Origin of the sequence: Methylobacterium sp. Leaf118 (assembly GCF_920984675.1) — a bacterium.
Taxonomy (GTDB): Bacteria; Pseudomonadota; Alphaproteobacteria; order Rhizobiales; family Beijerinckiaceae; genus Methylobacterium.
Genome location: NZ_CAKLBV010000019.1, coordinates 1 through 56,095, shown reverse-complemented (window position 1 = coordinate 56,095; position 56,095 = coordinate 1). Strand labels below are relative to the sequence as shown.

Genomic DNA, 56,095 nt, shown 5'->3' with positions numbered 1-56,095 from the left:
CCTCGCCCCGCCCGGGGCGACCGTCCTGGCTTTCCGCGAGGGCGGGCTGGATCTCGGCTTCCTGCAGAGCTCCATCGATCATGCCCTCGGCCATGCCAGCGGCTACGTGTTCGGCTCGGCCCGCTCCCCCGAGGGAATCTTCTCCGTGCGCCCGGCGGAGATCGACTACGCCCTCGACTGGCTCGACTGGCGCGCCCCGCTCGGAGGGATTGCCCCGTGACCCATCCGCTCTGGCGCCCCGCCGAACCCCTCCTCCTCGCCTCCGGCAGCCCCACCCGACGCGACCTGCTGGCCAGCGCCGGTCTGCCGGTGGAGACCTGCCCCGCCGATATCGATGAGCGGGCGGTCGAGGCGCAGGCCGGCGCCCTGCCGCCCCCGGCGCTGGCGCTCCGCCTCGCCGCGGTCAAGGCGCAGGCGGTGGCCGCGCGCCATCCCGGCCGGATCGTGCTCGGCGCCGATCAGGTGCTCGACCTCGACGGCACGCTCTTCCACAAGCCGGCCGACGCCGCGGCGGCGGCCGTGCATCTCGCCCGGCTCCAGGGCCGGACCCACGCCCTCCACGCCGCCGTCGCGCTGGTGCACGAGGGCCGCGTGGAAACCTTCCTCGAGACCGCCCGGCTGACGATGCGCCCCCTCGATACGGCGGCCATCGACACGTATCTGCGGATCGCCGGCCCGGCGGTCACGCGCTCGGTCGGCGCCTACCAGCTCGAAGGCGCGGGCATCCACCTGTTCGCGCGCGTCGAGGGCGACCATTCGACGGTTCTCGGCCTGCCGCTCCTGCCCCTGCTGGAGCGGCTGCGGGCCGGGGGCCTGCTGACGTTCTGAAACCCGGAGGAGGCGATGCACGGGCATTCCCACCCGCACGACGACGGGTCCCATCCCGATCACGGCGGCCACGGGCATTCGCATGCGCCGAAGGATTTCGGCCGAGCCTTCGCCCTGGGCATCGCGCTGAACGCCGGGTTCGTCGTCGTCGAGGCGACCTACGGGATCCTGGCGAACTCCATGGCCCTCGTGGCCGATGCCGGCCACAACCTCTCGGACGTGCTCGGCCTCGTCGCCGCCTGGATCGCCTCCGTGCTGGTCAAGCGCGCGCCCTCGGCCCGCTTCACCTACGGCCTGCGCGGCTCCTCGATCCTCGCCGCCCTGTTCAACGCGGTGACGCTGCTCGTCGCCACCGGCGCCATCATCGCCGAGGCGATCGGGCGCTTCTTCGAGCCGGCGCCGGTGGCGGGCACGACCGTGATGGTGGTGGCCGGCATCGGCATCCTCATCAACGGCTTCACCGCCTGGCTCTTCGCCTCGGGCGGGCGCGACGACATCAACCTCCGCGGCGCCTACCTGCACATGCTCGCCGACGCGGCGGTCTCGGCGGGCGTGGTGCTGGCGGGGCTCGTGATCCTGGCGACCGGGTTCAACGGGATCGACCCCGTGGTCAGCCTGATCATCGCCGGGATCATCATCGCGGCGACCTGGGGCCTGCTGCTGGACAGCCTGCGGATGGCGCTCGCCGCCGTCCCGCCGGGCATCGACCCGGCGGCGGTGCGCGCCTGCCTCGCCGGCCAGCCCGGCGTCACCGGCCTGCACGATCTCCACATCTGGCCGATGAGCACCACCGAATCGGCTCTGACCGCCCATCTCGTCCTGGCGCAGGCGCCCGGCGACGGCTTCCTGCGGGACAGTGCGGACCTGCTGCGGACGCGCTTCGGCATCGCCCACACGACCCTCCAGGTCGAGTTGGAGGGGCGCACGGCCTGCACCCTCCCGAAGGACTGCGTCGCATGACCCGGAAAGCCTTCGTGGTCGGGCACCCGATCGCCCATTCCCGCTCGCCGCTGATCCACGGCCACTGGCTCGCCGAGCACGGGATCGACGGCACCTACGAGCGCCTCGACGTGGCGCCCGAGGCCTTCGAGGCGTTCCTGCGCGGCCTGCCGGATTCGGGCTTCGCCGGCGGCAACGTCACGATCCCGCACAAGGAGGCGGCGTTCCGCCTCGCCGACACGCTGACCGACCGGGCCCGGACGATCGGGGCGGTGAACACGCTCGTGGTCGAGGATGGGCGCCTCCGCGGCGACAACACCGACGCCCCCGGCTTCATCGCCCATCTCGACCGGAGTCTGGGCGACGACTGGCCGGCGCGCACCGGGCGGCAGGCCGTGGTGCTGGGCGCGGGCGGGGCGGCCCGCGCCATCGTCGTCGGGCTGATCGAGCGGGGCCTCTCGGTCGTGATCGCCAACCGCAGCCCCGAACGGGCGCGGGCGCTCGCCGCGCTCGATCCCGACCACGCCCGCGCGCTGCCCTGGGAGGCCCTGCCGGAGGCGCTGGCCGGGACGGGACTCCTCGTCAACACGACCACGCTCGGCATGGCCGGGCACCCGCCGCTCGCCCTCGACCTCGCTGCCCTGCCCGACCGGGCGGCGGTGGCCGACATCGTCTACGTGCCCCTGGAGACGCCGCTGCTGGCGGCCGCGCGGGCGCGGGGGCTCGCGGCCGTCGACGGGCTCGGGATGCTGCTGCACCAGGCGGTGCCGGGCTTCGCCGCGTGGTTCGGCCTGCGCCCCGAAGTGACGCCGGCCCTGCGCGAACGCATCGTCGCGGACCTCGTGGCGACATGAGCGCGCCCCCGAACGACCGCCCGTTCGTGCTCGGCCTCACCGGCTCGATCGGCATGGGCAAGTCGGCCACCGCGGCGATGTTCTCCGCCCGCGGGGTGCCGGTCCACGATTCGGACGCGGCGGTCCACGCTCTCTACGGGCCGGGCGGGGCGGCGGCGCAGGCGATCGGCGCGGCGTTTCCCGGCACGCTGACGCCGGAGGGCGGCGTCGACCGGCCGGCCCTGCGCGCGGCGGTGCTCGGCGACGCCGACCGGCTGCGCCAGCTCGAGGCGATCGTGCATCCCCTCGTCGGGGCGCAGGCCCGCGCCTTCCTGGCCCGTCACCACGCGGCGCCGCTCGTGGTGCTCGACATCCCGCTCCTGTTCGAGACCGGGGGGCAGGCTCGCTGCGACGCGGTCCTCGTCGTCACCGCGCCGGCGGAGGTGCAGCGCGCCCGCGTGCTCGCCCGTCCCGGCATGACGCCGGAGGCCTTCGCGGCGATCCTCGCCCAGCAGATGCCAGATGCCGAGAAGCGGGCCCGGGCGGATTACGTCATCGATACGAGCCACGGCCTCGCGGCGGCGGAGGCCGAGGTCGAGCGGCTCGTCGCCCAACTGACCGATCCCGGCCGCGCCTGATCCCCCGCGACGCGGATGCGGACGCCGCATCGCGGACCCGTTGAGACCCCGGGCGGCTTTCACCCGCCGCCCGGCCTGACACGACCGATCGGCGCGAGGGGAGACCCGCGACCATGGACGCCTCGCCCACGCTCCAGGCCCTGCGCCGCGGCGACCATGCCGGCGCGCGCGCCTTGCGGCTCACGGGTCCGCTTGAGGCCGTTCCGGAAGAGGTGTTCGGCCTCGCCGACACGCTGGAATGGCTCGACCTCAGCGGGTGCGGCCTGACGGCGCTGCCGCAGGATTTTGGCCGGTTGCGCCGCCTGCGGGTGCTGTTCTGCTCCGGCAACCGGTTCGAGCGGCTGCCCGCCGTCCTCGGCGACTGCCCGGCGCTGGAACAGGTGGGCTTTCGCGGCACCGGCTTGCGCGAGGTGCCGGCCGAGGCGCTGCCCCCCGCCCTGCGCTGGCTCACCCTGACCGACAACCGGATCGCGCGGCTGCCCGACGCCCTCGGCGCGCGACCCCGGCTCCAGAAGCTGATGCTCGCCGGCAACGCCCTCTCTGCCCTGCCCGAGTCCCTGGCGGGCGCGCGGAACCTGGAGCTGATCCGGCTCTCCGCCAACCGCTTCGCGGCGCTTCCGCCCTGGCTCGCCGAAGGGCCGCGCCTCGCCTGGATCGCCTGGGCCGGCAATCCCGCCGAGGGCGAGACGGCGCCGGCCCGCGTCCCGGAGTTGCCGTGGGACCAGCTGGAGCCCGGCGAAGGTTTGGGGGAGGGCGCCTCCGGGCGGATCGTCGCGGCGCTCTGGCGCGGGGAGGACGGAGCGGCCCGGCCCGTCGCCCTGAAGCTGTTCAAGGGAGCCATGACCAGCGACGGCCTGCCCGAGCGCGAGATGGCCGCCTGCCTCGCCGCCGGCCGGCACCCCCACCTCACCGGCGCCCTGGGGCGGGTCGTCGGCCATCCGGACGGGGCGCAGGGCCTGCTGATGCCGCTCCTGCCCCCGTCCTGGCGGGCGCTGGCCGGGCCGCCGAGCCCCGCGAGCTGCAGCCGCGACGTCTACGATCCGGCCCTGCGCCTCGCTCCCGACGTGGCGCTGCGGATCGCGGGCTCGGTCGCCCGGGCCGCCGCCCATCTCCATGCCCTCGGCTGGCTGCACGGCGACCTCTACGCTCACAACACCCTCTGGGACGGCGCTGCGGGCGCGGCTGTGCTGAGCGATTTCGGCGCCGCCTCCCCCCTGCCCACGGGGGCGGCGGGCGAGCGCTGGCAGCGGATCGAGACCCGCGCCTTCGGCCTCCTGCTCGGCGAAATGCTCGACCGCTGCGCCGAGGAACCTGCGGCGTACGAGCGGCTGCGGGCCCTGGAGCAGGCCTGCACCGGGCCCGACATCGCCGCCCGGCCGCTCATGGCCGAGGTGGCCGAGGTGGCCGAGGCCCTGTCGGGGTTTGATCGGTGAGCGAACAACCTTGGCTGCATCCGCGACCTCGTTCGGTTCATCGACAGGGTCGAAGACGCTCCATGAACGACCTCACCTATCCGGTCGTGATCGCACCGCTGACCGCCGCCGACGGAGGCGGCTTCGCGGCGACCGTGCCCGATCTTCCGGGTTGCATGTCCGAGGGCGAGACGCCGGAGGAGGCGCTTCGCAACGTGCGAGACGCGATCGAGGCGTGGATCGAGAAGGCGCACGAACTCGGCCACGCAATTCCCCAGCCCTCGCATGCGCCGCTGCGCGCTGCCGGTTAACGGATTGTTCGGCCTCCGGTACGAGGCTCGCCGGAGAAGGCTGCTGCTTCTCCGGATCGGAAACAAATGCTGCGCGAGATCGTCCTCGACACCGAGACCACCGGCACCGACGCCAAGGGCGGGGACCGGCTCATCGAGATCGGCTGCGTCGAGCTGATCAACCACGTCCAGACCGGCAAGGTCTTCCACCAGCTCGTGAACCCGCAGCGTGCGGTCTCCGAGGGGGCCTTCGCGGTCCACGGCATCTCGGACGCGATGCTCGCCGACAAGCCCCTCTTTTCCGACATCGTCGACGCCTTCGTGGCCTTCTGCGGCGATGCCCGGCTCGTCATCCACAACGCGCCCTTCGACGTGGGCTTCCTCAACATGGAGTTCGGCCGGCTCGGCCCCGCCGCGCCGCCGCGGATCGTCCTGGAGGATGTGGTCGACACGCTGCTGCTGGCCCGGCGGCGGCATCCGGGCGCGGCCAACAACCTCGATGCCCTGTGCAACCGCTACGGCATCGACACCACGCGCCGGGTCAAGCACGGCGCGCTCCTCGACGCGCAGATCCTCGCCGAGGTCTATGTCGAGCTGCTCGGCGGCAAGCAGACGAGCCTGGGGCTCAGCATCGCCGAGCCGAGCGAGGACGCCGCGGTCCGGGCGGTGGCGGATTCGGCCCCCGCCGGCCCCCGTCCCCTGCGCAACCGCCTCAGCGAGGACGAGCGCGCCCGTCACGCCGCCTTCGTCGAGAGCCTGGGAACAAACGCCGTCTGGCGCGACTTTCTCGGCGGTTCGGAGACGGCCTGACCGCCGCCGGCCGGACGCGGCCGGCAATGGGTTGCACTCATGGCGCGCCCAGGGCGGACCGCTGACCCAACACGTTGTCGCGATCCCGGGTCCGCATTGCTGCATTGCAAAAAATTCTATCTTGCGGCGCAGCATGAACGATCCCATACCATCCCCATGGATGGCGCAGGGATGGACTCGATGATGGATGTGCGGCCGGAGGCGAGGCTGGAGCGCGCCCGGGACGCGCCGATCATGGTGCGGTTCGGCGTGAAACCGGGCGACAGCGAGAAGATCACCGTCAATCTCGGCTATGTCGACCTCGGTCACATCGACCTTCTGGTCACCGAGGGCGCCTACGCCAACCGCAGCGACTTCATCCGCACCGCGGTGCGCAACCAGATCGAGCGGCATGCGGAGATCACCCGCCAGTCCGTCGCCCGAAAGGCGTTCGAACTGGGCCTGCGCCATTACGGCCGGGCCGAGCTGGAGGCCGCGCAGGCCGCCGGGACGCCCCTCGACATCCGCGTGCTGGGCCTCGCGGTGATCGAGGCCGACGTCTCCGCCGAACTCGCCCGGGCGACCATCGCCTCCCTCGAGGTGCTGGGCAGTCTTCAGGCGAGCCCCGCCGTGAAGCAGGCCCTCGCCGACCGCCTCCGCTGAGTTCGACCCTGCCTCCCACACCTTCCTCGTGACCCGCTGTGCTCGCGCACGCCCGTCGCCGACCCGGAAAGCGAGACTTTCAATGACCGAGCATTCCTCCCGACTCTCCGACATGGCCGAGGCGACCCGGCTGACGCGGGACGGCCGATTCGCCGAGGCCACCGCGCTGATCCAGCGCAGCCTCGGCGGCGGCTCTTCGGCGCCGACCGCCCACCCGCCCGCGGATCCGTCGCGCCGCCTCGAAGGCCCCGCGGGGGGCGCCGGATCCGAGGCCCATACGGCGCCCATCCCCGACAGGCTCCGGGACGGCATCGACCAGATGATGCGCAGCCTGCGCACCCTGGCGCCCTCGCTGAAGGACTTCGTCGGCGACCTTCCCGGCACTTCGGCACCGGGCGGCGGCAATTCGGAGGACGGGCAGTTCGTCGAGCGCAGCTTCTCCAACGCGGCCGGCGCGCGGGACTACAAGCTGTTCGTCCCGAGCCACCGCTCCGGGCGGCGCCCGCTCGTCGTCATGCTGCACGGCTGCTCGCAGTCGCCCGACGACTTCGCCGCGGGCACGCGCATGAACGTCCTGGCCGAGGAGGAAGGGATCTACGTGGTCTATCCGCGCCAGTCCGGACGGGCCAACGCCCAGAAGTGCTGGAACTGGTTCGAGCCCTCCGACCAGGGCCGGGAGATGGGCGAGACCGGCATCATCGCCGGGATCGTGCGCGCGGTCTCGAGCGAGCACCCGATCGATCCCGCCCGGGTCTACATTGCCGGCCTCTCGGCGGGCGGGGCCGCGGCGGCCAACATCGCCCGGGCCTATCCGGATCTGTTCGCGGCGGTGGGCGTGCATTCGGGCCTCGCGGCGGGCTGCGCCCGGGATCTGCCGTCGGCGCTCTCGGCCATGCGGGTCGGCGCACCGGGCTCCGAGGCGCCGGGCGGGGCGTCCGGCTTCGGCGCGGGCTCGGTCGCGCAGGCTCTGCGCGTGCCCACCATCGTCTTCCACGGCGAGGGTGACGGCACCGTCAACCCGCGCAACGCCGAGGAGGTGCTGGCCCAGGCCGGCGCCGCCGGCCTGACGCCGCAGCGCGAGCGCGGCAGCAGCGACGGCCATTCCTACACCCGCACCCGCTACGCCGACGAGGCAGGCCGCGTGCAGGTCGAGTCCTGGTCGGTCCAGGGCGCGGGCCATGCCTGGGCCGGGGGCAGCTCGGAGGGCAGCTTCACCGATCCGGGCGGCCCGAACGCCTCGCGGGCGATGCTGGACTTCTTCCTGAGCCACACCCTGCCCGGCCGTCAGGCCTGATCGCAATCGGCGCGGATCCCGACCGACGGTCGGGGTCCACGCGCCTTCACGGGGCGACCGGCCGACCCGCTGGGGCCCTGGCCTCCGCGATGTCGCGACACGTCGAACCCATCCCGCACGCGCTCGAGCGTTTCCGGGCGAGCGTGCGGACGGCGCAGAGCGCACTCCGTTGCAGCGGACCCAGACAGTCCCACCGGAGGCACACGGTTCGGAACCCGCTCCTGCCTCCCGGAACGGGCCGCGGTGAACAATCATCGAATCGTTCACCCTGGTGAATCACACTAGCGCATCGTCCTGGATATCGTATCCAGGACGATGCGCTAGGTTCTTGTGCCGCATCGGCTTTTTTCCGAAAGCCGGTTCCCACCTATCGGACCGATGCTCTATGATTCCAGATCCTTCTCGCGTGACGGTCTGACGATCGCTGGCGAGACCGACGCTGCCCCCTGGGAGCGCAGCGCGATCGCGTATCGCGCGCAACATCGCCGCCGCCTCGCAGGGCATGCGCTCGGCGACCGGGGAGATCGAATCCGTGATCGGCGCGGCCAGTGCCACGGGCCGGGCGGCGGACATGGTCCTGCAGAACGCCACCGCCCTGAACGGCCCGTCGGCGCAGCGGCGCCACGCGGTCGACGGCTTCGTCCGCTCGATCGGGCCTGACCCGGCCTCCGGCTCTGTCCGAGAGCCGGTGTCCACCTCTCGGGCCGAGGCTCTAATCCCCCGGCCAGCCCGCGGCGGCCTCCGCCAGGGCCGCCTGCCATCCCGCCCGGTCCGCCGCCGCGATCGACAGCGTGACGGTGCGCGGCCAGACCAGAGCGGCGGCGAGGTCGCCCGCGGCGAAGCTGAGACCCTGATACTGGGCGAAATTCGCGAAGGTGGCGACGAGCCCCTGGGCCGAGCGCTCGATGCCGCCGACGGCGAGGAGCGCCGTCGGCACCGTCAGGCCGCAGCGCAAGGCCTTGGACAGGGCCTCCTTCAGGCACCACAGCCGGGTCAGCCGCTCGGCTTCCGGCGCGTCGAGGCAGGCGGCGAGGCATTGCCGCTCGGCCGGCAAGGTCTGGTCGAGGAGCAGCGGCACGAGGTCGGGCCGGGCCCGTTCGAGGTCGATCCCCATCGGGCAGCCCTCGGGAAAGGCGATTGCCACGGCGACCGGACCCGCATGCGACAGGCTGACGCCGAGATTGCCCAGGCCCTCCGCGGACAGGACCGGCTGCTCCAGCACGCCGGGCCGGATCGCGAACCCGCGGGGGTCGCGATCGGGATGCAGCACCGCGAGCGCCCGCTTGGCCGCGTAGCGCCCGACCAGGAGGCCGTGGCGGCGGCGGGCATGCAGGCGGTCGGTCAGCAGGGCCTCCTCGTCGGGGTGCAGGATCCCGGCGCGGTGCGCGTCGAGCCAGCCGAGCGGGGCGGCGGCCAGAGCCAGCCCGGCCCGGCCCGCGCCGGACGGCGCGGTCAGCGCGAGGGGGAGCTGGCGCACGAGCGGCGCCGCCACGCTCCCGGCGGGTTCGTCCTCCCTCATGGCCGAGCCCCTTCACGGGTGGGAGGACATCCGATGCCGGTCACGGGAACCGTCGTTGCGCGGGCGCTGCTGTCATGGGCTCTGATCCTCCTCCTGCCCGCCATGGCCGCCATGGCCGACGACCGGGCCGACGACCGGGCCGGCCGGATCGCCGCCGCGGTGGAGCGGGCCTTCGGGCCGATCCGGACCGAGTACGGCGCGCCCGGGCTCGCCGTCGCCGTGACGGTCGGCGGCGAGCGCGCCGTCTTCACGGTCGGGCACAGGGCGGGGCCGGACAACCGGCCTGTTACGCCGGACACGCTGTTCGAGATCGGCTCGGTCAGCAAGGTCTTCACCGCGACGCTCGCCGGCGCGGCGGAGGCCCTCGGCCGGCTGTCCTTCGCCGATCATCCGGGCCGGTTCCTGCCGGAGCTGCGCGGCACGCCCCTCGACGCCGCGACCCTGGCCGATCTCGGCACCTACACGGCCGGCGGCCTGCCGCTGCAATTTCCCGACACGGTCACCGACACGGCCTCGATGATCGCCTATTTCCGGCACTGGGGCCCCACGGCCCCGCCCGGCACGCAGCGGCTCTACTCGAATCCGAGCCTCGGCCTGTTCGGACTCGCCGCGGCCCGGGCGCTCGACGGCGCGTTCCCCGAATTGATCGAGACGCGGCTGTTCCCGGGGCTCGGCCTCACGGGCAGCGTCGTGCGGGTGCCGGAGCGCGCGATGGATCGCTACGCCTGGGGCACGACCGCCGAGGGCCGGCCCGTCCGGGTCGCTCCGGGGCCGCTCGACGCCGAGGCCTACGGCATCAAGGCCACCGTCGCGGACATGCTCCGGTTCGTCGAGGTGAATCTGCGGCCGGATCAACTGCCCGACCCGCTGCGGCGGGCGGTCGAGGCGACCCAGCTTGGGCGCGTCCGGGTCGGCGACATGGTGCAGGGCTTCGGCTGGGAGCAATATCCCTATCCGGTCCCGCTCGAGCGGCTGCTCGCCGGCAACGGCCCCGCGATGATCCTCGCGCCCAACCCGGCGACGCCGCTCGCGCCGCCGCAGGCGCCCTCGGGGCCGACGCTGTTCAACAAGACCGGCTCGACCAACGGGTTCGGCGCCTACGTCGCCTTCGTGCCGGCGAAGGGCATCGGCCTCGTCATGCTGGCCAACCGCAACGTCCCGATCCCTGCCCGGGTGAGGGCGGCGCACGCCGTGCTGGAGGCGCTCGCCGCCGAGGCGCCCTGACCCGTCACCGCTCCCGCTCGTAGCGGAAGGCGTGGGGGACGCGGGGCATGCCGAGCCCGTCATAATAGGCCTCGACGCCCGGCGCGGCGGTCAGCAGCAGGCTCGCTTCGGGGCCGGCGGCCTTGCGGGTCTCCGCGATCAACCCGCGGCCGATGCCGAGGCCCTGGACGTCGCGGGCGACGGCGAGGTCCGAGAGATAGGCGCAGAAGGCGAAGTCGGTGAGCGTGCGGGCGACGCCGACGAGCCGCCCGTCGAGGCGGGCGGTGATGATCAGGTCGGCGCCCGCCAGCATCCGCCCGAGCCGTTCGAGGATCTCGGCCGGGCGCCGCGGCGCGAGGCCGGAGGCGACGAGAACCTCCTGGAAGGCCTCGGCGCCGAGATCCGGCTCCCGCGCGTAGACGACGGTCACCGGGGCTCAGGCCTCGTCCGTCTCGGCGGCGAAGCGGCCGTGGCAGTGCTTGTACTTCTTGCCCGAACCGCAGGGGCAGGGCTCGTTGCGGCCGACCTTGCCCCAGGTCGAGGCGTCCTCGGGCTTGCGCTCCAGCACCGCCGCGTCGCTCGCGAGGTCGCGGGCGGCGTAGCCGTAGGCGGGGCCCGCCCCGCCGTCGCTGCCGGTGCCGGTGCGGGCGAACTCGTTCTCGCCGGTCACCGGATCGCGGTGCTCGGGGAACATCGGCGGAAGCTGCGGCTCCCCGTACCCCGCCTGCTCGAAGGCGGCGCCGGCCTGCCCCTCGGGATCCTGGTACAGGATCTCGACGCGGGCGAGCTGGGCGGTGACCTGCTCGCGCAAAGCCGTGACGAGGCCGTTGAACAGCTCGAAGGCCTCGGACTTGTACTCGTTGAGCGGATCGCGCTGGGCAAAGCCGCGCCAGCCGATCACCTGCCGCAGGTGGTCGAGCGTCACGAGGTGCTCGCGCCAGAGGTGGTCCAGGGTCTGGAGCACCACCTGCTTCTCGATATAGGCCATCACGTCGGGCGTGTTCTTCTCGATGCGGGCCTCGTAGGATTCGTCCGAGGCCTTGCGCAGGCGCTCGCGGATCTCCTCGTCGGCGATGCCCTCTTCCTTGGCCCATTCCTCCACCGGCAGGTCGAGGTTGAGCAGGTCGAGGGTGCGCGTCTTCAGCCCCGCCACGTCCCACTGCTCGGCATACGCATTCTCGGGGATGTGGACGGCGACCACGTCGTCGATGACGCCGTGGCGCATCTCGTCGACGGTGTCGCGCACGCTGTCCTGGCCCATCAGGTCGCGGCGCTGCTCGAACACGACCTTGCGCTGGTCGTTCATGACGTTGTCGTACTTGAGCACGTTCTTGCGCATGTCGAAGTTGCGCGCCTCGACCTTCTGCTGCGCCTTCTCGATGGCCTTGTTGATCCAGGGATGGATGATCGCCTCGCCCTGTTCGAGGCCGAGCCGCTGCAGCATCCCGTCCATGCGGTCGGACCCGAAGATGCGCATCAGGTCGTCCTTGAGGGACAGGTAGAACTTCGAGCGGCCCGGATCGCCCTGGCGGCCGGAGCGGCCGCGCAGCTGGTTGTCGATGCGGCGGCTCTCGTGGCGCTCGGTGCCGATGATGTAGAGGCCGCCGGGCAGGGCCTTCTTGCGGCCCGCCTCCGGGTCGGCGGGCTCGCCCGAGGCCAGCACCTTGGCCCGGTTCTCGGCGATCTCGGTCTTGAGCGCCTCGATGGCGGCGTCGCGCTCGGGGCCCTCGCCGATCCCGCCGAGCTCCTTCTCGATGCGCATCTCGAGGTTGCCGCCGAGTTTGATGTCGGTGCCGCGGCCGGCCATGTTGGTCGCGATGGTGATGGCGCCGGGCACGCCGGCCTCGGCCACGATATAGGCCTCCTGCTCGTGGAAGCGGGCGTTCAGCACGGCGAAGCGCCGGGTCACCCGACCCTCGCGGGCGGCGGCGTAGACGTCGGTCAGCGCATTCGGGTCGGAATAGTCGAGCGCGGTGTAGCCGGCCTTGCGGAGCATCTCGGCGAGGTATTCCGACTTCTCGATCGAACCGGTGCCGACCAGGATCGGCTGCAGGCGGCTATGCGCCTTGTCGATCTCCTTGATGATCGCCTCGTACTTCTCCTCGACGGTGCGATAGACCTCGTCGTCCTCGTCGACGCGCTCGATGTCCTTGTTGGTCGGGATCTCGACCACTTCGAGCTTGTAGATCTCGGCGAACTCGTCGGCCTCGGTCGAGGCGGTGCCGGTCATGCCGGCGAGCTTCTTGTAGAGGCGGAAGTAGTTCTGGAAGGTGATCGAGGCCAGCGTCTGGTTCTCGGGCTGGATCGTCACCCGCTCCTTGGCCTCCAGCGCCTGATGCAGGCCCTCCGAGTAGCGCCGGCCCTGCATCATGCGGCCGGTGAACTCGTCGATGATGACGACCTCGTCGTTCTTGACGATGTAGTCCTTGTCCAGCGTGAACAGCGTGTGGGCGCGCAGCGCCTGGTTCACGTGGTGGACGAGGGTGACGTTGTGGGCGTCGTAGAGGTCGCCCTCCTTGAGGATGCCGGCATCGCGCATCGCCTCCTCCAGGAACTCGTTGCCGGATTCGGTGAGCGAGACCGTGCGCTGCTTCTCGTCGAGATCGTAATGCTCGCGCAGGAGCAGCGGCATGATCGCGTCGACGGAGACGTACAGCTCCGAGCGGTCATCGACGGGGCCGGAGATGATGAGCGGCGTGCGCGCCTCGTCGATGAGGATCGAGTCGACCTCGTCGACGATGGCGAAGTGGTGCCCCCGCTGCGCCATCTGCGAGAGCTCGTACTTCATGTTGTCGCGCAGATAATCGAACCCGAACTCGTTGTTGGTGCCGTAGGTGATGTCGCAGGCATAGGCGTCCTTGCGCTGCCCGTCGTCGAGGCCGTGCACGATGGTGCCGACGCTCATGCCGAGGAAGCGGTAGACCCGGCCCATCCATTCCGCGTCGCGGGAGGCGAGGTAGTCGTTGACGGTGACGACGTGGACGCCCTTGCCCTCGAGGGCGTTGAGATAGACCGGGAGCGTCGCCACCAGCGTCTTGCCCTCGCCGGTCTTCATCTCGGCGATGCCGGATTCGTGAAGGACCATGCCGCCGATCATCTGCACGTCGAAGTGACGCTGGCCCAGCACGCGCTTGGCCGCCTCGCGGACCGTGGCGAAGGCGGGCACGAGCAGGTCGTCGAGGCGCTTGCCGGCGGCGAGCTGGTCGCGGAACGCCTGGGTCCGGGCGCGCAGCTGCTCGTCCGTCAGCGCGGCGATCTCCGGTTCCAGGGCATTGATCGCGGCGACGCGCGGGCGATACCCCTTGACCCGACGGTCGTTGGACGAGCCAAAAATCTTCTTGAGGGCACCGAGCATCGTGAACCTGCGGTCCTGAAAAGTGTCGCGCGGCGGCGTTTGCGGAAACGCCGCCGGCCTCGCGTTGGGCGGGCTTATAGAGATAAATCGTGCGCGCCGCATCCGCCCGCATCGACGAGCCTCGCGGCTTCTGCCGTGACCGGCTTCAAGACCGCCCGGCGCCCCTGCTCACGAGCGCGCGTGCCGGCCGCCGCCACGCTTGCCTTTGACCGGAAGAGATTCCACCTGTGGCGCGCCGCGGCACCCGCCGCGCCGAGACAGACCGCCTCCGCACGAGACCGGCCGCAAGATGCCGGCCCGCGGCGGCCTCGCCCAAGGACGAGCCTTCCCGATGACGATCCCGACCCATCTCCGGCGCGCCGGCGCCGCCGCCCTGCTCCTGGCGCTGCCGGGGCTCGCCCTGGCGCAGGGAGCGGGACAAGGAGCGGGCGCGGCCGGTCCGTCGGCGGCGGCCCCGGCCCCCGACGCGGTGGTCGCCAAGGTGAACGGCCAGCCGATCACCGGCGCCGACCTCGCGCTCGCCGCCGAGGACCCGGCCCTGTCGCTGCCCGGCGTGGACGAGGCGGCCAAGAAGAACCTGCTGATCGACTACATGGTCGACCTGAAGGTCGGCGCCCAGGCCGCCGATGCCGCCAAGGTCGGCGACAGCCCCGACTTCAAGCGCAAGCTCGCCTATTTCCGCGACAAGCTGCTGCTCGACGAATACCTCGAGCGCGAGACCAAGAAGTCGGTCACCCCGGAGGCCGCCAAGGCCCTCTACGACCAGACCGTGACCGCGATGAAGCCCGAGGAGGAGGTGCGCGCCCGCCACATCCTCGTCGAGAGCGAGGATGAGGCGAAGAAGATCGCCGCGCGCATCAAGGGCGGCGAGGATTTCGCCAAGATCGCGGGCGAGGTCTCGAAGGATCCCGGCTCCAAGACGGAAGGGGGCGATCTCGGCTGGTTCACCCAGGAGCGGATGGTCAAGCCCTTCGCCGAAGCCGCCTTCAAGCTGGCGCCGGGACAGGTCTCCGAGCCGGTCAAGACCCAGTTCGGCTGGCACGTGCTGCGGGTCGAGGAGAAGCGCACGAAGCCGGTGCCCACCTTCGACGAGATGAAGGAGCAGATCGACCAGTACCTCTCGCGCAAGGCGCAGCAGGAGACGATCATCAAGCTCCGCGAGGCCGCCAAGGTCGATCGCCCGGGCGCGCCCGCCGCCACCCCGCCGGCCGCGGATCCGAAGAAGCCCTAGCGGGCAGCGCCGGGCGCGGGGGCGGCGGTCCGCGAGGCATGCGTTGGCGGAATGTCAGGAGGGAGGTATCTGGTATACCAGATACCAATGTGCGGTGCGATATAAGCTTTATCGCAACGCACCAAACGGACCTGCCCCGATGATCGCACTCCTCGTTCTCGCCGCCGCCATCGCCCAGACCACCCTGGTCGTGATGCTGGCCGAGCGCTTTGGCGGTGTCGGTCAGGTCTCCGCCGGCGAGATGACCCGCCTGCAGGGCCCGAGCCCCGTCGCCGCCACCCGGTCGGCCGTCCTCCCGGCCAACGAGAACGCCTTCGCGACCCGCGCCCGCCGCGCCGCGTAATCCCGCCTCGCAGAGGCCGTCTCTCGGTCGTCCTAATCGGCCCCGCCCCCGTGGCGGGGCCTTTCGCGTTCGAGGGGACGGAAAGGGTCGCTCAGTCCAAGCGCCAGTCGATCGGCGCCCGGCCATGGGCTTCGAGCCAGGCATTGGCGCGATCGAAGGGGCGGGAGCCGGGGAAGTCCCGGGCGCGGTTGAGCGGGGAGGGATGGCCCGAGGCGACGATGCCGTGGTGGCGTCCGTCGATCAGCGCCTCGCGGGCCCGCGCCTGGGCGCCCCAGAGCAGGAACACGGCGGGCTCCTCCCCGGCGGAGACCGCAGCCACCGCCTCATCGGTGAGCGCCGACCAGCCGAGCCGCAGATGCGCCCCGGACTTGCCGGCTTCCACGGTGAGTGCGGAATTGAGCAGCAGCACGCCGCGCTCGGCCCAGGGCGTCAGGTCGCCGGTCGAGAGGTCGGGCTTGCCGCCCGGGCGGGCGAGTTCGGCCAGGATGACCTTGAGCGAGGCCGGCAGGCGGCGCCCGCCGACATAGGAGAACGCCAGCCCGTTGGCATCGCCCGGGGTCGGGTAGGGGTCCTGGCCGAGGATCACCGCCTTGACCTTCGGCAGGGGCGTCAGCGTCAGGGCCCGGAAGATCGCCGACGGTTCGGGCAGGATGCGCGCGCCCGCCGCGACGCGCGCGTCGATGGCCCGGGCCACCGCGTCGGCGGCGCCCTCCCGGAAGAAGGGCAGGGCGAGCCAGGGCGAGCCGCTTGCCCGGAAGGCGGCGAGCGCGGCTTCGACGGGCGTGGCGGTCACGGCAGAACCTCGATGCGGGGCCCGGTCTCCGCCGGAAGCGGCGCATGGGCGCGGATGAAGGACATCACCGCATTGGCCAGAAGCGTTCCGTCGGTGTCGCCGATCAGGATGCGACCGTCGGCCAGCATCCCGTAATCGTTGCCGCCGCGCAGCATGAAGTCGTTGGCCGCGACCTGGTAGGTGCCGGCCTCGTCGAGGGGCACCCCGCCGACCCGCGCCGCGACGACGCGCCGGCCCGGGGGGGCCTTCGGGTCGAGGGTCACGGTGAGGCCGGAGATCTGCAGGAACCGGCCCGAGGTACGGCCGAGATCCCGGTAGCCGTTCTCCAGCGCGGCGCGCAGGCGCGCCCCGCTGATCGCGACCAGCGCCACGGTGTTGCCGAAGGGCAGTTCGCTCAGGATGTCGCGCCGGGTGAGCGCGGTGCCGGCCGGATAGAGCCGGTCGCCGCGGATGCCGCCGCCGTTCATCAGGCCGACCTGCGCGCCGGTCTGCGCCCGCACCGCGTCGGCCACGAGGCTGCCGAAGCTCGCCTCCCGCGCCCGCACGCTGGCGATGCGGCTGTCGAGGGGCGCCTGGGTCGTGCCGAGCACCACGTCGAGTTCCCGCGACAGCTCCCCTTCGATCCGCGCCACGAGGGCGGCGGTCTCGGGATCGGGCGTCACCTCGGCGGTGTCGTGGATGCGGAAGGCGGCCCGCCAGCGCAGCGGGCCATGGCCGGCATCGGTGACGTACACGTCGATGGCCGTGACCGACTGGGCGTCGTGGCCGGATTCGACCAGCACCGCCTGCCCGTCGTCGCGCACCACGAGATCGTGATCGTGGCCCGAGAGCAGGATGTCGACGATGCGCGCCCGCTGGATCGCCTCGTCCACCGGCCGGGCGGTGTGGGCCACGCCGACGATCATCTGCGCGCCGGACGCCCGCAGCTTCGCCGCCTCCGCCGCCAGGGTCTCGATCTCGGGGCCGAACCGCAGGGAGCCGGATTGCGACTTCTCGGGCGTGGCCTGGAGCGCGATCCCGACGAGGCCGACGCGCACGCCGCCCAGTTCGACGATCGCCGCGTCCTTCACCCCCGGTAGGGGCTGGCCCGCCCCGTCGCGCAGGTTCGCCGCGAAGAACGGGAAGCGCGCCTCCGCCCGTCGCTCGGCGAAGATTGCGGGGCCGAAATCGAATTCGTGGTTGCCCGGCACGAAGATGTCGGGGGGCGCGAGGTTGTGCAGCGCCACGATGTGGGCGCCCTTGTCGAAGCCCGACATCAGCGAGGGCGAGAAGCAGTCGCCCGCATGGGCGTAGAGCAGGGGCACGCCGCGGGCCCGCTCGGCCTTCACCACGGCGTTGAGCCGGGCAAAGCCGCCGCGGCCCTCGACCGCCGACATCGCGTAGATGTCGTTGACGAGGAGCAGGGTGAAGGTCGGCGCGCCCGCGAGCGCCGGCCCGGCGCCGGCGGCGAGCAGGCTCGCCCCGAGCCCCGCGACGGTCGCCCGCCGGGTCGGGGCAGGGGGCGGGGCAGGGGGCGGGGCAGCGGTCGGGGCAGGGGGCCGGGAGACGGGCGGCACCGGCGCCTCAGCGCTTGGCGAAGCCGTCTCGCACCGCCTTGGCGTTGCGCCGGATCGCCGGCCAGATCCAGGCGCCGGAGGCGAGGTAGAGCGGCGCCGACATCGGCTTCAGCCGCACGGCGAGGCGCTCGGCGAGGCCCGGATTCTCCAGCGGCACCGGCGGCGCGTCGGTCTTGCGGTAGACCACCGTGGTGTCCTCGCGCCGGTAGTCGGTGTGCGGCACGAGGCCGGCGCGGCGGGCCAGCAGGTCGAAGGTTTCGCGCACGTAGCCGTGCACATGGGCGAAGTGGAAGCGCTCGTGCGGCGGCTTGCCGGGGGCGACCACGTTGGGCACGGCGGCAAAGAGGATGCCGTCGGGCTTCAGCCAGCGGCTGAGCCGCTCCATCGTCTCGGCGGGGTTGCGCAGGTGCTCCAGCACGTGATTCGTGCTGATCACGTCGAAATGACCGGCCGGGAAGCGGCCCGGGTCCTCGGCCTCGTCCAGAACCTCGACGCCGTAATGCTGGCGCGAATAATCCGCGTAGTCGCGCCCCGGCTCGACGCCGATCACCGTGCAGCCGCGCCGCTTCGCCTCGTCCAGGAACTCGCCCGATCCGGAGCCGAAATCGAGCAGCTGCGCGCCGGCCGTCAGCTTCGGGGCGAGCAGCGTGGCGCGGGAGATCGCGTCGCGGCGCGAGCGCACGAGGTGGTGGCGCGGGGGACCGCCCGCGAAGGCGAGCTGGTAATCGGCCCGGTAGGCGCTCGTGTAGTACTCGGCGAGCTCCTCCGGCGTCGGCATCGGATCGGTGCGGATCAGGCCGCACTGCGTGCAGGCGATCGAATGCAGCGTCTTGAGCCGTCGATCGGTCTCGGCCACGGTGATCGCCTCGCGGCATCCGCACAGGTTGCAGGCGGCGGGCGCCCCCCTGTACGGATAGCCGGTGAACGGCACGAAGTGCTGCAGGAAATAGCGGGGGGACGGCATGTCGCGCTGGCCTCCGGAGCGATTTCGGGCGAAGGGTTCGCCCTACGCTTCGCCCCAAGATCCTCGACCGGAATCTTGGTCTTGAATGGCCGCCTGCTCTAGATCGAACGTCCGGACCGCACAACCGGATCACCCGCCCGGCGGGCGAAGAGCGGACGGAAGGCGGAACGCCCGTGACCGGAAGCCCGATGAACGAACGCGTCGAACCCGAGACTCTTTTGCGCGAGCCGGTGCGCCTGGCACCCGCTGCGCTGCCGCCCGACCATCCGGCCGTGAGGACCGGCCGGGTCGGGGTGCTCCTGATGAACCTCGGCACCCCCGAGGGCACGAGCTACTGGCCGATGCGCCGCTATCTCAAGGAGTTCCTCTCCGACCGCCGGGTCATCGAGGTGCCCCGCCTGATCTGGTGGCCGCTGCTCAACCTCATCATCCTGACGAAGCGCCCGGGCCCCAAGGGCCGCGACTACGCCAGCATCTGGAACAACGAGCGGGACGAGGGCCCGCTCAAGACCATCACCCGCGGCCAGTGCGAGAAGCTCCAGGTGGCGATGGGCGACACGGTGCTCGTCGACTGGGCGATGCGCTACGGCAAGCCGGAGGTGAGCCTTCGCATCCAGGCGCTGCTCGACGAGGGCTGCGACCGCATCCTGCTCGTGCCGCTCTATCCGCAATACGCGGCGGCGACCTCGGCCACCGCCTGCGACCAGGCCTTCAAGGCCCTGATGCAGATGCGCTGGCAGCCCTCGGTGCGGGTCTCGCCGCCCTATCACGACGACCCCGTCTACATCCAAGCCATGGCGGACTCGATCCGTGAGGGCCTGCAGAAGCTCGATTTCGAACCGGAGGTGATCCTGACCTCCTTCCACGGCGTGCCCAAGAGCTACCTGCTCAAGGGCGATCCCTACCATTGCCAGTGCCTCAAGACCGGCCGCCTCATCCGCGAGGCGATGGGCTACAGCCCCGAGCGGATGCGGGTCACCTTCCAGTCGCGCTTCGGCAACGAGGAATGGCTCAAGCCCTACACCGACGAGACCGTCCAGGCGCTCGCCAAATCCGGCGTGAAGCGCATGGCGATCGTGGCGCCGGGCTTCACCGCCGATTGCCTGGAGACCCTGGAAGAGCTCGACGGCGAGAACCGCCACTATTTCGAGGAGAACGGCGGCGAGAACTACGCCTTCATCCCCTGCCTGAACGATTCCGATCTCGGCATGCGGGTGATCGAGCACGTGGTGCGGCGGGAATTGCAGGGCTGGATCTGATCCGGTGGCGCCCCGCTCGCTCCTGGCCGCGATCCTGCCCTGCCGGGATCTCGACGTGTCGGAGGGTTTCTACGCCCGCCTCGGCTTCACCCGCGAGGCCGGCCAGGAGGCGTGGCAGGCCACGTATCGCCTGCTGCGCCGGCCCGACGGGGCGCGCCTCCATCTCCGGCAGGCGGAGGCAGGCTGGATCGTGCCTGAGCGTAATCCCTTCGGCCTCTACCTCTACGCCGAGGATATCGACGCCCTGGCCGCCGGGTTTCCCGCGGCGATCATCGGTGCCGACGGCCCCGAGGACAAGTCCTGGGGCATGCGGGAATTCGCCGTGTCCGATCCGGACGGCACGCTGGTCCGGGTCGGCCGGGCCCTTCCGGCCTGAAGCTCTGCCCTGAAGCTCTGCGCCCGGCGCGGGCCCCTCATCACGGTCAAGGTCACGCCTGGACTTCGCCTTGCACACCCGCGGAGCCCATGCTAGGCGACAGCCGCGCCGCGGGGGGACCGTTCAACGCCTTCTGTGCCCGGTGCAATTCCAACTCCCACAGGCTTCATGCCGCCGCCGTCACGGGCGGGACGCGCGCGGGGCGGGTGGGCAAGGACAAGAGAGAGCGACGGGTGGCGCAGAGCGGTTCCGAAGGTCCCTTGGTGGCTGGCGTAGCGGGCCGCTATGCCCTGGCACTCTACGAGCTGGCCCGCGACGCGCGGCAGGTCGACGAGGTCGCCAAGAATCTCGATACGTTCGGCGACCTTCTGCGGGAAAGCGCGGATCTCCGCCGTCTCGTGAAGAGCCCGGCCTTCTCGGCCAAGGAGCAGACGGCCGCCATCAGCGCCCTGCTCGACAAGGCCGGCATCACGGGCCTGGCCGCCAACTTCATCAAGCTCTCGGCCGCCAACCGGCGGCTGTTCGCCCTGCCGGACATGATGCGCGCCTATCGTGAGAAGGTGCGCGAGTCCAAGGGCATCCTGCGCGCCGAGGTCCGCGTCGCGGAGAAGCCCTCCGACGCGATCGTCGAAGAGATCAAGGCCTCCTTGCGCGAGGTCGCCAAGGCCGAGGTCGAGATCGACCTCCAGATCGATCCGAGCCTGATCGGCGGCATCGTCGTGAAGATGGGCTCGCGCATGGTCGACGCCTCGCTGCGGACCAAGCTCAACAACATTCGTCTCGCCATGCGGGAAGCCCGCTGAGGCGCTATAGCCTCGCGCGCATCCCGACCCACGAACCAGACCGCATCCGACCTTAAAGAGGCCCGACGATGGACATCCGCGCCGCCGAGATCTCCGCGATCCTGAAAGAGCAGATCAAGAACTTCGGCGAGGAGGCCGAGGTCACGGAAGTCGGGCAGGTGCTCGCGGTCGGCGACGGCATCGCCCGCGTCTACGGTCTCGACAACGTCCAGGCCGGCGAGATGGTCGAGTTCGAGTCGGGCGTGCGCGGCATGGCCCTCAACCTCGAGCAGGACAATGTCGGCGTCGTGATCTTCGGCTCCGACCGCGAGATCAAGGAAGGCCAGACCGTCAAGCGCACCGGCGCCATCGTGGACGTGCCGGTCGGCAAGGGTCTGCTCGGCCGCGTGGTCGACGGCCTCGGCAACCCGATCGACGGCAAGGGCCCGATCCAGTCGACCGAGCGTCGCCGCGTCGACGTGAAGGCCCCGGGCATCATCCCGCGCAAGTCGGTGCACGAGCCGATGGCCACCGGCCTCAAGGCGATCGACGCCCTGATCCCCGTCGGCCGCGGACAGCGCGAGCTCATCATCGGCGACCGCCAGACCGGCAAGACCGCGATCGCGCTCGACACGATCCTCAACCAGAAGCCGGCCCATTCGGGCACCGACGAGAACGCCAAGCTCTACTGCGTCTACGTCGCGATCGGCCAGAAGCGCTCCACGGTCGCCCAGTTCGTGAAGGTGCTGGAGGACCAGGGCGCGATGGAATACTCCATCGTCATCGCCGCCACCGCCTCGGACGCCGCGCCGATGCAGTTCATCGCGCCGTTCGCCGGCTGCGCCATGGGCGAGTATTTCCGCGACAACGGCATGCACGCCGTGATCGTCTATGACGACCTCTCCAAGCAGGCGGTCGCCTACCGCCAGATGTCGCTGCTGCTGCGCCGCCCGCCGGGCCGCGAGGCCTATCCCGGCGACGTGTTCTACCTCCACTCGCGCCTGCTCGAGCGCGCCGCCAAGATGGGCGACGCCGCCGGCAAGGGCTCGCTGACCGCGCTGCCAGTCATCGAAACCCAGGCCAACGACGTGTCGGCCTACATCCCGACCAACGTGATCTCGATCACCGACGGCCAGATCTTCCTCGAGACCGACCTGTTCTACCAGGGCGTCCGTCCGGCGGTGAATGTCGGCCTCTCGGTCTCGCGGGTGGGCTCCTCGGCCCAGACCAAGGCGATGAAAAAGGTCGCCGGCAAGATCAAGGGCGAGCTGGCGCAGTACCGCGAGATGGCGGCCTTCGCCCAGTTCGGCTCGGATCTCGACGCCTCGACCCAGCGCCTGCTCAACCGCGGCGCCCGCCTGACCGAGCTCCTGAAGCAGCCGCAATTCTCGCCGCTGAAGATGGAAGAGCAGGTCGCGGTGATCTACGCCGGCGTGAACGGCTACCTCGACAAGCTGCCGGTCAACAAGGTTCGCGCCTTCGAGGACCAGCTGCTGAGCACCCTGCGCTCGAAGCACCAGGATTGGCTCAGCGCCGTGCGCGACTCCAAGGACCTGTCGGACGCCAACGCCAACACCCTCAAGGGCGTGGTCGAGAGCGTCGCCAAGTCCATCGCCTGAGGCCGGCCTGCCGCGAGGCGGCCCCTGAGAAGAGTAACGCCGGACGGCCGCCCTCCCCGGAGAGCGGCCGTCGCCGAGACGTCCGCGAGCGATCTGGAAATCCGCCGATGCCGAGTTTGAAGGATCTGCGCAACCGCATCACCTCGGTGAAGGCGACGCAGAAGATCACCAAGGCGATGCAGATGGTCGCCGCCGCCAAGTTGCGGCGCGCCCAGAACGCCGCCGAGAGCGGGCGTCCCTACGCCGAGAAGATGGCCCAGGTGCTCGGCAATCTCGCCGGCAACCTGGTCGGCGGCGTCGGCGCCCCGCGCCTGCTGTCCGGCACCGGCCAGGACCGGGTGCATCTGCTCGTCGTCTGCACCGGGGACCGCGGCCTCGCCGGCGCCTTCAACTCCTCGATTGCCCGTCTGGCCCGCGACCACGCCAACCGGCTCATGGCCGAGGGCAAGACCGTCAAGATCATGACGGTCGGCAAGAAGGGCCTCGACGTCCTGCGCCGCCAGTTCCGCGATCAGATCATCGCCTCGCGCGACATCCGCGGCAACAAGCCGGTCGACTACCCCTTCGCCGCCGAGATCGCCGACGACATCCTCGCCCGTTTCGAGGCCGGCGAGTTCGACGTGGCGACGTTGTTCTATTCCGAGTTCCGCTCGGTGATCTCGCAGATCCCGACGGCGCAGAAGATCATCCCGGCCGAACTGCCCAAGACCGACGGCGCCACCACCACCGGCGCGGGCTCCGACGCGGCCATGGAGTTCGAGCCGAACGAAGAGACGATCCTCGAGACGCTCCTGCCGAAGAACCTCACCGTCCAGATCTTCCGGGCGCTGCTGGAGAACGCCGCCTCGGAGCAGGGCGCGCGCATGAGCGCCATGGATTCCGCGACCCGCAACGCGGGCGAGATGATCAAGAAGCAGACGCTGATCTACAACCGCACGCGTCAGGCCATGATCACCAAGGAACTCATCGAGATCATTTCGGGCGCGGAAGCGCTCTGACCGCCGCATAGAGGAACCATCGCAATGGCGAACACCGCTTCCCCCGCCGCCAACACCTCCAACGCCAAAGGCCGGATCACCCAGGTCATCGGCCCGGTCGTGGACGTGCAGTTCGACGGCTACCTGCCGGAGATCCTGAACGCCCTCGAGACCAATAACCAGGGCAACCGCCTCGTGCTCGAGGTGGCCCAGCAGCTCGGCGAGAACACCGTCCGCTGCATCGCCATGGACACCTCGGAAGGCCTCGTGCGGGGCCAGGAGGTCACCGACACCGGCGCGCCGATCCGGGTGCCGGTCGGCCACAACACGCTCGGCCGCATCATGAACGTCATCGGCGAGCCGATCGACGAGGCCGGCCCGATCCAGTCCGACACCCTGCGCGCCATCCACCAGCCCGCTCCGCCCTACACCGACCAGTCGACCGAGTCGCAGATCCTGGTGACCGGCATCAAGGTCGTGGATCTCCTCGCCCCCTACGCCAAGGGCGGCAAGATCGGCCTGTTCGGCGGCGCCGGCGTCGGCAAGACCGTGCTGATCATGGAGCTGATCAACAACATCGCCAAAGTGCACTCGGGCTACTCGGTCTTCGCCGGCGTCGGCGAGCGCACCCGCGAGGGCAACGATCTCTATCACGAGATGATCGAGTCCAACGTCAACAAGAACCCCAAGGAGAACGGCGGCTCGGCCGAGGGCTCCAAGTGCGCGCTGGTCTACGGCCAGATGAACGAGTCGCCCGGCGCCCGCTCGCGCGTCGCGCTGACCGGCCTGACCATCGCCGAGGAGTTCCGCGACGAGGGCCAGGACGTGCTGTTCTTCGTCGACAACATCTTCCGCTTCACGCAGGCGGGCTCCGAGGTGTCGGCGCTGCTCGGCCGCATCCCGAGCGCCGTGGGCTACCAGCCGACGCTCGCCACCGACATGGGCGCCCTGCAGGAGCGCATCACCACCACGACCAAGGGCTCGATCACCTCGGTGCAGGCGATCTACGTGCCGGCCGACGACCTGACCGACCCGGCGCCCGCCGCCTCCTTCGCCCACTTGGACGCGACCACGACGCTGTCGCGCTCGATCGCCGAGAAGGGCATCTACCCGGCCGTCGACCCGCTCGACTCGACCTCGCGCATGCTGTCGCCCGCGATCCTCGGTGAGGAGCATTACGACGTCGCCCGCAAGGTCCAGCAGACGCTGCAGCGCTACAAGTCGCTCCAGGACATCATCGCCATCCTCGGGATGGACGAGCTGTCGGAAGAGGACAAGCTGACGGTGGCCCGCGCCCGCAAGATCGAGCGCTTCTTCTCGCAGCCCTTCTCGGTGGCCGAGATCTTCACCGGCTCGCCGGGCATCCAGGTGCCGCTGGAAGACACCATCAAGGGCTTCAAGGGCCTGGTCGAAGGCAAGTACGACGACCTGCCCGAGGCGGCGTTCTACATGGTCGGCACCATCGAGGACGCCCAGGAAAAGGCCAAGAAGCTCGCCGCCGCGTAAGCCGCGGATCGAGACCGGGACGTGGCCTTCGCATCGTCGGCCACGTCCTCTTCGTCGGCGAAGCCCCTATCTGTTGGTCTGCACCGTGAAACGCCGGTGAGCGTGAGGGAACTGAAATCGTGGCCACCTTCCACTTCGATTTCGTCGGCCCCGAGCGGACGCTGTATTCCGGCGAGGTCGAGGCCGTGCAGCTGCCGGGCGCCGAGGGCGAGATGACCGTGCTGCCGGGCCACGCGCCCGTGCTGACGACCCTCAAGGTCGGCGTCATCACCGTCACCGAGAAGGCCGGCAGCGGCAAGCGCATCTACGTGCAGGGCGGCTTCGCCGATATCGGCCCCAAGGCCGTGACGGTGCTCGCCGAGCGCGCCGCGCCGATCGAGGAGGTCAACCCCGCCATGATCGACGGGGAGATCGAGGCGGCCGAGATGGCCCGCGACGCGACCCAGGACCCGGCCAAGCGCGAGGCGCTCAACGCGCAGATCGTGCAGCTGCGTGAGGCCAAGCACACGCTGAGCCTCTGATTTCCGAAGCGATTCGGAACGGGATAGAGGGCGTCGGGCAACCGGCGCCCTTTTGGTTTCAGGCCTCCCGCCTGTCCCCGCGGCCGATCGCGGCGAGGGCGTGGATGACGAGCCGCTCCCGCGCCGCCGGATCGGCCGGGCAGCCCTCCGCCAGCCAGAGCCCGCGCGCGGCGCGCAGGCCCGCCCCCACCGCCGGGCCCGGCGGCACGCCCCGCGCCACGAGATCGGCGCCGGTCACGGGCAGGACCGGCCGCGCGCCGTCCGCCGCCATCCGGTCGAGGGCGGCCCGGGCGGCCTCCGTCACAAGCGGGCGCGGCTCGCCGGCGATCGCCTGCAGCACCGTGCGCAGGGGCGCCGCGCCGTGATCCGCCACGAGGGCCGGCACCGCCTCGGCGTCGAGACCGGGCCGGCTCCGCAGGGTCGCGAGGGCCACGGCGTAGGCAGTCAGCGCGGCCTGCTCGGCCTTGGCCAGACGCAGGCTCTCGCCCAGGCGCTCGGCGTCCTCCCGGCTCGACACGCAGAGCGCGGCGAGGCGGGTGACCGCGTCCGATGTCGGCTCCCCCTCCGAGATCCGGGCGAGCCGGCCGCGTTCGCCGACGCTCCCGGTGATGCGGGCGAGAAGGCCGGTCTCGCTCAGGGTCGCGACCGCGGCGAGGGCCCGGGGCGCCAGCAGCAGCTTCAGGAATTCGGCCCGCACCCGCTCGCGGGAGAGCCGGGCGAGGCTGTCGCGGGCTGCCACCGACGCGGCGAGCCCCTCCGGGTCCGGCGGGCCGGCGCCGTAGCGGGCGTGGAAGCGGAAGAAGCGCAGGAGCCGCAGCGCGTCCTCGCGGATCCGGGTGGCGGCGTCGCCGATGAAGCGGACCCGGCCCGCGGCGAGGTCGGCCACGCCCCCGGTCGTGTCGTGGAGCGTCCCGTCCTCCGCCAGCGAGAGCGCGTTGATGGTGAAGTCGCGCCGCTCGGCATCGCGCGAAAAATCGCGGCCGAACCGCACCACGGCATGGCGCCCGTCGGTCTCGACGTCCTCGCGCAGCGTCGTGACCTCGTGCGGCTCGCCCGCCACCACCAGGGTGACGGTGCCGTGCTCGATCCCCGTCGGCACCGCCTTGAGGCCGGCCGCGCGGGCCCGCGCCATCACGGTCTCGGGCCGCAGGGTCGTGGCGAGGTCGAGATCGCTCGCCGCCCGCCCGAGCAGCGCGTCACGCACGCAGCCGCCGACGAGGCGGGTCTCCTCGGCCGGCCCGGCCAAAGCCGCGAGGCAGGCCCGCACGCCCGGGCGCGCCAGGAGCCGGTCCGGCCCCGCGCGGTCGAGCCCGGGCGGGAGGGGGGTCACTGGAAATGGCCCGGGATCAGCCGCCCGTTCTCGTAGCGGGGCGGCACGTAGCCGTCCTTGTGGCGCTCCCCGGTCAGGCCGAGCATCACCAGGGAGGCCACGACGAGGAACAGCCCGGCCAGCACGAGGCGGGTCCATTGCGGTCGCCATTCGGCCCCGTCGAGCGGCGAGCGGCGGGCGAGCAGGAGCCATCCGGCAAAGGCCAGGAACGGCAGCGAAAACAGGGCGATCTGTTCGAGGAGGAGGCGAAGCATGCGACCGGAGGGTTTCTGCCGAGGGGGTTCGCCAGGGGAGGCCTGAGGGGCGCGCGAGGACGCCGCGGCGTCAGGCGTAGAGGCGCTCGTAGAGATTGTGCACGATCCCCGCGGTGACGCCCCAGATCAGATGCTCCCCGTGGGGGATCGCATAGAAGTAGCGTGTCCGGCCCTGCCACGCACGCGAGCGGACGAGATGCCGCGCCGGATCCATCAGCCCGGCCAGCGGCGCCTCGAACACGAGGGCGACCTCCTCGGGATTGGGGGTCAGCACGGCGTCGCCCGCCACGAGCCCGACCACCGGGACCACGAGGAAGCCCGTCGCCGAGAGGTAGGGGTCGAGGAAGCCGAGCGGGCGCACGGCCTCGCTCGGGAGGGCGATCTCCTCGCGCGCCTCGCGCAGGGCCGTATCGATCGGCGAGACGTCGCCGGGATCGACCTTGCCGCCGGGGAAGGCGATCTGCCCCGAATGGTCGCGCAGATGGGCGGCGCGCTTCGTCAGCAGCACGCTCATCCCCTCGGGCCGGTCGAGGATCGGCACCAGGACGGCGGCGTGGCGATGCGGCGCGGCCGGCGCCATGGCGAGGCCGCCGGGATCGAGGTCGTGGTCGCCGCGCGGATTCGCGAGCGGATCGCCGGGGCCGGGCGGCAGCCGGGCGAGGCCGGCCTGGGCCCGGGCCAGGAAGGCCGGGCGCCGGAACTCGGCGTCGGCGCGCCGGCCCGGATCGGCGGCCTCGTCGGGGCGCTTCACCGGGCCGCCTCGGCCGGGGCGATGCGGTGGAAGACGCCCCCGGCCCACAGACCGAACCAGTCCTCGCCCTCGATCCGGCGGGTCTCGGCGAGGTCGACGAGATCGTAGGTGAGGGCCCGGCTCACCCGGGCGGTGAGGCCGCCGCGCACCCGGATCTCGGGCTTGAGCCCGTCCGGGCCGTCTTGGAAGCGTAGGGGATGCTCGGCATCGGCGGCGACGAGGTCGTCGACATTGGTCCGGAAGGCGATGCGCCGGCCCTCGCCCGCGCCCTCGACCGCCATCTCGACCGCGAGGAAGGGCGTGTCGTCGACTTGGATGCGGACCTTCTCGACCGGCGTCACCAGCACGGTCGCGCCGTCGGGCTCCCTGCGCAGGATCGACGCGAACAGCCGCACCAGCTTCGGTCGCCGGATCGGCGTGCCGTTGTGGAACCACGTCCCGTCGGCCGCGATCCGGATGTCGATCGCACCGCAATGCTCCGGGTTCCACCGCTCGACCGGCGGGGGACCGCGCGTGGGCAGGTCGCCGAGGGCGGCGCTCAGGCGGGCGAGGGCGGGGTCGGGCGTGTCGTCCATGGGCCGTCGGGGCTTGTGCGGCGGGGCTTGTGCGGGCGGAACTGGGTCCGAACCGGGCAACGCGAGAGAAGCGCCGCCGTTGCCGGGACCGGTGGGCGCCACCCTACCGCGACTGGTCGCGCCACGGAAATCGGACGGGGCCGGTTCGGCCCGGCCCGGGCCGGGCTCGGCCATAGGGTCACAACCCGATCCGCTTGAGCATGCCAGGGACGGCTCGCGACCCTTTGCGGACCCTCACAATGTCCGCTTCATGGCATTCCACAATGCCGGTTCTCTATGGGTGGTTCGCTTGAGAAAGTTCGTTTTGGATGGTCAAAGCTGATATTCAGAACAGTCAAAAGGTTATGATGCGCCGAGGGTACACCCTAATTTTATCAGGCAAGAAGACGGTCCATCCATTTTCGCGAATCACACCATGTTGCGGCGCGGACGCAGGTCGGGAGGTGGAGTATAATCAACACGCAATCAAAGTTGTACGGCTGGAGAGATCTTCATTTCCCCAGTTCGATCAAGTCTGCTAACCGATATCCTGCGGTGAACACTCTGATTTCTACTGATACATCAAGTACGAAGCATTCCAGTATGTTAGTGTTTGTCATGATCATGCCGGATTAGCTACGACTTGCCCGTCATCAGCCGATGGACAGTACCTCGCGCAATTCCTTTTTGGATTTTGTGAAGAGGGCATTAGCTGCCGAGGTCAGCCCGGTCATGTGCAGGCAGGCATGGATCAAGCCTTCGAGCAGAACAATTTTCACGGGAATGCCGCTCTGCTTCAGCTTTTGAACGTAACTCTCTGCTTCAGTTCGCAACGGATCGAACTCGCAAATGAGAACCGTAGCAGAGGGTAGGGCTGCTACGTCGGCTCTGCCTGGAGCGGCATAGACAGAGACATTTTCAGTCAGCCTGCCGACATAGGTCTCCCAACAGAAGCGCATGACCTCACGCGTCAGGTAGTACCCTTCGGCGAACTCTCGATACGAAGGCGTATCCAGGTCGATATCGAGCGCGGGGTAGAAGTGAAGCTGGTGGGCAATCTTCGGACCTGCTCGATCCCGCGCTATGAGGGCCGCCGCAGCCGCAAGATTGCCGCCCGCGCTGTCGCCCGCGACGACGAGGCGTTCTTCATCGATTGCCAGCATGGCGGCGTGGTCCGCCACCCAGCGCAAGGCCGCATACACGTCATCGAGCGGCACCGGGAAGGGATGCTCCGGCGCCAGACGGTAGTCGACCGAGAAGACGACGCAACCGGTCGCCTTCGCGAGAGAGCGACAAGGGGTGTCATAGGCGTCGAGCGAACCCAGGCACCATCCCCCTCCATGCGCGAAAACGATCGCCGGCACCGGCCTGATCTCCGGATCGCCCGGCCAGTACGCGCGGATCGGAACAGGAGGGGCGAGGTCTGATCCGTCCGGCGGGAATTCGCGGATGCACCCGATTGCTTCAGGAGGTGCTTGCATTGCGATGAGCTCGGCATCCGTCCGAACCCGGAGTTCGGCCAGCGAGGCCGGCTTGATGCCGGCCTCCTGTGCAAGAAAGGCCGCGATGGCCGGATCAAGCGGCATTACGCGCCTGCCTCCAGCAGGAACGGGAGAAGCTGGTCGGAGAATTCCTTGGGGCATTCCTCCATGATGAAATGCCCGCAATCAGCGACGATGCCGCCGCGCAGGCTGGCTGCATGCGGACGAAGCGTCGCGATCGGCGCATCCGCCGTCGCATGTTCAGCACCGATCGCCAGCACAGGCATGGTTAGTGGACGCTTCGCCCTCTCGGCGTTCTGACGGATGGTCTCCGGTATTGCGCGGTAATACGCGAAGCCCGCCCTGATCCCTCCCGGGCTGGCATAGGCCCGAGTGTAGACATCGACGGCGACGCGGTCGCGGCGGAACGACCATTTGTCGAAGATGAATTCCAGGTAGCCCTGCTCCCGGCCGGCTGTCAGGAACTCGGGCAGATCGCGGACCTGATTGAACATGAAGTGCCAGAGAAAGATGTTCTCGGCCGGGGGCGCGAAAATGCCGGGCGCCGGTGCGAGGCCTGGAATGACCGCTTCGGTCAGTGCCAGACGGCTCACCGCATCCGGCTGATCGCTGGCGAGCGCGTAGCCGACCCACATGCCGACGTCGTGACCGACTACCCGATAACGCTCGTGCCCGAGCGCCCTCATCAGGCGGTGGAGCGTCGCAGCGGCCGCACCCGTATCGTAGCCAGTATCGGGGCGCCCTGAATGACCTGAGCCGACCGGATCGACGGCGATGGCCTGGAAGCCGTTCGCCGCCAGGACCGGCATCACGTGCCGCCACGCGTACCAGGTCTGCGGCCAGCCGGGGATCAGCAGTATTGGCTCCCCGTCTCCCAGGATCGCGCAGTGCAGGCGCGTGTCATCGATCCGGACGTAGCGGTGCCGCACGTCCTCGTCACGAAACTCGATCGTCATGCTGGATGTCCCTGCCGCTCAGGCGATGCCGAGGAGGGCGTTGATGCGCGCCCGTTCCAGAGGTGTCCCGGCGAAGTCGTCGAAGACCTTGTCGGTAACGTTGATGATGTGATCGCGGATGAACGCGGCGCCTTCCCGTGCGCCATCGTCCTGATCCTTCAAGCAGCACTCCCATTCGAGCGTGGCCCAGCCGCTGAAATCGTACTGGGTCAGCTTCGAGAAGATCGACTTGAAATCGACCTGTCCGTCGCCGAGCGACCGGAACCGGCCTGCCCTGTCGGCCCAGGACTGGTATCCCCCATAGATCCCCTGACGTCCGGTCGGATTGAATTCAGCATCCTTCACGTGGAACATTCCGATCCGCTCGTGATAGATGTCGATGAAGTCCAGATATTTAAGCTGTTGCAAGACAAAGTGGCTGGGATCGAAGAGGATCTGGCAGCGGGAATGGCCGTCGACACGCTCCAGCAGCATCTCGAACGTCGTGCCGTCGTGCAGGTCCTCGCTCGGATGGATCTCGAAGCAGAGATCGACGCCCTGCGCGTCGCAGACGTCGAGGAGGGGGCGCCAGCGCCGGGCCAGTTCGTCGAACGCGGCCTCGATCAAGCCTTCGGGACGTTGGGGGAACGGAAACACGTAGGGCCATGCGAACGACCCCGAGAAGGTCCCTATCCGGTTGAGCCCCAGCCGCCGGGACGCCCGGGCCGCGAGCCGGAGCTGCTGTCCGGCCCATTCGCTGCGCGCGGCGCTGTTGCCGCGCACGGCCTCCGGCGCGAAGGCATCGCACATCACGTCATAGGCGGGGTGAACGGCGACGAGCTGCCCTAGGAGATGCGTAGTCAACTCGCTGATCACGAGCCCGTGCTGCGCGACGATGCCAGCGACCTCGTGGCAATAGATATCGCTCTCGGCCGCCGTCCGCAGATCGAACAGGCGCCCATCCCAGACGGGGATCTGAAGCGCCGCGAAGCCTCGTTCCGCAGCCCAGGCAGCGAGCGCGGCCAGGGTGTCGAAGAGTGGCCGATCTCCGCTGAATTGCGCCAGATGCAGGCTCGGCCCCTTGATCGTTCGCATTGCAGCCTCATTCTTTGTCGATCGACAAAGAAATGTCGTGATTGCCCTACGCCGTCAAGCGAATTATTTGCTGACCGGCTAAGAATGGATGGCGATGGCTGGAAGACCCAGGGAGTTCGACAGGGACGAGGCGCTCGTCAAAGCTCAGCAGGCGTTCTGGAGGCGCGGCTACGAGGGAACGTCCATGGCGGATCTCGTGGCTGCGATGGGTATCGCCTCAGCCCGGATCTACGCGGCCTTCGGCTCGAAGGAGGCGCTCTTCCGAGAGGCAGTTGCACTCTACGAGACTACGAATGGTAGCTTCGCGGAGCGTGCCCTGAATGAGGAGCCGACGGCGCGGCAGGCGATCGGGCGGATGTTACGTGAGGCTGTTGAACTCTACACGCGCGCGGATGGTCCGAAAGGATGCATGGTCGTGTCGGCTGCAACCAATTGTGCGGTCGAGAACGATGCCCTAGCCGAGTGGTTGGCCGAGCGGCGGCGCCGGCGTACCGCCTCGATCGTCGAACGCCTGGAGTGGGCCAGTGCAACCGGCGAGCTGTCGCCCGGTGCCGACGTGGCCGCGCTCGGCGATCACTATGCAGCCCTACTCCACGGACTCTCTGTCCAGGCCCGCGATGGTATCCCTAGGGATCGGCTTCTCGCTTTGATACCCTTGGCTTTGCACATGATCGCGCCAGAGACAGGGCGCTCGACGCAGCCGTAGGCATCACATTCTTTGCGTCATCTCTGCGTCAGCACTGCAAAGCTGGGTTGGTAAGGGTGGGGCAGGCCGCGCGCTCCGGTTCGCTATGAGTGTACTCAAAGCGAACCATTCGCCATCGGCATGAACGTCCCTCTCAGGCGGCCGGGCAGAGTCTGCAAACCACCCTCAGCGGTCCTTGGCACGGTCAAGCGGACGGAGTTTGGCACAGAGAGGTCAACCCGAGGCGACCTGGGGCACGTCCAGGATCGGCCCCGGCCGTCAGCCGGCGGGCTTGTCCTTCAGGATCTTCCAGATGCCGCTCGCCGCCGCCAGGGGCCGGTCGCCGCTCATGAGCGTGCCGCGCACGAAGACGAGCGAGGAGGTTTTGCGCACGATCTCCGGCTCGACGTCGATCAGGTCGCCGGTACGAGCCGCGCCGACGAACTGGCTCGACATCTCGACGGTGACGCAGCGCGCGCCCTCGGCGGCGTCGCGCACCACGATGCTGAGCGCCCGGTCGGCGAAGGTCAGCAGCATGCCCCCGTGCACGGTGCCCACGAGGTTGCCGTGCTTCGCCTCCGCGCGGAACGCGAACGCCTGCCGGCCCTCGACCGTCCGGTGGTAGACCGGCCCGACGAGGCTGATGAAGCCCGGATCGGTGAAGACCTCCCACCCCTCGGGAAACGCCGCGCGCTCGTCATCCGTCATCCTGGGCTCCTTTTCGCGCCCCGGGGCCGGGCGGACGTCCCACACGATGCACGATGTCGCGGCCGTCCTGCCCTCCGGGCGTCCCGGCCCATATAGCGCCGATCCGCCGCGCGGCAGCGCCGCGCTTGCGTTCGATGGGACTTCGGCGCCAGACTCCGCCCTTCATCCCGGGCCGCCGGGCCCGTTCTTCAGGATTTCGCTTCATGGCACAGGGCGCCGGTTCGGCCAGCACGACGAGCCTCGACGACGGGATCGTCGCCACCGCCGAGACCTGCCTGGCGGCGATCGGGCAGGCCCGGGAGGCGATCCACGGGGTCATCTTCGGGCAGGAGAAGATCGTCGACCTCGCCCTCGTGACGATCCTGGCCGGCGGCCACGGGCTCCTCGTCGGCCTTCCCGGCCTCGCCAAGACCAAGCTCGTCGAGACGCTGGGCACCGTGCTCGGGCTCGACGCCCGGCGGGTGCAGTTCACCCCCGACCTGATGCCCTCCGACATCCTCGGCACCGAGATCCTCGACGAGGATGCCGAGCGCCGCCGCTCCTTCCGCTTCGTGAAGGGGCCGGTCTTCACGCAGCTGCTGATGGCCGACGAGATCAACCGGGCGAGCCCGCGGACGCAATCGGCCCTGCTCCAGGCGATGCAGGAGCATTTCGTCTCGGTGGCGGGCGAGCGCCACGACCTGCCCAAGCCCTTCCACGTCCTGGCGACCCAGAACCCGATCGAGCAGGAGGGCACCTACCCGCTGCCCGAGGCGCAGCTCGATCGCTTCCTCCTCGAGATCGATGTCGGCTACCCCGATCGCGCCGCCGAGCGCCGCATCCTCATCGAGACGACCGGCGTCGAGGACGCCAAGCCCCGGGCGGCGATGACCACCGAGCAGCTGCTCACGGCCCAGCGCCTCGTGCGGCGCCTGCCGGTGGGCGAGGCGGTCGTGGATGCGATCCTCGACTTGGTCCGCTCGGCGAGGCCGGAAGGTGGCGACCCGAGCGTCTCGAAAAAACTGCTGTGGGGGCCCGGTCCCCGCGCGAGCCAGGCGCTGACGCTCGCCGTGCGCGCCCGCGCCCTGATCGAGGGCCGCGTCGCCCCCTCCGTGGCCGACGTGAAGGCGCTGGCCGAGCCGGTGCTCAAGCACCGCATGGCCGTGACCTTCGCGGCGCGCGCCGACGGAGAGAGCGTGACCGGCCTGATCGGCCAGCTCGTCGCCAAACTCTGACAGGGCGCGCCCGCATGGCCCCCCCCCGGCTCGTCGAGGCCGAGAAGCGCCGCCCCGGGCGGCCCGAGACCGGGGCGGCGCTCGACCTCGCCGGGCGGATGCCGCGCCTCGTCCTCGAATCCCGCCGCGTCTCCGGCACGCTGGCGCATGGCCTGCACGGACGCCGCCGGGCCGGGCCGGGCGAGACCTTCTGGCAGTTCCGGCCCTTCGTGACCGGCGAGGCGGCGGCGCGGATCGACTGGCGCCGCTCGGCCCGGGACGACCGGCTCTATGTGCGCGAGCGCGAATGGGAGGCCGCCCACAACATCTGGATCTGGATCGACCGCTCCGCCTCGATGGGCTTTTCCTCCGAACTCGCCCAGACCTCCAAGGTCGAGCGGGCGCTGGTGCTGGGACTGGCGCTGGCCGACACCTTCGTGGAGGGCGGCGAGCGCGTCGGATTGCTCGGGCTCACCCGCGCCAGCGCCGCGCGCGGCATCGTCGAGCGGCTGGCCCAGGCGCTGATCAACGACGCGGCCGGGCTGACCCAGGATCTGCCGCCCCCCGCCACGCCGGGCCGCTTCGACGACGCCGTCCTGATCAGCGACTTCCTCACTCCCCTCGACGCCGTGCGCGGCGCCGTCCAGTCGATCTCCGCGCGTGGCACAAGCGGCCATCTCGTGCTGGTCGCCGATCCGGTCGAGGAGACCTTCCCGTTCACGGGCCAGGCCGTGCTCCACGATCCCGAGGGCGGCGCGAGCCTCGATATCGGCGAGGCCGGCGCCTGGGGCGAGGCCTACCGCCTCCGCATCGCCGCCCACCGCGACGGCCTCTCCGAGATCGCCCGGCAGCGGGGCTGGACGCTGACGATCCACCGCACCGACCGGCCGGCGAGCGAGGCGGCGCTCCGCCTCCTCACCCTCGTCGCCGCCGCGCGCGGCCTCGGCTGAAAGGCGATCCGCATTGTTCGGCCTCCCCCTCACCTTCGCGGCCCCCCTGGCGCTGGCCGCCCTCGTGGCTTTGCCGGCCCTGTGGGTGCTCCTGCGGGTCACGCCGCCGCGCCCGCGCCGCATCAGCTTCCCGCCGCTCGTCCTCGTCGCCGACCTGCTGCCGAAGCGGGAGACCCCGGCCCGCACGCCGCCCTGGCTCCTGATCCTGCGCATCCTCGCCGCCGCCTGCCTGATCCTGGCGGTGGCCGGCCCGGTCTGGAACCCCGGCGGCCTCGGCGCCGTCGCGGGCCGCAGCCCGCTCGTGCTCATCCTCGACAACGGCTTCACCGCCGCCCATGACTGGCGCGACCGCCAGCGCGCGGCCACCGATGAGATCGAGGTCGCCGCCCGCGACGGGCGCCCCGTCGCCCTGCTGGCGAGCGCGGAGCCGGCCGCGCCCCTGGAGGCCAAGGCCCCGGCCGCCGCCCTGGAGCGCCTGCGCGCCATCCGTCCACGCCCGCACCGCGCCGACCGCGACGCGCATCTGGCCGCCCTCGGCACCCTCCTGGAGCGCATGCCCGGCGCCTCGATCGTTTGGATCAGCGATGGCGTGCGCGGCGCGGGCGACGGAGATTTTTCCGCGTCCCTCGGCGCGCTGGCCGCCCGCCACGGCAGCGCGCTGACGGTGCTGAAGGCCGAGCGCCCCCCGGCGCTCGCCCTCGAGGGCGTGCCCGTGCAGCCGGGCGAGAGGCTGTCCGCGCAGGTGCTGCGGGCCGGTCCCAACGGCCGCGATACCGGCCTCGTCCGGGCGCTCGACCAGAAGGGCCTGCCGCTGGCCGAGAGCCGCTTCACCCTGGAGCCGGAGGCCCGCGAGACGAGCGTCGCCTTCGATCTGCCGGTGGAGTTGCGCAACGCCATCGCCCGCCTGGAGATCGAGGGCGAGGGCTCGGCGGGCGCCGTCGTGCTGATGGACGAGCGCGGCAAGCGGCGCCGGGTCGGCCTCGTCTTCGGCGGCACCCTCGATCAGGCCCAGCCGCTCCTGGCCCCCACCTACTACCTCGCCCGGGCGCTCTCGCCCTTCGCCGACGTGCAGCAGCCCCGCGGCGGCCAGGGGACGGCGGAGGCGATCGGGCAGATGCTCGACAATCAGGTCTCGGTGCTGGCGCTCGCCGATGTCGGCGCGCTCGACGAGCGCACCCTCGCGCGGGTCGAGCAGTTCGTGGACGAGGGCGGCCTGCTCCTGCGCTTCGCCGGGCCGCGCCTTGCCGCGGGCAACGACCCGCTCGTGCCGGTGCGGCTGCGCCGGGGCGGGCGCTCGCTCGGCGGCACGCTCTCCTGGGACCGGCCGAAGACGCTGGCGTCCTTCGCGCCCGAGAGCCCGTTCGCCGGGCTCAACCCGCCGGCCGATATCGGCGTGCGTCGCCAGATCCTGGCCGAGCCCGATGGCGACCTGCCGGGCAAGACCTGGGCGTCCCTGCAGGACGGCACCCCGATCGTCACGGCGCAGAAGCGGGGCCAGGGGCTGATGGTGCTGTTCCATGTCACCGCCGACACCACGTGGTCGAACCTGCCGCTGTCCGGCCTGTTCGTCGACATGCTGCGCCGGGTCGTCGGCCTCGCCGGCCCCTCGGCGAAGCTGACCGACGGCGAGGGACGCCAGGCCAAGGCGGCGCTTCTGGCCCCGCGGCTGACGCTCGACGGGTTCGGGGCGCTCGGCTCCCCGCCGGCGAGCGCCACCGCCGTGCCGGCCGATTTCGCCGACCGCGCCGGTCCCGAGCACCCGCCGGGCTTCTACGGCGCGGCCGAGGGCGGCCTCGCCGTCAACGCCCTGCGGCCGGGCGACCGGCTCGATCCCCTCGACTTCTCGGCGCTCGCGGGCGCCCGGATCGGCTCGCTGGCCGGGGCGGAGACCCTCGACCTGCGGGCCTTCCTGTTCAGCCTCGCCCTGACGCTGCTGGCCCTAGACACCCTCGCCGGTCTCTGGCTCGGCGGCTTCCTGCGCGGTCCGGCCCGGATCACCCGGGGACGGGCGGCGCCCGCCGCCCTGCTCCTCGTCGCGCTCGCCGCCACCCTCCTGGCCGCGCCGCCGCCGGCCCTCGCCCAGACGCCGCCCCCCAACCGGCCGAACGGCACCGAATCGGCCCTCATCACCCGCCTCGCCTACATCCTCACGGGCGATGCCGGGGTCGATGGCGCGAGCCAGGCCGGGCTTTCGGGCCTGACCCAGATGCTCGCGGCCCGCACGGCCCTGGAGCCGGGCGAGCCCGCGGGCCTCGATCCTGCGAAGGACGAACTCGCCTTCTATCCCCTGATCTACTGGCCGATCGTGGCCGGGCGTCCGCAGCCGAGCGAGGCGGCGATCCGCAGGATCGACGCCTTCATGCGCAACGGCGGCACGGTGATCTTCGACACCCGCGACGCCCAGACCGCGCGGCCCGGCGGCCCGGCGACCCCCGAGACCGCCTATCTGCGCACGATGCTGGGCACCCTCGAAGTGCCGGAACTGGAGCCCGTCCCCCCGGACCACGTGCTGACCAAGGCGTTCTACCTCGTCGATTCCTTCCCCGGCCGCACCAGCACGGGCCAGACCTGGGTCGAGACGATTCCCCCCGCGGGCGAGGGCGGCGAGCGCCGTCCGGCGCGGGCGGGCGACGGCGTCACGCCCCTCATCATCACCGGCAACGATCTGGCCGCCGCCTGGGCGCTCGGCAAGCGCGGCGAGCCGCTCTACCCCGTCAGCGGCGGCGATCAGCGCCAGCGCGAGATGGCGTTCCGGGGCGGGATCAACATCGTGATCTACACCCTGACCGGGAACTACAAGGCCGATCAGGTCCATGTGCCGGCCCTGCTGGAGCGGCTGGGGCAGTGATGGCTCTCGGCTTCACGCGCCGCGCATCGAACCCTTCCCCCGCCGGGGGCGGAGGGATACCCGCGCTTCACTCTGAAGGCCCCGCCCGATGCTGAGCCTCAGCTTCACCCCCCTGATCCCCTGGCCGGTGCTCGCGGGGTTCGGCGTGCTCGCCGCGATCCTCGTCGTCGTTGCGGTGCTGGCGCGCGGGCGCACCGCCCTGCTGCGGGCCCTCGCCCTCGCGCTGGTCATCGCGGCGCTGGCCAACCCGTCCCTGGTGCGCGAGGACCGCGACCCGGTGAAGGACGTGGCGGCCGTGATCGTCGACCGCTCCGGCTCGCAGACGCTCGGCGAGCGCCCGGCCATGACCGATGCGGTGAAAGCCGAGCTGGAGCGCCGTTTCGGCGCGCTCACCAACATCGAGCCGCGCTTCATCGATGTCGGCGATGCCCAGGGCTCCGAGGGGGATGACGGCACCAAGCTGTTCACCGCGCTCACCCAGGCCCTGGCCGACGTGCCGCCGGAGCGCATCGCCGGCGTCGTCATGCTCACCGACGGCGTGGTTCACGACATCCCGACCTCCCTGGAGACGCTCGGGCTCAAGGCGCCGCTCCACGTCCTCGTCACCGGCCGGCCGGACGAGCGCGACCGCCAGATCCGGATGCTGGAGGCGCCCCGCTTCGGCATCGTCGGCAAGGACGTGACCCTCCGGGCCGAGGTGATGGAGCGCGGCGGCACCGGCACGGCGACCGTCAGCGTGCGCCGCGACGGCGAGGAGATCGACCGGCAGAGCATCGCCACCGGCATGTCGTTCTCGCTCACCACGCGGATCGAGCATGGCGGACCCAACGTCGTCGAGATCGAGGTCGAGCCGCTGCCGGGCGAGTTGACCACCGTCAACAACCGCGCGGTCCTGCCCATCGAGGGCATTCGCGAGAAACTCCGGGTGCTGCTCGTCTCCGGCGAGCCGCACCAGGGCGAGCGCACCTGGCGCAACCTGCTGAAGTCGGACGCCTCGGTCGATCTCGTCCATTTCACGATCCTGCGCCCGCCGGAGAAGCAGGACGGCACGCCGATCTCCGAACTGTCGCTGATCGCCTTCCCGACCCGCGAGCTGTTCGTTCAGAAGATCAAGGATTTCGACCTCATCATCTTCGACCGCTACGCCAACCAGAGCGTGCTGCCGTCGGCCTATTTCGACAACATCGTCCGCTACGTGCGCGAGGGCGGGGCGCTCCTCATCGCGGCCGGGCCCGAATTCGCCGGGCCGGCGAGCCTCGCCCGCACCCGGCTCGCCGCGGTGCTGCCGGGGGACCCGAGCAACCGGGTGGTCGAGCAGCCCTTCAAGGCGACCCTCACCGAGACCGGCCAGCGCCACCCCGTCACCCGGGCGCTGCCCGGCTCCGAATCGAGCCCGCCGGCCTGGGGCGACTGGCTGCGCATCGTCTCGGCCCAGACCCGGGCCGGCGTGCAACCGATCCTGTCCGGCGCCAACGGCCTGCCGCTCCTGGCGCTCTCGCGGGAGGAGAAGGGCCGCGTCGCCCTGATGCTGTCGGATCAGGCCTGGCTCTGGGCCCGCGGCTACCAGCAGGGCGGGCCCTATCTCGACCTGCTGCGCCGCCTCGCCCACTGGCTCATGAAGGAGCCGGCGATGGAGGAGGAGGCCCTGCGCGCCCAGACCACCGGCCGGGGCCGCGAGGTGCGGATCGAGCGCCAGACCATGGCCGAGGAGGCCGGACCCGTCACGATCACCGGCCCTACGGCCAAGGAGCGCAGCCTCGACCTGTCGAAGGCGGAGGCCGGCCTGTTCACCGCCACCTTCGAGGCGGACAGCCTCGGCCTCCACACGCTCCGCTCGGGCAATCTCGTCGCCTTCGTCAGCGTCGGCCCGGCCAACCCGCGCGAACTCGCCGACGTGTTCAGCGACACCGAGCGGCTGAAGAGCGTGACCGACGCGTCCGGCGGCACGATCCGCCGCGTGGCGGCCGCGGGCGGCGGCCTCGACGTGCCGCGCCTCCAGATCACCCGCGGCGGGCGCCTGGGCGGCGCCGACTGGATCGGGTTTCGCCCGAGCGACAGCGCCACGGTGCGCGGCGTCGAGGTCTATCCCCTCGGTATCGGCCTGTGGGCGCTCGCGGCCTTGGCCGCGGCCGTGCTGGCGATGTGGCTGGTGGAGGGGCGGCGCGGGCGGACGGCGTAGCGGACGCCGCCCGAAAGACTTGCATTCTCGGCCGCTTCGTCGCGCTGTCACGGGCCATTCTCCGTGATCGGCGGTTTCGTGCGGCCCTCCAACCCGTGTAATCCCCATAGGATGACCGACCTACCTCCGTTCCTGGCCGGCGGCGGCGAAGCCGCCCGCATGATCGCGGAGCGCGACTGGTCGGATCATCCGCTCGGCAGGCCCGAGACCTGGCCGGAATCGCTGCGCACGGCGCTCAGCCTCGTGCTGAACTCGCCCGAGAGCATGATCCTGGCCTGGGGCCCGGAGCTGCATTTCTTCTTCAACGACACCTACTTCCCCCTGCTCGGGCCGCGCCTGCCCTGGGCGATGGGCGAGCGCTTCGACAAGGTCTGGGCCGACGGCTGGGACCAGGCGAGGCCGATCATCGAGGAGGCCTTCGCCGGCCGCAGCCGCCGCTTCGAGGACCTGCCCTGGGCGCTGGATACCGACCGGGGCGAGGCGCAGACCTGGTGGAGCTTCTCCTATTCCCGGGTCCTCGACGGGGAGGGCCGGGTCGCCGGCCTGTTCATCTTCACCAACGAGACGACGAAGCGCGTCCGGGCCGAGGCGCTCCGGCGCGCGGTGGAGGCCGAGCTGCGGGCCGAGCGCGACCGGGCGCAGGGCGTGCTCGCCAATATGGGCGAGGCCTTCGCGCTCCTCGACCACGACTTCCGCATCCTCGACATGAACGCCGAGGCCCTGCGCATGGAGACGCGCCCGCGGGCGGCGATCATCGGCCGGCTCCAGGCGGAGGTCTTCCCCGCCCTGGATCCCGAGCTGGTGCGGCTCCAGGGGCGGGCCATGCGCGAGCGCGTGCCGGTGGCGCTGGAGCACCGCTACACCTGGCCCGACGGCCGCTCCGCCTGGATCGACATGCGGGCCTATCCGGTCGATGCCGGCCTGGCGGTGTTCTACCGGGACGTGACCGCCCGGCGCGAGGCCGAGGAGCGCTTGCGCCGCAGCGAGACGCTCCTGGCCGCCACCCTCGACGCCCTGCCCGTGGGCGTCATCCTGGCCGATGCGCAGGGGAAGATCCTGCGCGACAACGCCGCCAACCGGGCGATCTGGGGGGTGCCGCCCGAGACCGCGGATTGGGAGGGCTACGCCGAGTGGGTCGGCTACTGGCCCGAGACCGGGGCGCGCCTGCGCGCCGAGGAATGGGGCATGGCCCGCGCGCTCCTTCACGGCGCGACCGTGCGCGACGAACTCATCGAGATCGAGCGGTTCGACGGCACCGGGCGGCGGCTGTTCCTCAACAACGCCGCACCGATCCGCGACGGGGCGGGCGCGATCGTCGGCGGCGTCGTGGCCGAGCTCGACGTGACCGAGCGGATCGAGGTCGAGCGGCGCTTGCGCGAGAGCGAGGCCCTGGCCCGCCGCAACGCCGAGCGGGTGCAACTGGCGCTCGAGGCCGGCGCCATCATCGGCACCTGGCTCTGGGACCTGCCGAGCGACCGCTTCACCGTGGACGAGGCCTTCGCCAAGAGCTTCGGCCTCGATCCGGCGCTCGGACGCGCGGGCTTGAGCCTCGCCCAGGTGGTCGAGACGGTGCATCCGGACGACCGTCCCGGCCTCGCCGCGGCGATCGATGCGGCGATCACCCGCGGCGGCGCCTACGCCCACCAGTACCGGGTGCGCCGGGCCGACGGGCAGTATTACTGGCTGGAGGCCAACGGCCGGGTCGATCACGGTCCGGACGGCACGCCGCTGAACTTTCCCGGCGTCCTGATCGACGTCGAGGGCCGCCGCGCCGTCGAGGCCGAGCGCGACCGGACGGCGGGGCTGCTGCGCGAGAAGGCGGTCGAGTTCGAGACCCTGGCCGACAACATCCCGACCCTGTGCTGGATGGCCCGGGCCGACGGGCACATCTATTGGTACAACCGGCGCTGGTACGCCTATACCGGCACCGATGCCGAGGCCATGGAGGGCTGGGGCTGGCGGGCGGTGCACGATCCGGAGGTGCTGCCGCGGGTGGTCGAGCGCTGGCAGCATTCCCTCGAGACCGGCGAGCGGTTCGAGATGACCTTCCCCCTGCGCGGCGCCGACGGGGTGTTCCGGCCGTTCCTGACCCGTATCGTGCCGATCCGCGACGAGGCCGGCGGGATCGTGCGCTGGTTCGGGTCCAACACCGACGTCACCGCCCTGCGCGCGGCGGAGGACGCCCTGCGCGAGCTGAACGAGACCCTGGAGGAGCAGGTCGCGGCGCGCACCCGCGCCCTGATGCGGGCCGAGGAGGCCCTGCGCCAGTCGCAGAAGATGGAGGCCGTGGGCCAGCTCACCGGCGGGCTCGCCCACGACTTCAACAACCTGCTCGCCGGCATCTCGGGCTCGCTCGAACTCATGCAGACCCGCATCGGTCAGGGCCGCCTCAAGGACGTCGACCGCTACATGAGCGCGGCGCAGGGCGCGACGAAGCGCGCCGCTGCCCTGACCCACCGCCTGCTCGCCTTCTCCCGCCGCCAGACCCTCGATCCCAAGCCCACCGACGTGAACCGTCTCGTCCTGGGCATGGAGGAGCTGATCCGGCGCACGGTGGGCCCGACCATCGCCATCGAGGTCGTCGCCGACGGGACCTGGCCGACGCTGGTGGATCCGCCGCAGCTCGAGAACGCGCTGCTGAACCTCTGCCTCAACGCCCGCGACGCCATGCCGGAGGGCGGGCGCATCACCATCGAGACCGGCAACACCTGGATCGACACCGCGGCCGCGCGCCGGCACGACCTGTCGCCCGGCGCCTATCTCTCGCTCTGCGTGACCGACACCGGCACCGGCATGAGCCCGGAGGTGCAGGCCAAGGCGTTCGACCCGTTCTTCACCACCAAGCCCACGGGGCAGGGCACGGGCCTCGGCCTGTCGATGATCTACGGCTTCGCCAAGCAGACCGGCGGACAGGTGCGGATCGAATCCGAACTCGGCCGGGGCACGATGCTCTGCCTCTACCTGCCCCGTCATCACGGCCCGGCGGAGGAGCCCGATCCGCTCCGGCCCCAGACCGACGCCCCCCGGGCCGAGCAGGGCGAGACGGTGCTGATCGTCGACGACGAGCCGACGGTGCGGATGCTGGTGACGGAGGTGCTGGAGGATCTCGGCTACACCGCCATCGAGGCCGCCGACAGCGCGGCGGGGCTCAAGGTGCTGCAATCGGACGTGCGGATCGATCTGCTCGTTACCGATGTCGGCCTGCCCGGCGGCATGAACGGCCGCCAGATGGCCGATGCCGGCCGGGTCTCGCGCCCCGACCTCAAGGTCCTGTTCATCACCGGCTACGCCGAGAACGCGGCCCTCGGCAGCGGCCAGCTGGAGCCCGGCATGGCGGTGCTCACCAAGCCCTTCGTGGTCGAGACGCTCGGCCTGCGCATCCGGGAGATGATCGCGCGGGGGTAGGGTGCCCCCTGTCACGGGGACGGAGCGAAGTCTCGGCGATCGTCGGGCTCCGCCCCGACAGCCCGTCAAAGGGATGCTCTCTTGGGAAGCCCGGTCACGGGCCCCTGCAACCCGGCCCTGCCGATGCGGGGGCGCAGCCCCGGTGAGGGCGGCTTCCATCCACCGTCTTCAAGCGGAATTGAGTTTTAAGAAATATTAATTCCGAGATCGTAGTTCTTGAATGCAGATATGTGCATTTTGGATTTGATAATGCGCGGAAACGCTTCGGTATCGCAGTCGCGCCGATTGGCTTTCGCCCAAGATCATCTGTTTCTGCCGAGTGTCGCGATCGGAATCTCTCTCGCCGTCCTCGCCGTCGCGATCGTGCTGCCCGGCTTCCCGAGTGGGCGCTATGCCCAGGACTTCACGGCGCTGCTCGATGGCGCCTATCGCCTGGAACACGGTCAGGTCCCCCACCGCGATTTCATGGTCCCGTTCGGCGGCCTCGTCGTCGTCCAGACCTGGATCGCGCTGAAGCTCGAGGCCTTCGCCTCGCCCTTCGGGCTTCTGCAGATCTCGTCCTGGCTCCTGCTCCTGCCCGCGTCTCTCGCGCTGGCCGTGCGGCAACCGTCGCGCCCGCGGGCCGTCGCACTCCTGCTCTTCGTGGGATGGATGGCGCTCGTCCCCTACGTCGTCGAATGGGAGCCCATCCCCGAGTTCAACTACAATGCGGTCTACAACCGTACGGCTTCGGCCGCCCTGTTCCTGCTGTTCGTCTGGATCTTCGGTCCCAAGCGCGCGCGCTTCGACGCGGTTCTCGTCGCGTGGCTGCTGCTGCTGTGCCTCGGCTGGAAGATCTCCCACTTCGTCGTCATGCTCGGCGTGCTCGGTCTCGCCGGGCTGATGTCGCCGATCGCGCGCCGCACCGGTCTCGGCGCCGCCGCCCTGCTGATCGCCGCCCTCGTCGGGCTCGATCTCGTCACCGCGGGCGCGGTGAGGGCCTATGGCCGCGACATCGCCGAGATGGCGCGGATCAACCGCGGCGGCGGCCTCTACTTTCTCAGCGCCCTTTCCATCCGCACCCTGCCGACGCTGATCTGCGGCGCGCTCGCCGTCATCTGGCTCGCCGGGCACCCTGCGCGTCCGGCCACGGTGGCGTGGCGGCGACGGGTCAAGCACCCGGTCGCCCTTCTGCGCGCCGGCCGGCGCCCGCTCTGGACCGCGACGGTCATTCTCGCCGTCCTGGCGACCGAGAGCCAGGGGACGGGCAATCTCGCCCTGTTTCCGGTGATCGTCCTGGCGTTCGGTCCCTTCGCCAGTCTCGCCGCAGGCCTGGCCGCGCCGCCGGAACGGTCGCGCGTCGATCCCGTCGCGCTGGCCCTGGCCGCCGCCGTGGTCGTCACGGCGGCGTATCCCCTCATGGAGACCGTCCTGCGCCGGGCCGGCACGATGGCCCTCCGCCAGGCCGCGTTCATGAGGCGCGAGCCCGCGATTGATCCGGTGATCGGCCGTACCCTCGTAGCGCGACAGACGAGCGAGACCGCCGATCGTTACGCGGCGCTCTGGCACGGTCCCGAGAGCACCGAGGCGATCGTTCGGGATGCCGAGACCGCCTTCACCGGAGGCCTCAACGCGACCGAACCGGCCATGAGCCTCGCCTGGGCCCGCGCGGTCGCCGCGATGGGTGAGCGCGTCCGGAGGCGCGCCCTCGTCGGCCCGTCGACGCGCGTGACCACGATCGGTTACGTGGAGCCGTTCGCCCGCCTCCTGGGGGCCGAGCCCGTCCGCGGCACCCGACTCTGGCTCGATCCCTGGCGGACGGTCGGAACGCTGACGGTCGAGCAGGCGCGTGCCTATCTGGCGGAGGCCGACGCCGTCTTCGTGCAACTCTGCCCACCGAAGCAACAGCTGCGGGACATGATCGAACGCTCGTTCCGTCCAGCGCTCGACCCGGATTTCGTTCGGGTCGAGGCCACGGCCTGCTACGAGTTGTGGCTCAGACAGGCCCGGTAGGGACGTCGTCCCGGAGATCGTGTCCGGGACCATGTTCAAGGTCGCCTTGCCATCGCTGCGAAAGCCGGCGACCCGTCGTTCGGACCGGTGCGTCGGCCGACGCGACGGCGCCCGCCGCGGGCGGGGCGCGTCACGGCCGGAGCGGCGTCTCCCTCACGCCAGTGCGCCCGTCCGCCGCCCCAGCCACAGCGTCCCCGCGGCGCCGGCGAACATCGCCGCGCCGAACACCCAGCCCGAGACGGCGCCGGCCATGATGCCCGAGAGCAGCGTGCCGACGCTGCAGCCGAGGCCGGTCATCGCGCCCCAGCCGAGAAGGGCGCCGCCCGTCAGGCCGCGAAACACCTGTCCCGGCGTCGGACGGGCCGGGCGGAACTGGCCGGCGACCAGCGCGGCGGCGAAGGCCGCCAGCACGAGGCCGCCGACGAACAGGCCGTTGGGGGTGAGGATCGCGTCGCGCAGGGCGGTGGCGCAGCCCCGGAACGTGTCGAGCCCTTCGAGCCGGTCCGGCAGCAGGCCGAGCGCGCCGGCCGCATGCCGTGAGCGCCCGCCGATCTCGGCGGTGACGCCGAGCGGGCCGACCCGGAGATAGGCCAGCGTGCCGAGCGCCCCGACCGCGAGCCCACCGAGCCAGACCGGCCAGCGCGCCACGAACACGGCCGAGAAGACGGTATGGCGCGGATCGGCGCCGATCCGCGGCTCCGGCGCGGGCAGGCGGCGCAGCAGCGGCCAGGCGAGGGCGGCGAGCAGCGCCAGCGACACGGCGAGGCTGCCGGCATAGCCGAGAGGGCGCGGCAGCCACAGGACGGGGGCCTCGGACACGCTGGCGAGATAGAGCGGGTTCCAGGTCAGGAAGCCCAGCCCGAAGCCGAGCCCGGTGCCGAGGAGCGCGAAGGGGGCCGTCGGCGAGCCCTCGCCCAGCCGATAGAGATGGGCGCTGATGCAGGAGCCCGAGACCGCCATCCCGGCCCCGAAGGCGAGGCCCGCCAGCACCAGCACCGGCCCGACCGGGCCGATATGCGCGTCCGGCGGCAGCCGCGTGCCGGACGGATCGGGCATCCAGGCGCCGAGCACGATCGCGTAGCCGGCCACGCCCGCCGCCAGGGCGGCCAGGATGCCGAGCATCCCCCGCGGGTCGCCGAGGACGAGGAAGTCGCGCCACTGGCAGTAAAAGCAGAAGCGGCTGCGCTGGAGCACGAGGCCGAACAGCGCGCCGAAGACGAGCGACAGGGCGAGCCGGGTGCCGCCCGCCTCGCCCGAGAGCCGCCAGGCCGCCGCCGCGAGGCCGGCGGCGATGAGCGCGGCGAGCGCCGCCCGCTGGGCGACGCCGGAGGGCGTTCCGGTCCGGTTCGCCCCCAGGGCCGGGACGAGCCCGCCCCCCGTCAGCGGCCGGGCCGGCGCGGCGGAGAAGCCGTACGCGCCGACCGGCTCCGCCAGACCGTCGCGCTGCGTCACTTGCCGCCCCAGACGGTGCCGGCGAGGTTGACCACCGGCACGCCGACCGCGTTGCCGTACTCGGTCCAGGAGCCGTCGTAGTTGCGGGCGTCGTAGCCGAGCACGCGGGTCAGCACGAACCAGGAATGGCTGGAGCGCTCGCCGATGCGGCAGGAGGTGATGATCGGCTTCGTGCCGTCGATCCCGGCCGCGGCGTAGAGGGCCTTCAGCTCGTCCTTGGATTTCAGCGTGCCGTCCGGGTTCACGGCCTTGGCCCAGGGCACGTTGACCGAGCCCGGGATGTGGCCGGCGCGGATCGCGAGTTCCTGGATGCCCGGGGGGGCGATGACCTTGCCGCTGAACTCGTCGGGGGAGCGGATGTCGAGGATCTGCTCGTCGCGCTCCTTCCGGGCCACCGCCAGCACGTCGACGAAGCGGGCGCGCAGCTTGGGCGAGGGCGCCTGCGCCGTGAAGCTCGAGGCCGGGACCTCCGCGCTGCGGGTGTCGAGGGGGCGCTTCTCGGCCTCCCACTTCTTGCGCCCGCCATCGAGGAGCTTGACGTTGTCGACGAGGCCGTACTGGGCGAGCACCCAGGCGCCCCAGGCGGCGAACCAGTTGTTGTTGTCGCCGTAGAGCACCACGGTGGTGTCCCGGTCGATGCCGAGGCGGCGGGCGAGGGCCGTGAACTTGTCCGGGCCGGCGATGTCGCGGCTTACCGTCTCGACGAGATCGGTGTGCCAGACGACGTTCTGGGCGCCGGGGATGTGGCCGCGCTCGAACACGCCGGGCTCGACGCTGACCTCGACGATCCGGAGCGTTTTGGAGGCGAGGTTCTTCTCCAGCCACTCCGTCGAGACGAGGGGGCTTTCCCGGGCGGCCTCGGTCTGCGCCGCCCCCGTCTCCTTGGCCGGCACCTTGGCCGGTTCCTGGGCGGCGACCGGGCCCAGGGGCACGAGGACCGCCGCGGCGACGGCGAACAGGAAGGCGGATTGGCGCAGCACGGGTGGGCTCCGGGAAGAAACGGTCGAAAAGGTCGCAGGGGACCGCCCGGAGCGGCGGCGCGCCGCTCCGGCAGGGTCTCGATCAGGGGGGATTGGGCAGGTCCGGCGCCGTCCCGGCCGTGCCCCGAACCGTCGCTCCCTGACGGGAACCGCATTCGGGGACGACCGGTTTGGCCCGGACCGCACCCCCAATCTCGCCGCGCCGCCCGTGCCCGGTCAACGGAATAATGATCCGTTCTTCAGGGGCTTAAGCGAGGTTGCTTCTGCCCGCGGCCCGCCCGGCATGAAGGACTTTTTCGCCCCCTGGGACGTGGCGCCCGCGCCGCGTCCCAGGGGGCGGAGAGGCCCGCACGGCGCGCCCCGGCTTGACCGGGCAAGCTCAGCTGTTTCAATGCAGATCCCGTCCAGGGGGGCGAGGCGCACGAGGCGGCAGATGGCGACGACTTATCCGCGGCTCGCGCTCGTCCTCGGTGTGAGCCTCACGGCCTCGGGCTGCACGGGCTTCGCCTATGTCTCCCAGACCTACGTCGCGCAGGTGCCGCAGGTCGTCACGATCGGCTGCAACGAGCCCTACGAGATCTACGACAACCGCCAGAAGCGGCGGGTGCTCGTCGTCTCGAACGCCGTGCGCGAGGTGACGGGCTGCGACACCGGCCGCCTCGGCGAGGGCCGTCGCCCCGCCGAGACCCGGGCCACCCGCTTCCGCACGGCCGCGCGCACCTATCTCGACGAGACCGTGCGCGAGGATTGCAAGATCACCGGCGAGACCGTGTTCAGCGACCTCCAGGCGGAGTTCGTCTACACCTGCGACGCGCCGATCGAGCCCCGCGGCACCAAGGTGCCCCGCCTGCCGGGCCGGCACCTGCAACGCTGAGCGTCAGGACTCGGCCGGGCCGACGAAGGTCCGCTCGGTCGCGTCGCCCGCTGCCGCGAGCAGGGCGCGCGCGAAGGCCCGCGCCTGCGCCCGGTCGAGGCTGAGCACCGCCGTGACGGGGCGCCCGCCGAGATCGGGCAGGCCGAGTTCCAGGCGCACGCCGTCCCCGTCCGGCGAGACGGACAGGCTCCAGCCCCGCTCCCCGTCCTGGCTGGACTCGCTCATCGGGACGAATCCTCCTCCGCTCCACAGCCCGTCCCATGGCCGGTTTTCGCGCCGCAGACCAGGGGCGCGGCCCGTGCAGGGATGAGACGCGCGACGATTGACGGCGGGGGCGGGGGATGATGTCTGCGCGACGACCCGCCCGCGGGACAAGAAACGTCCAAAAACCTTTACGAGAGAGCAGGGACGAAGCCCATGTCCGAGATCTGGTTCCGCACCGGCGAGGCGACCGTGCTCGCCGCCGACGGTCAGTACACCGACGCGATGCCGGAGGTGCTGATCGGCTCCACCCGCGGCCCCGTGGGCCACGCCTTCGCCGGCATGCTCGGCCAGGTCCAGGGCCATACCCGCATGTTCGTGGTGCGCGACCTCAACCAGCTCGTGCGCCCCGCCACGATGATGACCACCAAGGTCACGATCCACACCGCGGACTATGCCGAGCTTCTCGGCGGCGTGGTCCAGGCGGCCACCGGCGACGCCATCGTCGATTGCGTGATCGAGGGCATTCTGCCGAAGGACGGCCTCGAGGAGCTCTGCATGATCATCACGATCTGGCTCGACGAGCGCTGCGCCAAGGACGAGAACCTCGACCGCAAGGACCTCTACCGCACCAATTACGAGGCGACCAAGCTCGCCATCGGCCGGGCGATGCGCGGCGAGCCGACGATCGACGAGCTGATCGCCAACCGCAAGACGGTGAAGCACTACGCGCTCGAAGACCTGATCGAGTATTGATTCTTTTTGGTTGTTCGGGACGCGGCTCGGGCCGCGTCCCCCGGCTTTCGACAAGGAGCCGTCGCGTGGGCGCCTCGGCGGCGGAGCCTCACACGCGCCCGGACGGCCGGGCGAGGTCCTTCGAGACAGCGCGCGCACCGTTTGAGCGTCGCGTCGTCGATGCCGTCCGCGGCAAAGTCCTGCCGCTAGACCCGCAGGCGGGCGGTGAGGCCGGCGGCGATCTCGCGGGCATCGCCTGGCGACAGGTCGAAGGCCTGGGACAGGGGCCATCCGCCGTCGCGTCGGACGAAGGCGTGGTTCTTGAGGGGGTCGTCCCGGTTCCCGCACGTCACGTCGAACACCATGCGGCGGACGAGTTCGCGGCGATCGGCCACGTGCCGCGCGCCGTGTCACAGGAGGAACGGGGCGAGGTCGGGACGAGGCCCGTCGCGGCCGCGAAGTCCCCTCAGAACTCGATCCCCTCCTGCGCCTTCACCCCCGCCGAAAAGTGGTGCTTCACGCTGCCCATCTCGGTGACGAGGTCGGCGGCCTCGATCAGCGCCGGCTTGGCGTTGCGGCCCGTGACCACGACGTGGAGGTCCGGCCGGCGCGCCGCGAGTTCGGCAACGACCGCGTCGAGGTCGAGATAATCGTAGCGCAGGGCGATGTTCAGCTCGTCGAGGACGAGGAGGCGGACGCTCGGGTCCGCCATCAGGGCGCGGGCCTGCTCCCAGGCGTTGCGGCAGGCGGCGATGTCGCGGGCCTTGTCCTGGGTCTCCCAGGTAAAGCCTTCGCCCAAAGCGTGCCACGCGATCCGGTCGCCGAAAGTCTTCAGCGCGCGGGCCTCGCCGGTGTCCCAGGCGCCCTTGATGAACTGCACCACGCCGACCCGGTGGCCGCGCCCGAGCATCCGCAGGGCGAGGCCGAGGGCGGCGGTCGTCTTGCCCTTGCCGGGGCCGGTATGGACGATGAGCAGGCCCTTCTCGATCCTCTTCGAGGCGACCTCGGCGTCCTGCACCGCCTTGCGCTTGGCCATTTTTTCGCGATGCCGCGCGTCGTCTTCTTCGGTCATCGGAGGTTCCCTGGATTGTCGGCGGAAGGCTTCACCGTCAGCGGCAGGCCGGCGACGGTGAGGATCACGCGGTCGGCTTGCCCTGCGAGCCGCTGGTGCAGGCGTCCGGCCGCATCGCGAAAACGGCGGGCGAGGGCGTTGTCCGGCACGATGCCGAGCCCGACCTCGTTGCCGACGAGCACCAGCGGGCCCGGCGCCCCCGCGCAGGCGCGGGCCAGGGCCTCGGTCGCGGCCTCGAGATCGGCCTCGGCCAGCAGCAGGTTGGTGAGCCAGAGCGTCAGGCAATCGACCAGGACCGGCCGGTTCGCTGCGGCCACCGCCTCCGGCAGCGCCGTCGGCACGTCGAGGGTGTGCCAGCCGGCCGGGCGCCGCGCCCGGTGCTCACCGATGCGGACGCGCATCTCGTCGTCCCAGGCCTGCGCGGTGGCGAGGTAGAGCCACGGGGCGGGGCAGGACTCGATCAGGGCCTCGGCATAGGCGCTCTTGCCCGAGCGCGCGCCGCCGAGCACCAGGGTCATCCGGGGGGCGGCATCCGTCATGCGGCTGCGTTTGCACCGGGCCGGCCCGTTCACGCAATGGCGCTTTGCAAGGCTCGCGACTCCGCGTTACAAGCGGCGAAGGACGGTGCCCCGGCGACGGGGTGAAAAGGGAATGCGGTGGAGGGGCGACCCGAATCCGCGGCTGCCCCCGCAACTGTGAACGGCGAGTTCCTGCCGAGAGCCACCGGGATCACCCGGGAAGGCGGCAGGCGCGATCGAAGCCGTGAGCCAGGAGACCTGCCGTCCGCGCGTAAAACCTTTCTCGAACGCCGCCGGTGGGGCGGCCGGAGCCCGTGACCCGATGACGACCGCGACCCTTCAGACCCAGGCCGCCACCCGCTCCGGCGAAGGCGCCCGCGCGCTTCTCGTCGCCGCCTTCCTCGGCCTCGGTCTCGTCTTCGTGGCGGGCTTTGCCCCGGCCTCGGCCCTGCACAACGCGGCGCACGACTTCCGCCACGCGCAGAACTTCCCCTGCCACTGACCGCTTCCCGACGCCCGAAAGCGGTTCCATGATCGTCCGAATGCTGTCGGCGGCGCTCGTCGCCGGCTTCCTCGCGGCCGTCGTCGCGACAGGCCTGCAGCTCGCCCTGACCTCGCCCCTGATCCTCCAGGCCGAGACCTTCGAAGGCGGGCATTCCCACGCCTCCGCGGCTCAGGGCGCGCCCGCCGTGGCGCCGCCCGCCGCCGTCACGCTGGCGGCCCTGATCGTCCCGGCCCATGCCCATTCTCATGCCCATGGGCACGGCGACGCGGCCCCCGGCGAGACCTCCGATGCGTGGGAGCCCGCGCCCGGCTTCCCGCGCATGGCCTTCACCGGCCTCGCCACCCTGGTCGGCGGCGTCGGCTACGCCCTGCTGCTCGCCGCGGTGATGCTGGCCTTGCGCCGCGAACCGACGCCGCAGGCCGGCCTCGGGATCGGCATCGCCGGCTTCCTCGCGGTGGTGCTCGCCCCCGCGATCGGGCTGCCGCCGGAACTGCCGGGCATGGGCGCCGCGCCGCTGGCGCTGCGCCAGTCGTGGTGGCTGATGACGGTCGCGGCGACCGGCGTCGGCCTCTACCTGATCGCCGTGCGGCGGGTGCCGCTGACGATCCTCGGCGGCCTCGTCCTCATCGTGGCGCCGCATCTCGTCGGCGCGCCGCATTCGGTCGACACGGTGAGCTCGCCGTTGCCCCCGGCCACCGCCGCGCAGTTCGCCGCCCGCTCCCTCGCCATCGGCTTCGTGTTCTGGGCGCTGATCGGGCTCGCCTATGGTTGGGCCTGGGGCCTGTTCGCCCGGAGCGCGGGCGCCGACGCCCCCGTCCGCGCCCATGGCTGAGGCGGACGCGGCGGTCCTCTCGGTCTGCACCACCTGCCGGGCGGCCGGGGACAGCGCCGAGCCGCGGGCCGGGGCCCGTCTCCTCGCCGCGCTGGTGGCGGAGGCCGACCGCGCACCCGTGCCGGGCTTGGCGATCGAGGGGGCCGAATGCCTCTCGGTCTGCAAGCGCCCCTGCACGGTGGCGATCGCCTCGGCCGGCCGCTGGACCTATGTCTACGGCGATTTCGACGCGCTGGCGGCTCCCGACGAGTCCGCCCGCACCATCCTGGCGGGCCTGCGCCGCTACCTCGAGACCCCCGACGGCCTCGTGCCCTGGCGCGAGCGCCCGGAGGCGTTTCGCAAGGGCGTCGTCGCCCGCATCCCGCCGCTGACCCCGGCCCCGAACCGGACGCCCGATCCATGAGCCTCGTCGACAAGATCCCCTGCACCATCGTCACCGGCTTCCTCGGGGCCGGCAAGACCACTTTGGTGCGCCACACGATCGAGCAGGCCCGCGGCCGGCGGCTCGCCGTCATCGTCAACGAGTTCGGCGATCTCGGCTTCGACGGCTCGTTCCTGGCCTCCTGCGGCGTCGAGGGCTGCACCGAGGATTCGGTGGTGGAACTGCCCAACGGCTGCATCTGCTGCACGGTCGCCGACGACTTCGTCCCGGCGCTCACGAAGCTCCTCGACCGGCCCGAGCCGCCGGAGCACATCCTGATCGAGACCTCGGGACTGGCCCTTCCCAAGCCCCTGGTTCAGGCCTTCCAGTGGCCGGCGATCCGCTCGCGGGTGACGGTGGACGGCGTCGTGGCGGTGGTGGACGGCCCGGCGGTGGCCTCCGGCCTGTTCGCCGAGGATCCGGACGCGCTCGCCGACCAGCGTGCGGCGGACCAGTCCGTCGATCACGACAACCCGTTGGAGGAGGTGTTCGAGGACCAGATCCTCTGCGCCGACCTCGTGGTGCTCAACAAGTCCGACCTCATGGACGCCGCGGCCCAGGACAAGGTCCGCGCCGAGATCGAGGCGCATCTGCCCCGCGCCGTCGAGATCGTCGCCACCGCCCATGGCCGCCTCGACCCGCGGGTGCTGCTCGGGATCGGCGCGGGCGCCGAGGACGATCTCGACGCGCGCCCCTCCCACCACGGCGAGGGCGAGGATCACGACCACGACGACTTCGAATCGGTGGCGCTCCCCGTCGGGATCGCGGGCAGTCCCGAAGACCTCGCGGCCCGCGTGGAAAAGGCCGCCGAGACCGAGGGCGTGCTGCGCATCAAGGGGTTTGCCGAGGTGACGGGCAAGCCGATGCGCCTCGTGGTGCAGGGCGTGGGCCGGCGCGTCGCCTCCCATTACGACCGTCCCTGGCGGGCGTCCGAGGCCCGCGACGGGCGCCTCGTCGTCATCGGCCTCAAGGGGTTCGACAGGGACGCGGTCGCCGCCGCGCTCCGGGGATGAGCCGGAGCGGGCGGGCGGCTTCGTTGAGCGCGCGCCTGCGGGGGCTCGCCTGCGCCCTCGTGCTGCTCACGGGCTGCTCCGACCGGTCGGAGCGGGAGAGCTCGCCCGCCGCGCCCGCGCCCTTCGTCTCCGCGGCCCGGCAGGCCCGCCCCAGCGAAGCAGGCGACCTCGCCCAGCCGGAGAGCGGGCCCAAGCTCGCCTACCGCCACGACCTCACCCTCGGCCTCGCCCCGGCCCAGGTGGCGCCGCACTTCGCCGTCGCCCGCGACCGCTGCCTCAACGAGGCCGCCTCCGGCTGCACGCTGCTGCAATCCTCGATCCGGGAGGGCGCGGGCGCCACGCGCGAGCCCTCCGCGATGGTACAGGTGCGCCTGCCCCATGCCGGCGTCGCCCCCTACATCGCCGCCGTCACCGCACCCCTGCCGGGCGAGGCGGCGGGCGACGTCGTCCTGCAGGACCAGTCGACCCGGGCCGAGGACCTGACCCGGGCGCTCGCCGATACCGGCCGGCGGCTGAGCCAGCTCACGGATTACCGCGACCGCCTCACCGCCCTCGCCGAGAAGCCCGACAACCGGGCCGAGGATCTCATCCGGATCGCCGGGGAGCTGGCCCAGGTCCAGGGCCAGATCGAGGACGCCGAGGGCCGCCGCCGCGGCCTCGACGAGCGGGTCGACACCGAGATCATCACGGTCACCTTCCGGGCGACGCGCGCGCAGGCCGGGGCCTTCGCCCCGGTGCAGGAGGTCTGGACCCGCAGCGGCCCGATCCTCGGCGAGAGCGCGGCCTCGGCCCTGCGCGTCGTCGTCGTCAGCCTGCCCTGGCTGCCGGTCGTCCTGCTCGGCCTGCTGCTCCTGCGCGTCCTCTGGCGGCTGCGCCGCAGGCGCCAGCGTCCGGCCCGCATGCGGATCGAGCCGTGAGGGCGCCGCCCCCGACGGGGGGCCCATGCACCTGATCCGAATCGACACGGTCTCCCTCGACGAGGGCGAGGCGGCGATCGACCTCGGCCAGACCCCCGGCGCGATCGTGTTCCTGTCGTTCACCGACACCGACCTCGCGGCGGTCGCGCGGGCCCATGCGGCCGAGCCGGGCCTGCCCTCCCTGCGGCTCGCCAAGCTGGCGCAGCTGCGCCACCCGATGTCGGTCGATCTCTACGTCGACGCGGTGATCGCGCGCGCGAAGGTCTGCGTGATCCGCTGCCTCGGCGGGCTCGATTACTGGCGCTTCGGCATCGAACGGGCGAGCGCCGCCGCGCGGGCGAACGGGGTGCGGCTCGCGGTGCTGCCCGGTGACGACCGGCCGGACCCGCGGCTCGCCGCCTTCTCGACCCTGCCGCCCGAGACCTGCGCGACGCTCGACGCCTATTTCCGGGCGGGCGGGCCGGAGAACCTCAAGCATCTCCTGCGGCGGCTGGCCGTGGAGGC

Annotated in this window: 54 protein-coding genes, 1 pseudogene and 1 riboswitch (1 of these 56 cut by a window edge); of the genes and pseudogenes, 35 read left to right on the top strand and 20 right to left on the bottom strand. The window is 71.4% G+C overall.

The window, feature by feature from the left end; all coding sequences use genetic code 11:
* The 10 genes from LW587_RS10630 to LW587_RS10585 all read left to right on the top strand — a co-directional run.
* Positions 1–220, top strand: partial view of a glycosyltransferase family 61 protein gene (locus LW587_RS10630; protein WP_232629564.1) — the final stretch only. 926 nt of this gene lie to the left of the window's left edge; 220 of the gene's 1,146 nt are visible here — the last part of the coding sequence; the start codon falls outside the window, past its left edge; the stop codon is at positions 218–220.
* Positions 217–828, top strand: a complete 612-nt coding sequence (locus LW587_RS10625) for a Maf family protein (RefSeq protein ID WP_232629563.1) — start codon at positions 217–219, stop codon at positions 826–828. The genes LW587_RS10630 and LW587_RS10625 overlap by 4 nt, the downstream gene beginning before the upstream one ends.
* 15 nt (positions 829–843) lie before the next feature.
* Positions 844–1,788: a cation diffusion facilitator family transporter gene (locus LW587_RS10620; RefSeq protein WP_232629562.1), complete on the top strand. Its 945-nt coding sequence runs from the start codon at positions 844–846 to the stop codon at positions 1,786–1,788.
* Positions 1,785–2,621 (top strand): shikimate dehydrogenase, encoded by an 837-nt coding sequence (locus tag LW587_RS10615; protein ID WP_232629561.1) that lies wholly within the window; start codon positions 1,785–1,787, stop codon positions 2,619–2,621. The genes LW587_RS10620 and LW587_RS10615 overlap by 4 nt, the downstream gene beginning before the upstream one ends.
* Positions 2,618–3,238, top strand: coding sequence for a dephospho-CoA kinase (coaE, locus tag LW587_RS10610; protein WP_232629560.1), 621 nt, complete (start codon positions 2,618–2,620; stop codon positions 3,236–3,238). Before LW587_RS10615 ends, coaE begins: the two co-directional genes overlap by 4 nt.
* A gap of 113 nt (positions 3,239–3,351) precedes the next feature.
* Positions 3,352–4,671 carry a leucine-rich repeat-containing protein kinase family protein gene (locus LW587_RS10605; protein WP_232629559.1) on the top strand — a complete coding sequence of 440 codons (1,320 nt, stop codon included), beginning with the start codon at positions 3,352–3,354 and terminating at the stop codon, positions 4,669–4,671.
* 62 nt (positions 4,672–4,733) lie between these two features.
* The gene (locus tag LW587_RS10600) at positions 4,734–4,961 is read left to right on the top strand and encodes a type II toxin-antitoxin system HicB family antitoxin (RefSeq protein ID WP_232629558.1); all 228 of its coding nucleotides are present in this window, start codon (positions 4,734–4,736) and stop codon (positions 4,959–4,961) included.
* A 66-nt stretch (positions 4,962–5,027) separates the two neighbouring features.
* The gene (gene dnaQ / locus LW587_RS10595) at positions 5,028–5,750 is read left to right on the top strand and encodes a DNA polymerase III subunit epsilon (protein WP_232629557.1); all 723 of its coding nucleotides are present in this window, start codon (positions 5,028–5,030) and stop codon (positions 5,748–5,750) included.
* A gap of 234 nt (positions 5,751–5,984) precedes the next feature.
* Positions 5,985–6,392: a CopG family transcriptional regulator gene (locus tag LW587_RS10590; RefSeq protein WP_442919115.1), complete on the top strand. Its 408-nt coding sequence runs from the start codon at positions 5,985–5,987 to the stop codon at positions 6,390–6,392.
* Between the two features lie 82 nt (positions 6,393–6,474).
* The gene (locus LW587_RS10585) at positions 6,475–7,686 is read left to right on the top strand and encodes an extracellular catalytic domain type 1 short-chain-length polyhydroxyalkanoate depolymerase (protein ID WP_232629556.1); all 1,212 of its coding nucleotides are present in this window, start codon (positions 6,475–6,477) and stop codon (positions 7,684–7,686) included.
* Between the two features lie 712 nt (positions 7,687–8,398).
* Here the strand turns inward: LW587_RS10585 and LW587_RS10580 are convergent.
* Positions 8,399–9,205, bottom strand: a complete 807-nt coding sequence (locus tag LW587_RS10580) for a 4'-phosphopantetheinyl transferase family protein (protein WP_232629555.1) — start codon at positions 9,203–9,205, stop codon at positions 8,399–8,401.
* 33 nt (positions 9,206–9,238) lie between these two features.
* Here LW587_RS10580 and ampC point away from each other — a divergent pair, with 33 nt between their 5' ends.
* Complete coding sequence (gene ampC / locus LW587_RS10575) at positions 9,239–10,429, top strand: class C beta-lactamase (protein ID WP_232629554.1); 1,191 nt, start codon at positions 9,239–9,241, stop codon at positions 10,427–10,429.
* A gap of 4 nt (positions 10,430–10,433) precedes the next feature.
* Here the strand turns inward: ampC and LW587_RS10570 are convergent, their stop codons facing one another.
* Both LW587_RS10570 and secA read right to left on the bottom strand, forming a co-directional pair.
* Positions 10,434–10,838, bottom strand: coding sequence for a GNAT family N-acetyltransferase (locus LW587_RS10570; RefSeq protein ID WP_232629553.1), 405 nt, complete (start codon positions 10,836–10,838; stop codon positions 10,434–10,436).
* 6 nt (positions 10,839–10,844) lie between these two features.
* A complete protein-coding gene (gene secA, locus LW587_RS10565; RefSeq protein WP_232629552.1) occupies positions 10,845–13,763 on the bottom strand; it encodes a preprotein translocase subunit SecA in 2,919 nt (972 codons plus the stop codon).
* Between the two features lie 331 nt (positions 13,764–14,094).
* Here secA and LW587_RS10560 point away from each other — a divergent pair, with 331 nt between their 5' ends.
* Positions 14,095–14,994, top strand: a complete 900-nt coding sequence (locus LW587_RS10560) for a peptidylprolyl isomerase (RefSeq protein ID WP_232629551.1) — start codon at positions 14,095–14,097, stop codon at positions 14,992–14,994.
* Between the two features lie 139 nt (positions 14,995–15,133).
* A complete protein-coding gene (locus tag LW587_RS10555) occupies positions 15,134–15,337 on the top strand; it encodes a hypothetical protein (RefSeq protein WP_232629550.1) in 204 nt (67 codons plus the stop codon).
* A 91-nt stretch (positions 15,338–15,428) separates the two neighbouring features.
* On the opposite strand, the gene LW587_RS10550 is transcribed toward LW587_RS10555, so the two are convergent.
* The 3 genes from LW587_RS10550 to LW587_RS10540 form a co-directional block, all read right to left on the bottom strand.
* On the bottom strand, positions 15,429–16,130 hold the full coding sequence (locus LW587_RS10550; protein ID WP_232629549.1) for a uracil-DNA glycosylase: 702 nt from the start codon (positions 16,128–16,130) through the stop codon (positions 15,429–15,431).
* Positions 16,127–17,584 carry a bifunctional metallophosphatase/5'-nucleotidase gene (locus LW587_RS10545; protein WP_232629588.1) on the bottom strand — a complete coding sequence of 486 codons (1,458 nt, stop codon included), beginning with the start codon at positions 17,582–17,584 and terminating at the stop codon, positions 16,127–16,129. Before LW587_RS10545 ends, LW587_RS10550 begins: the two co-directional genes overlap by 4 nt.
* 109 nt (positions 17,585–17,693) lie before the next feature.
* Positions 17,694–18,650: a class I SAM-dependent methyltransferase gene (locus tag LW587_RS10540; protein WP_232629548.1), complete on the bottom strand. Its 957-nt coding sequence runs from the start codon at positions 18,648–18,650 to the stop codon at positions 17,694–17,696.
* A gap of 188 nt (positions 18,651–18,838) precedes the next feature.
* Between LW587_RS10540 and hemH the strand changes: the two genes are divergently transcribed.
* The 7 genes from hemH to LW587_RS10505 all read left to right on the top strand — a co-directional run bounded on the left by hemH (position 18,839) and on the right by LW587_RS10505 (position 25,690).
* Positions 18,839–19,909 (top strand): ferrochelatase, encoded by a 1,071-nt coding sequence (gene hemH / locus LW587_RS10535; RefSeq protein WP_232629547.1) that lies wholly within the window; start codon positions 18,839–18,841, stop codon positions 19,907–19,909.
* A 4-nt stretch (positions 19,910–19,913) separates the two neighbouring features.
* Positions 19,914–20,285, top strand: a complete 372-nt coding sequence (locus LW587_RS10530) for a bleomycin resistance protein (RefSeq protein ID WP_232629546.1) — start codon at positions 19,914–19,916, stop codon at positions 20,283–20,285.
* Positions 20,286–20,518: 233 nt separating this feature from the next.
* Entirely contained in the window at positions 20,519–21,088 is a 570-nt protein-coding gene (locus tag LW587_RS10525; RefSeq protein WP_232629545.1) for a F0F1 ATP synthase subunit delta, read from the top strand.
* A 68-nt stretch (positions 21,089–21,156) separates the two neighbouring features.
* Positions 21,157–22,686 (top strand): F0F1 ATP synthase subunit alpha, encoded by a 1,530-nt coding sequence (gene atpA, locus LW587_RS10520; RefSeq protein ID WP_232629544.1) that lies wholly within the window; start codon positions 21,157–21,159, stop codon positions 22,684–22,686.
* A gap of 107 nt (positions 22,687–22,793) precedes the next feature.
* Positions 22,794–23,684, top strand: coding sequence for a F0F1 ATP synthase subunit gamma (locus LW587_RS10515; RefSeq protein WP_232629543.1), 891 nt, complete (start codon positions 22,794–22,796; stop codon positions 23,682–23,684).
* Between the two features lie 24 nt (positions 23,685–23,708).
* Positions 23,709–25,169 carry a F0F1 ATP synthase subunit beta gene (gene atpD, locus LW587_RS10510; RefSeq protein WP_232629542.1) on the top strand — a complete coding sequence of 487 codons (1,461 nt, stop codon included), beginning with the start codon at positions 23,709–23,711 and terminating at the stop codon, positions 25,167–25,169.
* A 119-nt stretch (positions 25,170–25,288) separates the two neighbouring features.
* The gene (locus LW587_RS10505; protein WP_232629541.1) at positions 25,289–25,690 is read left to right on the top strand and encodes a F0F1 ATP synthase subunit epsilon; all 402 of its coding nucleotides are present in this window, start codon (positions 25,289–25,291) and stop codon (positions 25,688–25,690) included.
* A gap of 58 nt (positions 25,691–25,748) precedes the next feature.
* Here the strand turns inward: LW587_RS10505 and LW587_RS10500 are convergent, their stop codons facing one another.
* The 7 genes from LW587_RS10500 to LW587_RS10470 form a co-directional block, all read right to left on the bottom strand.
* Positions 25,749–27,020, bottom strand: coding sequence for a CCA tRNA nucleotidyltransferase (locus LW587_RS10500; protein WP_232629540.1), 1,272 nt, complete (start codon positions 27,018–27,020; stop codon positions 25,749–25,751).
* The gene (locus LW587_RS10495; protein ID WP_232629539.1) at positions 27,017–27,274 is read right to left on the bottom strand and encodes a DUF6111 family protein; all 258 of its coding nucleotides are present in this window, start codon (positions 27,272–27,274) and stop codon (positions 27,017–27,019) included. The genes LW587_RS10500 and LW587_RS10495 overlap by 4 nt, the downstream gene beginning before the upstream one ends.
* Before the next feature lie 70 nt (positions 27,275–27,344).
* Complete coding sequence (locus LW587_RS10490; RefSeq protein WP_442919114.1) at positions 27,345–28,025, bottom strand: CoA pyrophosphatase; 681 nt, start codon at positions 28,023–28,025, stop codon at positions 27,345–27,347.
* Positions 28,022–28,600, bottom strand: coding sequence for a DUF1285 domain-containing protein (locus LW587_RS10485; RefSeq protein ID WP_232629538.1), 579 nt, complete (start codon positions 28,598–28,600; stop codon positions 28,022–28,024). The genes LW587_RS10490 and LW587_RS10485 overlap by 4 nt, the downstream gene beginning before the upstream one ends.
* Positions 28,601–29,232: 632 nt before the next feature.
* Complete coding sequence (locus LW587_RS10480) at positions 29,233–30,165, bottom strand: alpha/beta hydrolase (RefSeq protein ID WP_232629537.1); 933 nt, start codon at positions 30,163–30,165, stop codon at positions 29,233–29,235.
* Entirely contained in the window at positions 30,165–31,037 is an 873-nt protein-coding gene (locus tag LW587_RS10475; protein ID WP_232629536.1) for an alpha/beta fold hydrolase, read from the bottom strand. The genes LW587_RS10480 and LW587_RS10475 overlap by 1 nt, the downstream gene beginning before the upstream one ends.
* Positions 31,038–31,055: 18 nt before the next feature.
* Positions 31,056–32,111, bottom strand: coding sequence for a sugar phosphate isomerase/epimerase family protein (locus LW587_RS10470; RefSeq protein WP_232629535.1), 1,056 nt, complete (start codon positions 32,109–32,111; stop codon positions 31,056–31,058).
* 94 nt (positions 32,112–32,205) lie between these two features.
* On the opposite strand from LW587_RS10470, the gene LW587_RS10465 reads away from it, so the two are divergent.
* On the top strand, positions 32,206–32,817 hold the full coding sequence (locus LW587_RS10465; protein ID WP_232629534.1) for a TetR/AcrR family transcriptional regulator: 612 nt from the start codon (positions 32,206–32,208) through the stop codon (positions 32,815–32,817).
* A 258-nt stretch (positions 32,818–33,075) separates the two neighbouring features.
* Here the strand turns inward: LW587_RS10465 and LW587_RS10460 are convergent, their stop codons facing one another.
* A complete protein-coding gene (locus LW587_RS10460) occupies positions 33,076–33,504 on the bottom strand; it encodes a PaaI family thioesterase (RefSeq protein WP_232629533.1) in 429 nt (142 codons plus the stop codon).
* A gap of 203 nt (positions 33,505–33,707) precedes the next feature.
* On the opposite strand from LW587_RS10460, the gene LW587_RS10455 reads away from it, so the two are divergent.
* The 6 genes from LW587_RS10455 (at position 33,708) to LW587_RS10430 (ending at position 46,071) form a co-directional block, all read left to right on the top strand.
* On the top strand, positions 33,708–34,718 hold the full coding sequence (locus LW587_RS10455; protein ID WP_232629532.1) for an AAA family ATPase: 1,011 nt from the start codon (positions 33,708–33,710) through the stop codon (positions 34,716–34,718).
* 14 nt (positions 34,719–34,732) lie between these two features.
* Positions 34,733–35,647, top strand: a complete 915-nt coding sequence (locus LW587_RS10450; RefSeq protein WP_232629531.1) for a DUF58 domain-containing protein — start codon at positions 34,733–34,735, stop codon at positions 35,645–35,647.
* 13 nt (positions 35,648–35,660) lie between these two features.
* A complete protein-coding gene (locus tag LW587_RS10445) occupies positions 35,661–38,495 on the top strand; it encodes a DUF4159 domain-containing protein (RefSeq protein WP_232629530.1) in 2,835 nt (944 codons plus the stop codon).
* Between the two features lie 88 nt (positions 38,496–38,583).
* Complete coding sequence (locus tag LW587_RS10440; protein ID WP_232629529.1) at positions 38,584–40,674, top strand: hypothetical protein; 2,091 nt, start codon at positions 38,584–38,586, stop codon at positions 40,672–40,674.
* A gap of 111 nt (positions 40,675–40,785) precedes the next feature.
* Entirely contained in the window at positions 40,786–44,079 is a 3,294-nt protein-coding gene (locus tag LW587_RS10435; RefSeq protein WP_232629528.1) for a hybrid sensor histidine kinase/response regulator, read from the top strand.
* Positions 44,080–44,364: 285 nt separating this feature from the next.
* On the top strand, positions 44,365–46,071 hold the full coding sequence (locus tag LW587_RS10430) for a hypothetical protein (protein WP_232629527.1): 1,707 nt from the start codon (positions 44,365–44,367) through the stop codon (positions 46,069–46,071).
* 153 nt (positions 46,072–46,224) lie between these two features.
* Here LW587_RS10430 and LW587_RS10425 read toward each other — a convergent pair whose 3' ends face one another.
* A complete protein-coding gene (locus tag LW587_RS10425) occupies positions 46,225–47,427 on the bottom strand; it encodes a YeeE/YedE family protein (protein WP_232629586.1) in 1,203 nt (400 codons plus the stop codon).
* Positions 47,428–47,519: 92 nt separating this feature from the next.
* Positions 47,520–48,503, bottom strand: coding sequence for a sulfurtransferase (locus tag LW587_RS10420; RefSeq protein ID WP_232629526.1), 984 nt, complete (start codon positions 48,501–48,503; stop codon positions 47,520–47,522).
* Positions 48,504–48,936: 433 nt separating this feature from the next.
* On the opposite strand from LW587_RS10420, the gene LW587_RS10415 reads away from it, so the two are divergent.
* Complete coding sequence (locus tag LW587_RS10415) at positions 48,937–49,377, top strand: hypothetical protein (protein ID WP_232629525.1); 441 nt, start codon at positions 48,937–48,939, stop codon at positions 49,375–49,377.
* Between the two features lie 3 nt (positions 49,378–49,380).
* On the opposite strand, the gene LW587_RS10410 is transcribed toward LW587_RS10415, so the two are convergent.
* Positions 49,381–49,602, bottom strand: a complete 222-nt coding sequence (locus LW587_RS10410; RefSeq protein WP_232629524.1) for a hypothetical protein — start codon at positions 49,600–49,602, stop codon at positions 49,381–49,383.
* Between the two features lie 192 nt (positions 49,603–49,794).
* On the opposite strand from LW587_RS10410, the gene fae reads away from it, so the two are divergent.
* Entirely contained in the window at positions 49,795–50,334 is a 540-nt protein-coding gene (gene fae, locus LW587_RS10405; RefSeq protein ID WP_232629523.1) for a formaldehyde-activating enzyme, read from the top strand.
* Positions 50,335–50,519: 185 nt separating this feature from the next.
* Here the strand turns inward: fae and LW587_RS10400 are convergent, their stop codons facing one another.
* From LW587_RS10400 to cobU, 3 genes are all read right to left on the bottom strand, one after another.
* Positions 50,520–50,708, bottom strand: coding sequence for a HipA domain-containing protein (locus LW587_RS10400; protein WP_232629522.1), 189 nt, complete (start codon positions 50,706–50,708; stop codon positions 50,520–50,522).
* Positions 50,709–50,779: 71 nt separating this feature from the next.
* Positions 50,780–51,385 (bottom strand): cob(I)yrinic acid a,c-diamide adenosyltransferase, encoded by a 606-nt coding sequence (gene cobO, locus LW587_RS10395; protein WP_232629521.1) that lies wholly within the window; start codon positions 51,383–51,385, stop codon positions 50,780–50,782.
* Complete coding sequence (gene cobU / locus LW587_RS10390) at positions 51,382–51,924, bottom strand: bifunctional adenosylcobinamide kinase/adenosylcobinamide-phosphate guanylyltransferase (protein WP_232629520.1); 543 nt, start codon at positions 51,922–51,924, stop codon at positions 51,382–51,384. Before cobU ends, cobO begins: the two co-directional genes overlap by 4 nt.
* 66 nt (positions 51,925–51,990) lie before the next feature.
* Positions 51,991–52,183, top strand: a riboswitch (cobalamin riboswitch).
* 42 nt (positions 52,184–52,225) lie between these two features.
* Between cobU and LW587_RS10385 the strand changes: the two genes are divergently transcribed.
* The 6 genes and pseudogenes from LW587_RS10385 to LW587_RS10360 form a co-directional block, all read left to right on the top strand.
* Positions 52,226–52,405 carry a CbtB domain-containing protein gene (locus tag LW587_RS10385; protein ID WP_232629519.1) on the top strand — a complete coding sequence of 60 codons (180 nt, stop codon included), beginning with the start codon at positions 52,226–52,228 and terminating at the stop codon, positions 52,403–52,405.
* Positions 52,406–52,433: 28 nt separating this feature from the next.
* A complete protein-coding gene (locus LW587_RS10380) occupies positions 52,434–53,240 on the top strand; it encodes a CbtA family protein (protein WP_232629518.1) in 807 nt (268 codons plus the stop codon).
* A complete protein-coding gene (locus LW587_RS10375) occupies positions 53,233–53,643 on the top strand; it encodes a DUF1636 family protein (RefSeq protein WP_232629517.1) in 411 nt (136 codons plus the stop codon). Before LW587_RS10380 ends, LW587_RS10375 begins: the two co-directional genes overlap by 8 nt.
* Positions 53,640–54,674: a cobalamin biosynthesis protein CobW gene (cobW, locus tag LW587_RS10370; protein WP_232629516.1), complete on the top strand. Its 1,035-nt coding sequence runs from the start codon at positions 53,640–53,642 to the stop codon at positions 54,672–54,674. Before LW587_RS10375 ends, cobW begins: the two co-directional genes overlap by 4 nt.
* Positions 54,671–55,591 (top strand): DUF4349 domain-containing protein, encoded by a 921-nt coding sequence (locus LW587_RS10365; protein ID WP_332839831.1) that lies wholly within the window; start codon positions 54,671–54,673, stop codon positions 55,589–55,591. Before cobW ends, LW587_RS10365 begins: the two co-directional genes overlap by 4 nt.
* A 25-nt stretch (positions 55,592–55,616) precedes the next feature.
* Positions 55,617–56,095, top strand: a pseudogene (locus LW587_RS10360) (cobaltochelatase subunit CobN); the annotation flags it as partial.

Coding starts and splice junctions, on each gene's coding strand:
- LW587_RS10365 (WP_332839831.1), top strand. CDS start 54,671: ATGAGCCGGAGCGGGCGGGCGGCTTCGTTGAGCGCGCGCCTGCGGGGG.
- hemH (WP_232629547.1), top strand. CDS start 18,839: ATGAACGAACGCGTCGAACCCGAGACTCTTTTGCGCGAGCCGGTGCGC.
- cobU (WP_232629520.1), bottom strand. CDS start 51,924: ATGACGGATGCCGCCCCCCGGATGACCCTGGTGCTCGGCGGCGCGCGC.
- LW587_RS10485 (WP_232629538.1), bottom strand. CDS start 28,600: ATGGACGACACGCCCGACCCCGCCCTCGCCCGCCTGAGCGCCGCCCTC.
- dnaQ (WP_232629557.1), top strand. CDS start 5,028: ATGCTGCGCGAGATCGTCCTCGACACCGAGACCACCGGCACCGACGCC.
- LW587_RS10410 (WP_232629524.1), bottom strand. CDS start 49,602: ATGAGCGAGTCCAGCCAGGACGGGGAGCGGGGCTGGAGCCTGTCCGTC.
- LW587_RS10385 (WP_232629519.1), top strand. CDS start 52,226: ATGACGACCGCGACCCTTCAGACCCAGGCCGCCACCCGCTCCGGCGAA.
- LW587_RS10475 (WP_232629536.1), bottom strand. CDS start 31,037: ATGACGATCGAGTTTCGTGACGAGGACGTGCGGCACCGCTACGTCCGG.
- LW587_RS10585 (WP_232629556.1), top strand. CDS start 6,475: ATGACCGAGCATTCCTCCCGACTCTCCGACATGGCCGAGGCGACCCGG.
- coaE (WP_232629560.1), top strand. CDS start 2,618: ATGAGCGCGCCCCCGAACGACCGCCCGTTCGTGCTCGGCCTCACCGGC.
- LW587_RS10455 (WP_232629532.1), top strand. CDS start 33,708: ATGGCACAGGGCGCCGGTTCGGCCAGCACGACGAGCCTCGACGACGGG.
- LW587_RS10380 (WP_232629518.1), top strand. CDS start 52,434: ATGATCGTCCGAATGCTGTCGGCGGCGCTCGTCGCCGGCTTCCTCGCG.
- LW587_RS10560 (WP_232629551.1), top strand. CDS start 14,095: ATGACGATCCCGACCCATCTCCGGCGCGCCGGCGCCGCCGCCCTGCTC.
- LW587_RS10600 (WP_232629558.1), top strand. CDS start 4,734: ATGAACGACCTCACCTATCCGGTCGTGATCGCACCGCTGACCGCCGCC.
- LW587_RS10375 (WP_232629517.1), top strand. CDS start 53,233: ATGGCTGAGGCGGACGCGGCGGTCCTCTCGGTCTGCACCACCTGCCGG.
- LW587_RS10465 (WP_232629534.1), top strand. CDS start 32,206: ATGGCTGGAAGACCCAGGGAGTTCGACAGGGACGAGGCGCTCGTCAAA.
- LW587_RS10440 (WP_232629529.1), top strand. CDS start 38,584: ATGCTGAGCCTCAGCTTCACCCCCCTGATCCCCTGGCCGGTGCTCGCG.
- LW587_RS10460 (WP_232629533.1), bottom strand. CDS start 33,504: ATGACGGATGACGAGCGCGCGGCGTTTCCCGAGGGGTGGGAGGTCTTC.
- LW587_RS10605 (WP_232629559.1), top strand. CDS start 3,352: ATGGACGCCTCGCCCACGCTCCAGGCCCTGCGCCGCGGCGACCATGCC.
- LW587_RS10450 (WP_232629531.1), top strand. CDS start 34,733: ATGGCCCCCCCCCGGCTCGTCGAGGCCGAGAAGCGCCGCCCCGGGCGG.
- ampC (WP_232629554.1), top strand. CDS start 9,239: ATGCCGGTCACGGGAACCGTCGTTGCGCGGGCGCTGCTGTCATGGGCT.
- LW587_RS10540 (WP_232629548.1), bottom strand. CDS start 18,650: ATGCCGTCCCCCCGCTATTTCCTGCAGCACTTCGTGCCGTTCACCGGC.
- LW587_RS10590 (WP_442919115.1), top strand. CDS start 5,985: ATGGTGCGGTTCGGCGTGAAACCGGGCGACAGCGAGAAGATCACCGTC.
- cobO (WP_232629521.1), bottom strand. CDS start 51,385: ATGACCGAAGAAGACGACGCGCGGCATCGCGAAAAAATGGCCAAGCGC.
- LW587_RS10435 (WP_232629528.1), top strand. CDS start 40,786: ATGACCGACCTACCTCCGTTCCTGGCCGGCGGCGGCGAAGCCGCCCGC.
- LW587_RS10555 (WP_232629550.1), top strand. CDS start 15,134: ATGATCGCACTCCTCGTTCTCGCCGCCGCCATCGCCCAGACCACCCTG.
- secA (WP_232629552.1), bottom strand. CDS start 13,763: ATGCTCGGTGCCCTCAAGAAGATTTTTGGCTCGTCCAACGACCGTCGG.
- LW587_RS10515 (WP_232629543.1), top strand. CDS start 22,794: ATGCCGAGTTTGAAGGATCTGCGCAACCGCATCACCTCGGTGAAGGCG.
- LW587_RS10495 (WP_232629539.1), bottom strand. CDS start 27,274: ATGCTTCGCCTCCTCCTCGAACAGATCGCCCTGTTTTCGCTGCCGTTC.
- LW587_RS10580 (WP_232629555.1), bottom strand. CDS start 9,205: ATGAGGGAGGACGAACCCGCCGGGAGCGTGGCGGCGCCGCTCGTGCGC.
- LW587_RS10615 (WP_232629561.1), top strand. CDS start 1,785: ATGACCCGGAAAGCCTTCGTGGTCGGGCACCCGATCGCCCATTCCCGC.
- cobW (WP_232629516.1), top strand. CDS start 53,640: ATGAGCCTCGTCGACAAGATCCCCTGCACCATCGTCACCGGCTTCCTC.
- atpA (WP_232629544.1), top strand. CDS start 21,157: ATGGACATCCGCGCCGCCGAGATCTCCGCGATCCTGAAAGAGCAGATC.
- LW587_RS10470 (WP_232629535.1), bottom strand. CDS start 32,111: ATGCGAACGATCAAGGGGCCGAGCCTGCATCTGGCGCAATTCAGCGGA.
- LW587_RS10620 (WP_232629562.1), top strand. CDS start 844: ATGCACGGGCATTCCCACCCGCACGACGACGGGTCCCATCCCGATCAC.
- LW587_RS10480 (WP_232629537.1), bottom strand. CDS start 30,165: ATGCCGCTTGATCCGGCCATCGCGGCCTTTCTTGCACAGGAGGCCGGC.
- LW587_RS10415 (WP_232629525.1), top strand. CDS start 48,937: ATGGCGACGACTTATCCGCGGCTCGCGCTCGTCCTCGGTGTGAGCCTC.
- fae (WP_232629523.1), top strand. CDS start 49,795: ATGTCCGAGATCTGGTTCCGCACCGGCGAGGCGACCGTGCTCGCCGCC.
- atpD (WP_232629542.1), top strand. CDS start 23,709: ATGGCGAACACCGCTTCCCCCGCCGCCAACACCTCCAACGCCAAAGGC.